46 protein-coding genes, 2 tRNA genes and 2 pseudogenes (2 of these 50 cut by a window edge) are annotated in these 57,033 nt (G+C 68.2%); 30 read left to right on the forward strand and 20 right to left on the reverse strand.

Going from position 1 to position 57,033, the window contains the following annotated elements; genetic code table 11:
* Positions 1-262, forward strand: partial view of a DegT/DnrJ/EryC1/StrS family aminotransferase gene (locus tag ACW175_RS24885; RefSeq protein WP_492102569.1) — the final stretch only. 899 nt of this gene lie to the left of the window's left edge; only the last 262 of its 1,161 coding nucleotides appear in the window; its start codon lies beyond the left edge, outside the window; it ends in the stop codon at positions 260-262.
* Between the two features lie 112 nt (positions 263-374).
* Here ACW175_RS24885 and ACW175_RS24890 read toward each other — a convergent pair whose 3' ends face one another.
* Positions 375-1,559 carry an MFS transporter gene (locus ACW175_RS24890; RefSeq protein ID WP_492102570.1) on the reverse strand — a complete coding sequence of 395 codons (1,185 nt, stop codon included), beginning with the start codon at positions 1,557-1,559 and terminating at the stop codon, positions 375-377.
* Positions 1,560-1,771: 212 nt separating this feature from the next.
* Between ACW175_RS24890 and ACW175_RS24895 the strand changes: the two genes are divergently transcribed.
* Complete coding sequence (locus ACW175_RS24895) at positions 1,772-3,016, forward strand: multidrug effflux MFS transporter (protein WP_492102571.1); 1,245 nt, start codon at positions 1,772-1,774, stop codon at positions 3,014-3,016.
* Between the two features lie 116 nt (positions 3,017-3,132).
* Here ACW175_RS24895 and ACW175_RS24900 read toward each other — a convergent pair whose 3' ends face one another.
* Entirely contained in the window at positions 3,133-4,887 is a 1,755-nt protein-coding gene (locus ACW175_RS24900; RefSeq protein ID WP_492102572.1) for an ATP-binding protein, read from the reverse strand.
* 58 nt (positions 4,888-4,945) lie between these two features.
* A complete protein-coding gene (locus tag ACW175_RS24905) occupies positions 4,946-6,559 on the reverse strand; it encodes a cisplatin damage response ATP-dependent DNA ligase (protein WP_492102573.1) in 1,614 nt (537 codons plus the stop codon).
* Positions 6,560-6,677: 118 nt separating this feature from the next.
* Here ACW175_RS24905 and ACW175_RS24910 point away from each other — a divergent pair, with 118 nt between their 5' ends.
* Entirely contained in the window at positions 6,678-7,112 is a 435-nt protein-coding gene (locus ACW175_RS24910; protein WP_492102574.1) for a PaaI family thioesterase, read from the forward strand.
* Here the strand turns inward: ACW175_RS24910 and gltB are convergent.
* Both gltB and ACW175_RS24920 read right to left on the reverse strand, forming a co-directional pair.
* Positions 7,109-11,632 carry a glutamate synthase large subunit gene (gene gltB / locus ACW175_RS24915; protein ID WP_492102575.1) on the reverse strand — a complete coding sequence of 1,508 codons (4,524 nt, stop codon included), beginning with the start codon at positions 11,630-11,632 and terminating at the stop codon, positions 7,109-7,111. The genes ACW175_RS24910 and gltB overlap by 4 nt on opposite strands.
* Positions 11,633-11,650: 18 nt before the next feature.
* Positions 11,651-13,099 (reverse strand): NAD(P)-dependent oxidoreductase, encoded by a 1,449-nt coding sequence (locus tag ACW175_RS24920; RefSeq protein ID WP_492102576.1) that lies wholly within the window; start codon positions 13,097-13,099, stop codon positions 11,651-11,653.
* Positions 13,100-13,328: 229 nt separating this feature from the next.
* Here ACW175_RS24920 and ACW175_RS24925 point away from each other — a divergent pair, with 229 nt between their 5' ends.
* Positions 13,329-14,132 (forward strand): undecaprenyl-diphosphate phosphatase, encoded by an 804-nt coding sequence (locus tag ACW175_RS24925; RefSeq protein WP_492102577.1) that lies wholly within the window; start codon positions 13,329-13,331, stop codon positions 14,130-14,132.
* Between the two features lie 77 nt (positions 14,133-14,209).
* Here the strand turns inward: ACW175_RS24925 and ACW175_RS24930 are convergent, their stop codons facing one another.
* Positions 14,210-15,175, reverse strand: a complete 966-nt coding sequence (locus ACW175_RS24930) for a complex I NDUFA9 subunit family protein (RefSeq protein WP_492105045.1) — start codon at positions 15,173-15,175, stop codon at positions 14,210-14,212.
* Positions 15,176-15,342: 167 nt separating this feature from the next.
* On the opposite strand from ACW175_RS24930, the gene ACW175_RS24935 reads away from it, so the two are divergent.
* The 9 genes from ACW175_RS24935 to ptsN all read left to right on the forward strand — a co-directional run bounded on the left by ACW175_RS24935 (position 15,343) and on the right by ptsN (position 21,864).
* A tRNA-Leu gene (locus tag ACW175_RS24935) sits at positions 15,343-15,429 on the forward strand.
* Positions 15,430-15,585: 156 nt separating this feature from the next.
* The gene (locus ACW175_RS24940) at positions 15,586-16,203 is read left to right on the forward strand and encodes a ribonuclease D (protein ID WP_492102578.1); all 618 of its coding nucleotides are present in this window, start codon (positions 15,586-15,588) and stop codon (positions 16,201-16,203) included.
* Positions 16,204-16,211: 8 nt separating this feature from the next.
* On the forward strand, positions 16,212-16,832 hold the full coding sequence (gene lptC / locus ACW175_RS24945) for an LPS export ABC transporter periplasmic protein LptC (RefSeq protein ID WP_492102579.1): 621 nt from the start codon (positions 16,212-16,214) through the stop codon (positions 16,830-16,832).
* A gap of 62 nt (positions 16,833-16,894) precedes the next feature.
* Positions 16,895-17,467, forward strand: a complete 573-nt coding sequence (locus ACW175_RS24950; RefSeq protein ID WP_492102580.1) for an LptA/OstA family protein — start codon at positions 16,895-16,897, stop codon at positions 17,465-17,467.
* A 12-nt stretch (positions 17,468-17,479) separates the two neighbouring features.
* Positions 17,480-18,238, forward strand: a complete 759-nt coding sequence (gene lptB / locus ACW175_RS24955) for an LPS export ABC transporter ATP-binding protein (RefSeq protein WP_492102581.1) — start codon at positions 17,480-17,482, stop codon at positions 18,236-18,238.
* Positions 18,239-18,457: 219 nt separating this feature from the next.
* A complete protein-coding gene (gene rpoN, locus ACW175_RS24960) occupies positions 18,458-19,957 on the forward strand; it encodes an RNA polymerase factor sigma-54 (RefSeq protein WP_492102582.1) in 1,500 nt (499 codons plus the stop codon).
* A 37-nt stretch (positions 19,958-19,994) separates the two neighbouring features.
* Entirely contained in the window at positions 19,995-20,606 is a 612-nt protein-coding gene (locus ACW175_RS24965) for an exopolysaccharide biosynthesis protein (protein ID WP_492102583.1), read from the forward strand.
* 74 nt (positions 20,607-20,680) lie between these two features.
* Positions 20,681-21,313: a ribosome hibernation-promoting factor, HPF/YfiA family gene (hpf, locus tag ACW175_RS24970; RefSeq protein WP_492102584.1), complete on the forward strand. Its 633-nt coding sequence runs from the start codon at positions 20,681-20,683 to the stop codon at positions 21,311-21,313.
* Positions 21,314-21,399: 86 nt separating this feature from the next.
* The gene (ptsN, locus tag ACW175_RS24975) at positions 21,400-21,864 is read left to right on the forward strand and encodes a PTS IIA-like nitrogen regulatory protein PtsN (RefSeq protein ID WP_099575292.1); all 465 of its coding nucleotides are present in this window, start codon (positions 21,400-21,402) and stop codon (positions 21,862-21,864) included.
* A 121-nt stretch (positions 21,865-21,985) separates the two neighbouring features.
* On the opposite strand, the gene ACW175_RS24980 is transcribed toward ptsN, so the two are convergent.
* From ACW175_RS24980 to ACW175_RS24995, 4 genes are all read right to left on the reverse strand, one after another.
* On the reverse strand, positions 21,986-22,255 hold the full coding sequence (locus ACW175_RS24980) for a DUF1150 family protein (protein ID WP_354068258.1): 270 nt from the start codon (positions 22,253-22,255) through the stop codon (positions 21,986-21,988).
* 83 nt (positions 22,256-22,338) lie between these two features.
* Positions 22,339-22,767 carry an Hsp20 family protein gene (locus tag ACW175_RS24985; RefSeq protein WP_492102585.1) on the reverse strand — a complete coding sequence of 143 codons (429 nt, stop codon included), beginning with the start codon at positions 22,765-22,767 and terminating at the stop codon, positions 22,339-22,341.
* Between the two features lie 198 nt (positions 22,768-22,965).
* A tRNA-Ala gene (locus ACW175_RS24990) sits at positions 22,966-23,041 on the reverse strand.
* A gap of 231 nt (positions 23,042-23,272) precedes the next feature.
* The gene (locus tag ACW175_RS24995; RefSeq protein ID WP_099575294.1) at positions 23,273-23,737 is read right to left on the reverse strand and encodes a TIGR02300 family protein; all 465 of its coding nucleotides are present in this window, start codon (positions 23,735-23,737) and stop codon (positions 23,273-23,275) included.
* 117 nt (positions 23,738-23,854) lie between these two features.
* Between ACW175_RS24995 and aroA the strand changes: the two genes are divergently transcribed.
* The 5 genes from aroA (at position 23,855) to mscL (ending at position 28,740) form a co-directional block, all read left to right on the forward strand.
* Positions 23,855-25,186, forward strand: coding sequence for a 3-phosphoshikimate 1-carboxyvinyltransferase (gene aroA / locus ACW175_RS25000; protein WP_492102586.1), 1,332 nt, complete (start codon positions 23,855-23,857; stop codon positions 25,184-25,186).
* A gap of 3 nt (positions 25,187-25,189) precedes the next feature.
* Positions 25,190-25,822, forward strand: a complete 633-nt coding sequence (cmk, locus tag ACW175_RS25005; RefSeq protein WP_492102587.1) for a (d)CMP kinase — start codon at positions 25,190-25,192, stop codon at positions 25,820-25,822.
* A 159-nt stretch (positions 25,823-25,981) separates the two neighbouring features.
* A complete protein-coding gene (rpsA, locus tag ACW175_RS25010; protein WP_492102588.1) occupies positions 25,982-27,691 on the forward strand; it encodes a 30S ribosomal protein S1 in 1,710 nt (569 codons plus the stop codon).
* Positions 27,692-27,950: 259 nt separating this feature from the next.
* On the forward strand, positions 27,951-28,241 hold the full coding sequence (locus ACW175_RS25015) for an integration host factor subunit beta (protein WP_010921415.1): 291 nt from the start codon (positions 27,951-27,953) through the stop codon (positions 28,239-28,241).
* An 82-nt stretch (positions 28,242-28,323) separates the two neighbouring features.
* On the forward strand, positions 28,324-28,740 hold the full coding sequence (mscL, locus tag ACW175_RS25020) for a large-conductance mechanosensitive channel protein MscL (protein ID WP_492102589.1): 417 nt from the start codon (positions 28,324-28,326) through the stop codon (positions 28,738-28,740).
* 64 nt (positions 28,741-28,804) lie between these two features.
* Here mscL and ACW175_RS25025 read toward each other — a convergent pair whose 3' ends face one another.
* Positions 28,805-31,672 (reverse strand): M16 family metallopeptidase, encoded by a 2,868-nt coding sequence (locus tag ACW175_RS25025; RefSeq protein WP_492102590.1) that lies wholly within the window; start codon positions 31,670-31,672, stop codon positions 28,805-28,807.
* 163 nt (positions 31,673-31,835) lie between these two features.
* Between ACW175_RS25025 and ACW175_RS25030 the strand changes: the two genes are divergently transcribed.
* The 3 genes from ACW175_RS25030 to ACW175_RS25040 all read left to right on the forward strand — a co-directional run bounded on the left by ACW175_RS25030 (position 31,836) and on the right by ACW175_RS25040 (position 36,549).
* Positions 31,836-32,423 (forward strand): biliverdin-producing heme oxygenase, encoded by a 588-nt coding sequence (locus tag ACW175_RS25030; RefSeq protein ID WP_492102591.1) that lies wholly within the window; start codon positions 31,836-31,838, stop codon positions 32,421-32,423.
* The gene (locus ACW175_RS25035; protein WP_492102592.1) at positions 32,410-34,926 is read left to right on the forward strand and encodes an HWE histidine kinase domain-containing protein; all 2,517 of its coding nucleotides are present in this window, start codon (positions 32,410-32,412) and stop codon (positions 34,924-34,926) included. Before ACW175_RS25030 ends, ACW175_RS25035 begins: the two co-directional genes overlap by 14 nt.
* 117 nt (positions 34,927-35,043) lie before the next feature.
* On the forward strand, positions 35,044-36,549 hold the full coding sequence (locus ACW175_RS25040; RefSeq protein WP_492102593.1) for a serine hydrolase: 1,506 nt from the start codon (positions 35,044-35,046) through the stop codon (positions 36,547-36,549).
* A 10-nt stretch (positions 36,550-36,559) separates the two neighbouring features.
* Here ACW175_RS25040 and ACW175_RS25045 read toward each other — a convergent pair whose 3' ends face one another.
* Genes ACW175_RS25045 through acs form a run of 3 tightly spaced genes read right to left on the reverse strand, consistent with a single transcriptional unit; the run spans position 36,560 to position 39,522 of the window.
* The gene (locus ACW175_RS25045; protein WP_492102594.1) at positions 36,560-36,979 is read right to left on the reverse strand and encodes a thiol-disulfide oxidoreductase DCC family protein; all 420 of its coding nucleotides are present in this window, start codon (positions 36,977-36,979) and stop codon (positions 36,560-36,562) included.
* A complete protein-coding gene (locus tag ACW175_RS25050) occupies positions 36,976-37,548 on the reverse strand; it encodes an SRPBCC family protein (RefSeq protein ID WP_492105046.1) in 573 nt (190 codons plus the stop codon). Before ACW175_RS25050 ends, ACW175_RS25045 begins: the two co-directional genes overlap by 4 nt.
* Positions 37,549-37,581: 33 nt before the next feature.
* The gene (gene acs, locus ACW175_RS25055; protein ID WP_492102595.1) at positions 37,582-39,522 is read right to left on the reverse strand and encodes an acetate--CoA ligase; all 1,941 of its coding nucleotides are present in this window, start codon (positions 39,520-39,522) and stop codon (positions 37,582-37,584) included.
* Positions 39,523-39,653: 131 nt separating this feature from the next.
* On the opposite strand from acs, the gene ACW175_RS25060 reads away from it, so the two are divergent.
* Positions 39,654-40,409 carry a creatininase family protein gene (locus tag ACW175_RS25060; RefSeq protein WP_492102596.1) on the forward strand — a complete coding sequence of 252 codons (756 nt, stop codon included), beginning with the start codon at positions 39,654-39,656 and terminating at the stop codon, positions 40,407-40,409.
* Here ACW175_RS25060 and ACW175_RS25065 read toward each other — a convergent pair.
* Positions 40,406-41,499 (reverse strand): annotated as a pseudogene (locus tag ACW175_RS25065) (XdhC family protein). The gene ACW175_RS25060 and the pseudogene ACW175_RS25065 overlap by 4 nt on opposite strands.
* On the opposite strand from ACW175_RS25065, the gene ACW175_RS25070 reads away from it, so the two are divergent.
* Positions 41,492-42,370: a bifunctional regulator KidO gene (locus ACW175_RS25070; RefSeq protein ID WP_492102597.1), complete on the forward strand. Its 879-nt coding sequence runs from the start codon at positions 41,492-41,494 to the stop codon at positions 42,368-42,370. The pseudogene ACW175_RS25065 and the gene ACW175_RS25070 sit on opposite strands and share 8 nt — an antisense overlap.
* A 166-nt stretch (positions 42,371-42,536) precedes the next feature.
* Positions 42,537-43,241: a glycosyltransferase family protein gene (locus ACW175_RS25075; protein WP_492102598.1), complete on the forward strand. Its 705-nt coding sequence runs from the start codon at positions 42,537-42,539 to the stop codon at positions 43,239-43,241.
* A 53-nt stretch (positions 43,242-43,294) separates the two neighbouring features.
* Here ACW175_RS25075 and ald read toward each other — a convergent pair whose 3' ends face one another.
* Complete coding sequence (gene ald / locus ACW175_RS25080) at positions 43,295-44,407, reverse strand: alanine dehydrogenase (protein ID WP_492102599.1); 1,113 nt, start codon at positions 44,405-44,407, stop codon at positions 43,295-43,297.
* 119 nt (positions 44,408-44,526) lie between these two features.
* Between ald and ACW175_RS25085 the strand changes: the two genes are divergently transcribed.
* From ACW175_RS25085 to ACW175_RS25095, 3 genes are all read left to right on the forward strand, one after another.
* Entirely contained in the window at positions 44,527-45,000 is a 474-nt protein-coding gene (locus ACW175_RS25085; RefSeq protein WP_492102600.1) for an Lrp/AsnC family transcriptional regulator, read from the forward strand.
* A 79-nt stretch (positions 45,001-45,079) separates the two neighbouring features.
* Positions 45,080-45,910, forward strand: coding sequence for a carbonic anhydrase (locus ACW175_RS25090; protein ID WP_492102601.1), 831 nt, complete (start codon positions 45,080-45,082; stop codon positions 45,908-45,910).
* 115 nt (positions 45,911-46,025) lie between these two features.
* Positions 46,026-51,092 (forward strand): alpha-2-macroglobulin family protein, encoded by a 5,067-nt coding sequence (locus ACW175_RS25095; protein ID WP_492102602.1) that lies wholly within the window; start codon positions 46,026-46,028, stop codon positions 51,090-51,092.
* Positions 51,093-51,119: 27 nt separating this feature from the next.
* On the opposite strand, the pseudogene ACW175_RS25100 reads toward ACW175_RS25095, so the two are convergent.
* Positions 51,120-51,231 (reverse strand): annotated as a pseudogene (locus ACW175_RS25100) (hypothetical protein); the annotation flags it as partial.
* Between ACW175_RS25100 and pbpC the strand changes: the two are divergent.
* On the forward strand, positions 51,217-53,292 hold the full coding sequence (gene pbpC / locus ACW175_RS25105; RefSeq protein ID WP_492102603.1) for a penicillin-binding protein 1C: 2,076 nt from the start codon (positions 51,217-51,219) through the stop codon (positions 53,290-53,292). The pseudogene ACW175_RS25100 and the gene pbpC sit on opposite strands and share 15 nt — an antisense overlap.
* Here pbpC and ACW175_RS25110 read toward each other — a convergent pair.
* The 3 genes from ACW175_RS25110 to ACW175_RS25120 are packed head-to-tail and all read right to left on the reverse strand — an operon-like array spanning position 53,279 to position 55,234.
* Entirely contained in the window at positions 53,279-53,911 is a 633-nt protein-coding gene (locus ACW175_RS25110; RefSeq protein WP_492102604.1) for a carbonic anhydrase, read from the reverse strand. The genes pbpC and ACW175_RS25110 overlap by 14 nt on opposite strands.
* Positions 53,912-54,544: a maleylacetoacetate isomerase gene (gene maiA, locus ACW175_RS25115; RefSeq protein ID WP_492102605.1), complete on the reverse strand. Its 633-nt coding sequence runs from the start codon at positions 54,542-54,544 to the stop codon at positions 53,912-53,914.
* Between the two features lie 9 nt (positions 54,545-54,553).
* Positions 54,554-55,234, reverse strand: coding sequence for a fumarylacetoacetate hydrolase family protein (locus ACW175_RS25120; RefSeq protein WP_492102606.1), 681 nt, complete (start codon positions 55,232-55,234; stop codon positions 54,554-54,556).
* Between the two features lie 206 nt (positions 55,235-55,440).
* Between ACW175_RS25120 and ACW175_RS25125 the strand changes: the two genes are divergently transcribed.
* Together ACW175_RS25125 and ACW175_RS25130 are read left to right on the forward strand one after the other, a co-directional pair.
* A complete protein-coding gene (locus ACW175_RS25125) occupies positions 55,441-56,319 on the forward strand; it encodes an ABC transporter ATP-binding protein (RefSeq protein WP_492102607.1) in 879 nt (292 codons plus the stop codon).
* A 14-nt stretch (positions 56,320-56,333) separates the two neighbouring features.
* A protein-coding gene (locus ACW175_RS25130; RefSeq protein WP_492102608.1) for an ABC transporter permease/M1 family aminopeptidase crosses the window boundary here: on the forward strand, positions 56,334-57,033 show its start. 2,885 nt of this gene lie beyond the right edge of the window; only the first 700 of its 3,585 coding nucleotides appear in the window; its start codon is at positions 56,334-56,336; its stop codon lies beyond the right edge, outside the window.

A 57,033-nucleotide genomic window follows, 5' to 3' on the forward strand; every position in this document is an offset into this window, starting at 1 on the left:
GGTCTGGGCCCAGTACGTGATCGAGCACGCCAACCGCGACGGCCTGGCCGCGCACCTGAAGACGCAAGGCGTGCCGACGGCGGTCTATTATCCGGTTCCGATGCACGTACAGGCGCCGTACGCGGCCTTCCCGCGCGGCGCGGGTGGCCTGCCGGTGACGGAAGCCAAGGCCGAGACCGTGCTGGCCCTGCCGATGCACCCCTATCTGGGCGAAGCCGACCAGCAAAAGATCATCGACGCCATCCGCGCCTTTAACGGCTAAGTCCGAGAACCGAAACCTCGTCCTTCGACAAGCTCAGGATGAGGTTTCGGCTGTCGCGGCGTCAAAAGTAGCCCTCACCCTGAGCTTGTCGAAGGGCGAGGACGGGCAACGGCTAAGCCGCTTTCAGCGCCCGGCGACGCAGCAGGTTCACCGCCTGCAGCGCCGTCGCCGCGGCGGTCAGGGCCACGCCCAGGGCGCAGACGCCGGTCCAGCCGGTCGACGTCCACAGGGTCACCGCCACGGCCGAGCCGATCGCGCCGCCCACGAACATGCCGCCCATGAAGACGGTGTTCAGGCGAGCCCGCGCCTCGGGCTTCAGGGCGTAGACAACGTGCTGGTTGGAGACAAGGGCGCTCTGGATCGCGAAGTCCAGCAGGATCACCCCGACGATCAGGCCGGCGATCCCGTTCCACAGGCCGAAGATAACCCAGGAGACAAGGGCGAGGGCGGCGCCCAGCATGACGACCGGCCGCGGGCCGCGCCTGTCGGCGATGCGGCCGGCGATCGGCGCGGCCAGGATGCCGACGGCCCCGATCACGCCGAACAGGCCGGCGACGTCGGAGCCCAGGTGAAAGTCCTGCAGATGTAGGGCCAGCACCGTCCAGAACGCGGTGAAGGTGGCGAACAGCAAGGCCTGGGTGGCGACGGCCAGCCGCAGCGAGCCGAACTCACGCCACAACTTCTCCAGCGAGATCAGCAGGCGCCCGTAGGACAGGTCCGACTCCGGGTGGCTGCGCGGCAGCTTCAGGGCCATCCAGCCGCCGGCCGCCAGGGCCACCGGCGCGGCTAGCCAGAACATCATCCGCCAGCCGTAGTGGGCGCCGACGAAGCCGGCCAGGGTCCGGCTCAGCAGGATGCCGCAGAGCAGGCCGGCCATCACCGTGCCGACCGTGGCGCCGCGTTTCTCGGGCGGGGCCAAGTGGGCCGCGAACGGCACGATCTGCTGAGCCACCGTGGCGGCCGCGCCCAGAAGCAGCGAGGTCAGGATCATCAGCCCGGCGGTCGGGGCCAGGGCCGTGGCGACCAGGGCCAGGGCCAGCACCAGGAACTGCACGACGATCAGCCGCCGCCGCTCGACCAGATCGCCCAGCGGCACCAGCAGGAAGAGGCCCGCCGCGTAGCCGGCCTGGGTCGCGGTCGGGATCATCGCCGTGACGCCGCTGGGCAGGTCCTTCAGCATCAGACCCAGCATCGGCTGGTTGTAGTAGAGGTTGGCGACCGCCAGGCCGGTGGCCGCCGCCATGGCGAGGGTCAGGCCGCGGCTCAGGACGCCGTCGGCGGGTTTGTCGTGGGTCATCGGAGCTCCGGGGAGCGCGGCGAAAGCGCGCTCGAACAAGACATTCGCGGATCCAGATATAAGGGCGGGCGTGGCGGCTCACGACCTATATCAAGGGATGAGGCGCCGCCCGCGGGTTGGCGTGATGGCCCCCGGAGCCTATATGGCCCCGATACGTCTCGCCGGGCCCTGTCCGATCATGAGTGGGGCGAAAGCCCTTGGGACAATCCGATATGTCAGACACCGCGCCGTCGCCGCACCCCGGCATGGGCTTCGGCCAATTCGTCGCCCTGATCGCGGCGATGATGGCGACCAACGCCCTTGCCATCGACTCGATGCTGCCGGCCCTGCCGCACATCGGCGAGGCGCTGGGTATTCAGGACCCGAACGCCCGCCAGTGGGTGATCACATCCTACCTGCTCGGCTTCGGCGTCGCACAACTGGCCTACGGCTCGCTCGCGGACCGCTATGGCCGCAAGCCGGTGCTGATGGTCGGGCTGACGCTCTACACGCTCTTCGCGGCCCTCTGCGCTTTCTCGACCTCGTTCGAGATGCTGCTGATCGCGCGGTTCCTGACCGGTCTGGGCGCGGCCTCGACGCGGGTGCTGTCGGTGTCGATCGTCCGCGACTGCTACGCCGGCCGCCAGATGGCGCGGGTGATGTCGCTGGCCTTCATCGTCTTCCTGGCTACCCCGATCATCGCCCCGTCGCTGGGCCAGGCGATCATGCTGTTCGCGTCGTGGCGCTGGATCTTCGGCGTCCTGTCGATCTTCGGCCTGATCGTCATGGCCTGGGCGGCGATCAAGCTGCCCGAGACCCAGCACCCGGAAGACCGCATCCCGATCTCCGTGGCGGGCGTCACCTCGGCCTTCAAGGTCGCCCTAACCGACCGCATCGCCATGGGCTACACGATCGCCGCAGCCCTGGTGCTGAGCGGCCTGTTCGGCTTCCTCAACTCGGCCCAGCAGGTGTTCGCCGAGGTGCTGGGCGCGGGCGACATCTTCCCGCTGATCTTCGCCGCCATCGCCGGGACCATGGCGGTCTCGTCGCTGCTGAATTCGCGGATCGTCGAGAAGCTGGGTATGCGCAAGGTGTCGCACTGGGCGCTGATCGGCTTCATCGCCTTCGCCGGCGCCCACGCCGTGATCGCCATCAGCGGCCACGAGACTCTGCTGAGCTTCTCCCTGATGCAGGCCGGCATGATGTTCTGCTTCGGCCTGGTGATGTCGAACTTCGGGGCCATCGCCATGGAGCCGCTGGGCCACGTCGCCGGCGCCGCCGCCTCGATCCAGGGCTTCATCACCACGATCGGCGGGGCGCTGTTCGGCTTTCTGATCGGCCAGATGTTCGACGGCACGACCGTGCCGTTGACGCTCGGCTTCACGGGCTTTGGCCTAGCCGGTCTGGTGACCGTGCTGGCCACCGAGAAGGGCAAGCTGTTCCAGACCGGGGCGCCCGCCCCGGCCGCCGCCCACTAGAGCATTTTTCGATCCAACTGGATCGGTGAAATGCTCTAGCCTCTTGTCTTGACGCATTTTCTGACGACGAACCGGTATCCACTTCGTCGGAAAATGCTCTAGCTCAGGCGGCTCCGTCAGGCCACTTCCGGGGGCTTGGCGCGGTCCAGCGCCGCGTAGAGCGCCCGGATGTCCAGCGGCTTGGCCAGCCAGTCGGTCATGCCTGCGTCGTGGCAGGCCTGGACCTCATCGTCGGCCACGCCGGCGCTGAAGCCGATCACCGGCGTGTCGTGGTTCAGTCCGCGGCCGGCCCGCAGGCGACGCGTGGCCTCGCGACCGTCCAGGCCCGGCATGTTGACGTCCATCAGCACCACGTCGAAGGCCTGGGCCTCCAGATGTCTCAGCGCCTCCAGCCCGTCGGAGGCGGTGGTCAGGTCGACGCCCAGAGGCTCGAGCACCAGGGCCAGGGTCCGGCGATTGACCTCATGGTCGTCGACGGCGAGGACGCGCAAGGTCCCGATGTCCGGCGCCGCGCTTTCGGGCGCGGTGGCGGGGCGGGGGGCGTCCTGTTCCCGGCCGGCGGGCAGGATCAGAACGAGGCGAAAGATCGCGCCGCGTTCAGGACCGGCGCGAGCATCCAGTTCGCCGCCCATCAGCCGCGCCAGCTGGCGACTGACGGCCAGACCCAGCCCCGTGCCGCCATAGGTCCGCGCGGTTTCCTGCGAGGCCTGGGCGTAGGGGGTGAAGAGCCGGCTCATGGCGTCATCGGCTATGCCGGGTCCATTGTCCTGGACCTCGATCGTCATCACCACCCGGCCGTCCTCCGACGGCTTGGCGCAGAGCCGCAGGTCGATGACGCCGTCCTCGGTGAACTTCACCGCGTTGGACAGCAGGTTGTTGAGGATCTGGCGGAGACGGAACGGGTCGCCGCGCACCCAGGCTGGCGGCTGCTCGCCCGGCGGCTCGCGCAGGACCAGGCCTTTGGCGCGGGCGTTGGCGCTCCAGAAGCGGGTCGCGTCGCGGATCGCGCCCAAGGCGTCGAAGTCGCGATCCTCCAGGCTCATGGCCCGGGCCTCGATCTTGGCCTGGTCCAGCATGTCTGTCAGTAGGCCGGTCATCAGGTGGCCCGCATCGACGATCAGCTCGGCGGTGGCGTGAGTCTGGGCTGGGGTGGTTCCCGCGCGGATCATGTGCGCGCCGGCCAGGATCGCCGATAACGGCGTGCGCAGCTCGTGGCTGACGATGGCGGCCATGGCGGTGCGCTGCGACAGGGCCTCTTCGGTCTGGACGCGACGGCGGTCGGCCTCCTCGCGGGCGGCGACCACGGCGCGGCGGTCGTTGTGCATGCGGCCCCAGATCGTGTGGACGGCCAGCATGAAAAAGCCGACACAGACCGCCAGGATGGTCACCTGTTCGTGGGCGGATCTCCAGGCCAGAGCGGGCATCGCCGCCATGCTGAGCGCGTACGGCGTCGCGCCCAGATAGAACAGCGGCCGGCTGTCGACGCCCGAGGCGACATTGTTCAGCGCCCCGCCGACCAGGACCATCAGGGCCAGCGCCATCAGCGGCGGCTGGCCGCTCTGCCAGAAGATCAGCACCGCGCCGGCGTGGACCGAGGCCATCGCCACCATGGCGACCAGCATCAGCAGGATCCGCGTTTGCAGATGGCGCTCGGGAAAGCGGCCCCTGGCGAAGGGACGAACAGCGGCGAACTCCAGCGCCTGCACCGAAAGGCTGGCGACCAGCCAGAGCGGGATCAGGTCGGCGCGGCCAATCAGGCTCAGCGCCCAGCTCAGCAGCCCGGTCAGGCCGATGCGGGAATAGACCTGGCGATAGCGCTCATTGGCGTTGACCCGCAGATGCGGCAGCAGAGACGCGAGAAAAGGGGACATTGGCGTACTCCTCGCAACCTTGCGTAGGGGCACATGACAAACGAGAGATGAACGCCGATCACGGATCCAGCATGGCTTCCAGTGTTTTGAGTTCGTCGGCCTCGCGCGAGGGCTTGTCCCAGCGGATACGGTTGATGCGCGGAAAGCGCATGGCCACGCCCGACTTGTGCCGGGTGGAGCGTTGCAGGCCCTCGAACGCGACCTCGAACACCAGGCCGTGCTCCAGGTCGGCCCGCACCGAGCGCACCGGCCCGAAGCGCTCGATCGTGTGGTCGCGGACGAACTTGTCGATCAGCTTCAACTCCTCGTCGGTGAAGCCGAAATAGGCCTTGCCGACCGGGGTCAGGGCGCGGCGTCCTTCGTCGTCCTCACGCCAGACGCCGAAGGTGTAGTCGGAGTAGAAGCTGGAGCGCTTGCCGTGGCCGCGCTGGGCGTACATCAGCACCGCGTCGATCAGGTGCGGGTCGCGCTTCCACTTGAACCACGGCCCCTTGGGCCGGCCCGGCTCGTAGACGCTGTCGCGGCGCTTCAGCATCAGGCCTTCCGAAAGGCGGGCGTCGCCCTCGGGCGGGTCCAGGCGCAAGGCGGCCAACTGCTCCCAGGTCTCGAAGGGCTGGAGAGGCGAAAGGTCGATGCGGGGCGTGGTTAGCCGCGCGACGAACGCCTCGAGTCGCGTCCTGCGCTCGACGAAGGGCAGGGACCGCACGTCCTCCTCGCCGTCCATCATCAGGTCGTAGGCGCGAATGCCGGCCGGGAAGTTGGCCAGCTGTTTGCCGTCGACGGTCTTTCGGTTCAGCCGCTGCTGCAGGTCGCCGAACGGCGCCAGCGCGCCGTCGCGCAGCACCAGCAGTTCGCCGTCGATCGCGCCTTCGAAGTCCAGGGCTTCCACCACATCGGGAAAGCTGGCCGAGATGTCGTCGCCGGTGCGGGTGTAGAGCCGCCGCTCGCCGCGTTCGGACACCGCCTGGACGCGAATGCCGTCCCACTTCCATTCGGCGATATAGGCGGCGGGATCCAGCTTGGCGAAGTCGACCGCCTCGTCGATCGGTTGGGCCAGCATGACGGGTCGGAAGCGGCCTGGCGCGTCGGGCGAGGGGCGCTCGGAGCGGCCTTCCAGCCAGGCGAACAGGTCGCCATAGGGCGGGCTCATCGCGTGCCAGACCTCCTCGATCTCGCCGATCTCGACGCCGCCGAAATTGGCGCAGGCCTGCTTGGCCAGGCGTGACGAGACCCCGACCCGCAGGCCGCCGGTCATCAGCTTCAGCAGCGCCCAGCGGCCGTCGGGGTCCAGGGCGTCCAGCCAGCCCTCGATCAGGCGCTGGACCTCGGCGCGGGATGCTGAATGCAGCGCTTCGATGACCTCGGACAGTTCCGGCGGGCGGTTGGCCCCGGGCCTCGCGGGCCAGACCAGGGCGACCGTTTCGGCCAGGTCGCCGACATAGTCGTAGGACCAGGCGAACAGCTGAGCGTCCATCCGCGCCTCGACCGCCTTGCGGATAAACGCCGGCTTGGCGGCGCTGAACGATAGCGCCCCGGTCAGGGCCGCCAGGGCGTAGCCGCGATCGGGGTCCGGCGTCTGACGCAGATGGTCGGCGATCAGGGTCAGCTTGGCGTTGCGCGAGCTGGTCAGGGACAGCCGGTCGAGCAAGTGGGCGAAGGCGCGCATGGACATGGAATGTCGGCCGGCCCTTTCCGTTCAGCTTTCCCATCACGAACCGCTGACGGTCTCTCGCGCAAGGGGGTGATCGATGTTAGATTAAAACATCTGTTTGAAATCTGGTTAGGCGATCATGGATGACACGATTCCCAAGGGCTTCGGCCCTCATGTCCGCAGGAGTCCGCTGACCGATCCCTGGGAGCCGCTCTATGCCCGCCAGGCTTCGGACCGGCTGTTGCTGGGCGTCCGCGTGCGGCCAGAGCACTGCAATTCGCGGAACATGCCGCACGGCGGATTCCTGGCGGCGCTGGCCGACAACGCCATGGGGCTGTCGCTGGGTTTGAACCTGGCGGCCGCGCGGCAGCCAATGGGCGGTCTCGTGACCGTGTCGTTGACCGTGGACTATCTAGGCTCGGCCAAGCTCGGTCAGTGGCTCGAGTTCGACACCGACTTCGTCAAGCTGGGCCGGTCGATCTGTTTCGCCGAGGCGACGGTGCGCGCGGACGGGGTTCCCGTCGCGCGCGCCCGTGCGACCTTCAAGGTGCTCGAGGCTAAAGCCGCGGCCTAAGCCCGCTCGTGCACCGCTTGCTCGGCCGCCAGCGGCTGGGGCAGGCGGCTGATCATTTCCTTCGGGCAGACCTGCCAGAACTGATCCCGCACGCGGTCCCAGTCACGCAGCAGGGTGGCCGCGAACACCGAGTCCGTCTCGCGAGCGTGCTCGGCGATCAGCGAGCGCAGCACGCCTTCCCAGTAGGGCGAGGCCAGGCGCTGCACGACGATGCTGTCGGGATTGATCAGGTCCTCGAAGCGGTCGTGCTGGTCGAGCACGAAGGCCATGCCGCCGGTCATGCCCGCGCCGAAGTTGCCGCCGGTCGGGCCCAGGATCACCACCTGGCCGCCGGTCATGTACTCGCAGCCGTTAGCGCCGCAGCCCTCGACCACCGTGGTGGCGCCCGAGTTGCGGACCGCGAAGCGCTCGCCCGCCTGACCCGCCGCGAACAGCCGGCCGGAGGTGGCGCCGAACAGCACGGTGTTGCCGATCAGGGTGTTGGTCTCCGGCGCCGCCAGTCCCCGCGCCGGCTTGATCACGATGGTCGCGCCCGACAGGCCCTTGCCGACATAGTCGTTGGCCTCGCCAGTCAGCTCGATGCGCAGGCCCTGGACCGCGAAGGCGCCGAGGCTCTGGCCGGCCGAGCCCTTGAGTTGCACGGTCAAGTGGCCGGCGGGCAAGCCCTTCATGCCGAACTTGCGGACGATGTGGCTGGACGTGCGCGTCCCGATCGTGCGGGCGGTGCTGCGGACCGTGTAGGTCAGCTGCATCTTCTCGCCGCGTTCCAGCAGCGGCGCGGCGTCGCGGACGATCTGGGCGTCCAGCGTGTCCGGCACCGCGTTGCGACCAACGACCGTGTTGTAGGGCTTGTTCGCGCCCGGATCGGCGCGGACCAGCAGGGGGTTCAGGTCGAGGTCGTCGAGATGTTCGCCGCCGCGGCTGACCTGCGCGAGCAGGTCGGTGCGGCCGACGATTTCCTGCAGGCTCTTGAACCCCAGACCCGCCAGGATCTCGCGAACCTCCTCGGCCACGAAGGTGAACAGGTTGATGACCTTGTCCGGCGTGCCCGTGAACTTGGCGCGCAGGGCCTCGTCCTGGGTGCAGACGCCGACCGGGCAGGTGTTGGAGTGGCACTGGCGCACCATGATGCAGCCCATCGCCACCAAGGATGCGGTGCCGATGCCGAACTCCTCGGCGCCCATCATCGCGGCGATGACGATGTCGCGACCGGTGCGCATGCCGCCGTCGGCACGCAGGACGACGGAGTGGCGCAGGTTGTTCAGCGTCAGCACCTGGTTGGCTTCCGACAGGCCCATCTCCCATGGACCGCCGGCATATTTCACCGAGGTCTGGGGCGAGGCGCCCGTGCCGCCGACGCCGCCGGCGACCAGGATCACGTCGGCCTTGGCCTTGGCGACGCCAGCGGCGATGGCGCCGATGCCAGTGGCCGCGACGAGCTTTACCGTGACCCGGGCGACCGGGTTGATCTGCTTCAGGTCATAGATGAGCTGGGCCAGGTCCTCGATCGAATAGATGTCGTGGTGCGGCGGCGGGCTGATCAGCATCACGCCCGGCGTCGCGTGACGCAGGCGGGCGATCATCTCGGTGACCTTGAAGCCGGGCAGCTGGCCGCCCTCGCCGGGCTTGGCGCCCTGGGCGACCTTGATCTCCAGCTCGACGCACTGGTTCAGATATTCGGCGGTCACGCCAAACCGGCCCGAGGCCACCTGCTTGATGGCGCTGTTGGGGTTGTCGCCGTTGGGCAGCGGCTTGTAGCGCGCGCTGTCCTCACCGCCCTCGCCCGAGACCGACTTGGCCCCGATGCGGTTCATGGCGATGTTCAGGGCGCCGTGGGCCTCGGGGCCTAGCGCCCCCAGGCTCATGCCGGGCGTGACGAAGCGCTTGCGGATCTCGTTGACGCTCTCGACGTCGTCGGTCGAGATCGGGTTGCGGTCCGAGCGCCAGTCCAGCAGGTCGCGTAGCTGGATCGGCTTCTGCGTCCGCAGGCCGTTCGACCAGCGGCGATAGAGCTCGTAGTCGCCGGTGTCGCAGGCCGTCTGCAGGGTATGCATCAGGCGCGCTTCGAAGGCGTGGGCCTCGCCCGAGCGGCGGGCCTTGTAGAGGCCGCCGACCGGCAGGGTGACGGCGGTCGCGCCCCAGGCCTTTCGATGCAGCTCGACCGCCTTGCTCTCGATGCCGGCGAAGCCGATGCCCGAGATGCGCGAGGGCATCCCGGGGAAGAACTCGGCGGCCAGGGCGCGCGACAGGCCGACGGCTTCGAAGTTGTAGCCGCCGCGGTACGAGGAAATGATGCTGATGCCCATCTTGGAGATGATCTTCAGCAGGCCGGCCTCGATGGCCGTCTTGAAGTTGATGCAGACGTCGCGCAGCGACTTTTCGCCCAGCAGGCCACGCTCCAGGCGGTCCTGGAAGCTTTCCTGGGCGAGATAGGCGTTGACCGCCGTCGCCCCCACCCCAACCAGCACCGCGAAATAGTGAGTGTCCAGGCACTCAGCCGAGCGGACGATGATCGAGACGTAGCTGCGCAGACCCTTGCCGACCAGGTGGGCGTGGACGCCGCCGGTGGCCAGGATCATCGGCAGGGCGACGCGGTTCTCCGCGCTGGCCTCGTCGGTCAGGACGATGGCGCCGCAGCCGCGCAGTACGGCGTCCTCGGCCTCGGCGCGGATGCGGTCGAGATTGGCGCGCAGGGCGTCGCCGGCCCGGGCCTCGGGGGCGGGCAAGGGCATGGTGCAGTCGATGACCGCGACGTTCTTTTCGCCGAGCAGACCGTGGATCCGCTCGTACATGCCGGTGGTCAGCACGGGGCTTTCCAGCACGTAGACATCGGCTTGCGCGGCGTCCTGGGCCAGGATGTTGCCCAGGTTCTTGAAGCGGGTCTTCAGGCTCATCACGCCGGTCTCCCGCAGGGGATCGATCGGCGGGTTGGTCACCTGGCTGAAGTTCTGGCGGAAATAGTGCGACAGCGGACGGTACTTCTCCGACAGCACCGCCAACGGTGTGTCGTCGCCCATCGAGCCGACGGCTTCCTTGCCCTCCTCGACCATGGGGGCCAGGACCATTTCCAGGTCTTCCAGGCTGTAGCCGGCGGCGGCCTGGCGGCGGGTCAGCTCTTCGCGGCCATACTTGCGAGGCTCTGGGCCCGGGCCGATCTGCTTTTCGAGATCGACCATGTTGCCCAGCCACTCCGTGTAGGGGTGGCGTTCGGCCAGTTCGTCGATGATCTCGTTCTCGCCGTACAGCCGGCCCTCGGCCAGGTCGATGGCGATCATCCGGCCCGGCGAGATGGCCAGCTTGCGGGTGATGCGCGCTTCCTCGACGCCGCACATGCCCGCTTCCGAGCCCATGATCACCAGGCCGTCGTCGGTATAGGCCACGCGCAGCGGACGCAGGCCCGAGCGATCCTTGCCGGCCACGACCCAGCGGCCGTCGGTGGCGCACAGGGCGGCCGGACCGTCCCACGGCTCCATCACGGCGTTGCAGTAGGAGTAGAGCGCCTTGTGGGCGTCCTTCATCTTCGGATTGGCGGCTTCCGGCACCAGAAGGGCCTTGGCCATCGGCGCGTCACGGCCGGCGCGGACCAGCACCTCGAAGGTGTTGTCGAGGTTGGCGCTGTCCGAACCGCCCGGCTGGATCACCGGCTTCACGTCGTCCCCGAACTCGCCGAAGGCCTGGGCGGCCATCTTGATCTCGTGGGACTTCATCCAGTTGACGTTGCCCTTGATCGTATTGATCTCGCCGTTGTGGGCGAGCATCCGGAAGGGCTGGGCCAGGCGCCATTGCGGGAAGGTGTTGGTCGAATAGCGCTGGTGGAAGATCGCCACGGCGGCGGCGAAGCGCTCGTCCTTCAGGTCGGGATAGAACTCGTCGATGTGCTCGGCGAGGAACATGCCTTTGTAGATCAGCGACTTGGCCGACAGCGAGCAGATGTAGAAGTCGCTGATGTTCTGGGCGTGGACGCGTTTCTCGATGCGCTTGCGGCACAGGAACAGGGCGCGCTCCAGCGCCTCGCCTTCCAGGCCGGCCGGACCGGCCAGCATGATCTGCTCGATTTCCGGACGGGTGGCGTTGGCCTTCTCGCCGATCACCGAGGTGTCGACCGGCACCTGGCGCCAGCCATAGATGTAGAAGCCGAAACGCAGGGCCTCGGCCTCGACGATCGTGCGGCAGGCCTCCTGGGCGCCGAGATCGGTGCGCGGCAGGAAGATCTGCCCGACGCCGATCGGACCCGAGCGCAGGGCGTGGCCCGTGCGGCGCACCTGGTCGATGAAGAAGTCCTGCGGGACCGAGACCAGCACCCCGGCGCCGTCGCCGGTCTTGCCGTCGGCGTCGATGGCGCCCCGGTGCCAGAGGGCCTTCAGCGCCTTGATCGCCAGTTCGACGACTTCGCGGCGCGGCTGGCCGTCGATGGCGCAGACCAGGCCGACGCCGCACGCGTCGCGTTCGGTCGAGGGGTCGTAGGCGTGGCCGTCGATCAGGGCCTGGCGGTTCTTCAGATAGAGGTCCATCTCGCTCATGGTTCTAGATCCTCTCTCTTATTCCGCCGCGATCAGCGCGGGGGCGCCGACCTTGGCCAACAGGTAACGGTGGATGGCGTCGGCGGCGTCGCGGCCGTCCTTGATCGCCCAGACGACGAGCGAAGCGCCGCGCACGATGTCGCCGGCGGCGAACACGCCATCCAGATTGGTCATCTGGTTGCGGACGTCGGCCTTGACCGTGCCCCAGCGGGTGACCTTTAGGTCCGGCGCCGACCAGGCCTCCGGCAGGTTCTCGGGCTCGAAGCCGAGGGCCTTCAGCACCAGCTGGGCCGGACGGTCGAAGTCGCCGCCGGGGATCTCCTCGGGGCTCTGGCGGCCCGAGGCGTCGGGCGCGCCCAGGCGCATGCGGATGGCGCGGACGCCGGAGACGGCGTCTGCTTCCCCTGACAGGGCGCGCGGGGCGGCCAGCCATTCGAAGGTGACGCCCTCTTCCTCGGCGTTCGAAACCTCGCGCATCGAGCCGGGCATGTTGGCCTTGTCGCGGCGGTAGAGGCAGGTCACCGAGTTAGCGCCCTGGCGAATAGCGGTGCGCACGCAGTCCATGGCGGTGTCGCCGCCGCCGACCACGACCACGTCCTTGCCTTCCGCGTTCAGCTCGCCGGAGTCGTAGGCCGGCACGCTGTCGCCCAGGCCCACGCGGTTGGAGGCGATCAGATAGTCCAGCGCGGGCGCCACGCCCTTGCTGCCGCCGCCCGGGACGGTCAGGTCGCGCGCGGCATAGACGCCGACGGCGACCAGCACCGCGTCGTGCTTCTCGCGCAGATCGCCGAGCGTGGCGTCCTTGCCGACCTCGAAGCCGAGCTTGAAATCGACGCCGCCCTCGGCCAGGCGCTGGGTGCGGCGCGCGACGACGTCCTTTTCCAGCTTGAAGCCGGGGATGCCGTAGATCAGCAGGCCGCCGGCGCGGTCGTGGCGGTCATAGACGGTGACGTCGTAGCCAGCCTCGCGCAGCTTCTCGGCGGCGGCCAAGCCCGCGGGGCCCGCGCCGATGACGCCGACGGACTGGCCACGCGCCGGACCGGCGACCAGCGGCTTCACCCAGCCCTCTTCCCAGGCCTTGTCGGTCAGGTAGCGCTCGACCGAACCGATCGTCACGGTGCCGTGACCTGATTGCTCGATAACGCAGTTGCCTTCGCACAGGCGGTCCTGGGGGCAGATCCTGCCGCACACTTCCGGCATGGAATTGGTCGCCTGCGATAGGGCGTAGGCTTCTTCCAGGCGGCCCTCGGCCGTCATCCGCAGCCAGTCGGGGATGTTGTTGTGCAGCGGGCAGTGGGTCTGACAGAACGGCACGCCGCATTGCGAACAACGCGAGGCCTGTTCGGTGGCCTTCGCGTCGATGAAGTCGGCGTAAATCTCGTGGAAGTCGCCCGAACGCTCAGCGGCCGCGCGCTTTTCAGGCGTCGTGCGGGCTACCGTCGTGAATTTCAGCATGCGTTCGGCCATGCGACTTCCCTCGTCTCCCGCGTGGGAGAAAAATTGCTCTCTGAGGCCTATTACGGACTCTTTCGGGCAAGAAGAATGTCATGGTCAAATAAATAGACTTATATATCCGCGTTGAGGGTGTGGCCTTTGAGATCGACTCGCAGGGTGAAGCTAAAATAGTCCACTTTGTGGATTTACGACCTATTTACCGTGTCGGGCGCAGGCCAGTACGGGGTTTTGGAGCCGAATTATGCCTGACTGGCTGAGCGCGATCATTCTGGGTCTGGTCGAGGGGCTGACGGAGTTCATTCCCGTCTCCTCGACAGGGCATCTGTTGCTGGCCAAGGGGGCCATGGGACTGAAGGACCCGTCTTGGGACACCTTCATCGTCCTGATCCAGCTGGGCGCGATCCTGGCGGTGGTGGCCCTCTACTTCCAGAAGCTGTGGGGCGTGCTGATCGGCCTGCCCACCAAGCCGGAGGCGCGCCGCTTCGCGCTCAGCGTCATCGTCGCGGTGATTCCGGCCTTCGTGGCGGGCTTGGCTCTGCACGACGTGATCAAGAAATTCCTGTTCGAAAGCCCGCTGATCATCTGCTGGTCGCTGCTGATCGGCGGGATCATCCTCCTGTTCATCGACAGAAAGGCGCCGCCGGCCGTCGATCACGACGCCATGAACCTGCCGCTGCACAAGGTGCTGATCGTCGGCCTGTTCCAGTGCCTGTCGCTGATCCCGGGCGTCTCGCGCTCGGGCTCGACCATCGTCGGCTCCATGCTGTTCGGCATCGAGCGCCGGGCCGCGGCCGAGTTCAGCTTCTTCATGGCCATCCCGATCATGGTCGGGGCCTTCGCCCTGGACGTCTACAAGAACCGCGACGCCCTGGACGCCGGCCATATCGGCATCGTCGGCATCGGCTTCGTGGTGTCGTTCCTGTCGGGTCTGGTGGTCGTGAAGTACATGCTCGACTTCATCGGCAAGCGCGGCTTCGCCCCGTTCGCCTGGTGGCGGATCGTGGTCGGCATCGGCGGCCTCGCGGTGCTGTACTTGCGTCCCTGAGCAGCGGCCTGGCCGCCAAGAAAAAGGGCGGGCGCCTCGCGGCGTCCGCCCTTTGTCGTTGGATTGGGCGTGAAACCTTAGAACGCGCCCGCCGGGGTCTCGGCGTACTGGCCGCCCTTGCGGTAGCGGTAGAGGTAGGTCGGGACCACGGCCTCGACGCTCGTGCCGACCACGCCGGCCTCGGCCAGGCCCGGCAGGCCGTGCTGGGCGACGTTGTCGGTCTTCAGCATCTCGACCTGGTCGGTGGTCAGCGGCGGGGCCAGCGGCAGGATCCCGGCCTGGAAGTCGCCCAGCGAACCGATCAGCGAGGCCACTGGCCACGGCAGCGGCAGCAGGGGACGGGCGCGGCCGGTCTCGAGCAGGATCAGCTCCAGGATCTGGCGCATGGTGTAGACGGTCGGGCCGCCCAGTTCATAGGTCACGCCGGCCGCGGCCGGGCTGGCGACGGCCTTGGCGATCACCGCGGCGACGTCGCCGACGAACACCGGCTGCACGCGAGTCTCGCCGCCGACCAGCGGCATGACAGGCGACAGAGCGGCGATCTGGGCGAACCGGTTGAAGAACTTGTCGTCGACGCCGAACACCAGCGACGGACGGATGATGGTCGCCGCGGGGAAAGCGGCGCGAACCGCGGCTTCGCCTTCGGCCTTGCTGCGGAAGTACTTCGACTCCGAATCGGCGTCGGCGCCGATCGCGCTCATGTGGACGAGGCGCTGGACGCCGGCCTTGGCGGCCGCCTCGGCGACATGCTTTGCCGCCATGGCGTGGATCGACTGGAACTTCTGGCGGCCGCTCTCCCAGAGCACGCCGACCAGGTTCACGCAGGCCTCGGCGCCGTCCAGCGCGCGGGCGATCGAAGCCGGGTTGCGGACATTGGCCTGGACCACCTCGATCTGGCCGACGTCGCCCAGCATCCGCATCTTGTAGGCGAGGTTGGGCTGGCGCACGGCCACCCGAACGCGATGGCCCGCCTTGGCGAGCGCCCGCACGACCTGGCCGCCCACGAAACCGGAGCCGCCGAACACCGTGACCAGACCTTGCATCTTCATTCCTCGTCGCATGCGATGACTCTACCGCGATACGGGGGAATTAGACGACTGAGCGCGGCTTCGCAATGAAATCGCGACTTATCGATTTTTGTCTGTTGACGGCGTCAGAAGCTTTCCCTAAACGTCCCGGCCTCGCAGCGACCTACCCGGTTGCGCAGCGGGCCCAGGTGGCGGAATTGGTAGACGCGCTGGCTTCAGGTGCCAGTGACCGAAAGGTCGTGGAGGTTCGAGTCCTCTCCTGGGCACCACCCCTTAACTGAGCTTCTTTCGGGAAGCGGGGGTGGCGCCAAAAAATCCTCCGGGATGCTAATTCGTTCATCGTGAGTATAAGTGTCGCGCGTTCCACTCGGACGCGTGGTTGAACGCGCTCGCGCGGGCGCGATGTGATCGCCGGAGTTTGAGACTTGGCTAATTTCGTTCACGAGGGCGACCTGCCCGATGGCGTCTTCGCCGGCGACAGCGTCATCGCCATTGATTCGGAGACCATGGGCCTGCGCCTGGGTCGCGACCCGCTGTGCGTGGTCCAGCTGTCGTCGGGCGACGGCGACGCGCACGTGGTGCGCCTGAATCGCTCGACCTACGACTGCCCGAATCTGAAGGCCCTGCTGACCGATCCGGCCGTGCTGAAGCTTTTTCACTTCGGCCGCTTTGATATCGCCATGTTCGAACTCCATCTGGGTGTGGTGACCGCGCCCGTCTACTGCACCAAGATCGCCTCGAAGCTGGCCCGCACCTACACCGATCGCCACGGCCTGAAGGACGTGACGCGCGAGCTGCTGGGCGTCGAGCTGTCGAAGGTGCAGCAGTCTTCGGACTGGGGCGCGCCGTCGCTGAGCGCCGACCAGGTGGCCTACGCCGCCTCGGATGTGCTGCACCTGCACGCGCTGCGCCTGAAGCTGAACGCCATGCTCGAGCGCGAAGGCCGCATGGCCCTGGCGCGACACGCCTTCGACTATCTTCCCCACCGCGCCTCGCTCGACCTGGCCGGCTGGGAGGAGATTGACATCTTCGCCCACAGCTGACGGACGCGATGCACCCGACCGCGGTCATGACCGGACGAACGATGAGCGCCGACCTCGCGCGCTGGCGTCGGCGCTCGCGCCGCGTTCTGGCCGCGCGCATCCTCCTGCCGGCCGCGATCGCGGGTCTGCTGCTGATCGTCGCCTCGCAGGTCGGCTGGCGCACATACATGTCGGCCACCCATCCGCCGACGGAGGCCAAGACCGAGATCCGCCTGATCACGCCGCGGTTCTATGGTCAGTCGACCGATGGCCGCAGCTTCATGATCACCGCGCGCTCGGCGATCCGCGACGACAACGATCCGCGCCGCATCATCCTGGACGAGCCGGCCCTGACCCTGGACCTGGGTTCGCCGACGCCGACGCGGATGACGGCCAAGCATGGCGTCTATCGCCAGGACAATTTCGGCCTGAACCTGAAGGACGACGTCCGTCTGGACGACGGCACCGGTTACCGCTTCGCGTCGGAGGAGTCGTTCGTCGACACCAAGAGCGGCGACGTCACCGGCGAGACGATAATGAACGGCGAAGGCCCTAGTGGGCAGGTGCAATCCAACGCCTACTCCGTATATGACAAGGGCGATCGCGTCATCTTCCGGGGTGGGGTTCGCGCCCGGTTCGAACGGCAGTAAAGAAGATCAATGGCGCAGGTTCGCTCAAAGGGCGGACCGCGACGGATGAGGACATGGTTCTGATGAAGCGACGGACGGCGGCGGCGGTGACGACCGCGTTGATCCTTGGTGGGCTTGGAGCCGGCGGTGCGGCCTACGCCCAGGATTCGAGCGCGCCGGTCGATGTTTCCGCCGACAATCAGGAAACGATCAACAGCAAGTGCATCACGATCTTCACGGGCAACGTGGAGATCCTGCAGAACCGCTCGCGCCTGCGCGCCCAGAAGGTGACCATCTACAGCGCCCGCAAGGCCGGGACGACCGCCGATGGGGCCAATGCCTGCGGCGCGGCCCAGCGCATGGAGGCCGAGGGCAGCGTCTACATGGTCAGCGACACGCAGACCGCTCGCGGCGACCGCGCCGTTTACACCTTCGACAACAACATCGCGATCGTCACCGGCGACGTGGTGCTGGTGAAGGGCAAGGACGTGGCGCGCGGCGACAAGCTGACGGTCAACACCAAGACCAACGACGCCAAGCTGGAATCGACCCCCTCGAACAAGGCCTCGCAGCGCCGGGTCCGCGCGGTGTTCTACCAGGACGACAAGAAGAACGACGCGCCGGCCGCGCCCGCTCAGCCCGCCGCGCAGCGCTAGGATCCGCGTTTCATGACCCTGACCGCCAACGACATGGACGGCCTGTTCGTCGACTCCGTGGGCAAGTCCTTCGGCGACCGTCCGGTCGTCAAGAACGTCTCCCTGCGCCTCAAGCGCGGCGAAGTCGCCGGCCTGCTGGGACCGAACGGCGCCGGCAAGACGACCTGCTTCTACATGGTCACGGGTCTGATCGCCGCCGACTACGGCGCGATCTATCTGGACGGCGAGAACATCACCGCCCAGCCGATGTTCCAGCGCGCGCGCCTCGGCGTCGGCTACCTGCCTCAGGAAGCCTCGATCTTTCGGGGCATGACGGTCGAGCAGAACGTTATGGCCGTGGTCGAGATGCGTCAGAAGGACCCGCGCAAGGCCCGCGAGCAGGTCACCAGCATCCTGGAAGAGCTGCGCATCACCCATATCCGCAAGTCGCCGGCCGTGGCCCTGTCCGGCGGGGAGCGCCGCCGCGTGGAAATCGCCCGCGCCCTGGCCTCCGAGCCGTCGTTCATGCTGCTGGACGAGCCGTTCGCCGGCATCGACCCGCTGGCCATCGCCGACATCCGCGAGGTGATCGGCTACCTCAAGGGTCGCGGCATCGGCATCCTGATCACCGACCACAATGTGCGCGAGACGCTGGACATCATCGACCGCGCCTCGATCATCCACGCCGGCGAGGTTCTGTTCGAAGGCTCGCCGCGCGAGATCGTCGAGAACCCGGAAGTGAAGCGCGTCTATCTGGGCGACAGCTTCAGCGAGCCCCGGCTCGGCGATTAAAAAACGGGGCGATCAAGGTGCGCGGGGGCCGGTGAAAGGCGTCCGCGTTACGCCTCCCCGCCCGCATCAAGTCCTTGGCCCGTAAGAGTTAATGCCTCTGGCACGATATTTTCCGAGACGGAACGTCGCACCGGCCCAAGAATTGCAGGCGTTGGCGACCCGTTAACCAAACAGGCCCTTCAATGGCGATCGAAGTTTTCGATTTGTCAGGAGGGCGCATTGGCGCTCAGCCACCGCCTCGAGATCCGCCAGGGTCAGGGCCTCGTCATCACCCCCCAACTGCAGCAGGCCATCAAGCTGCTGCAGCTGTCGAACATCGAGCTCGACGCCTTCGTCGAGGCGGAGCTGGAGCGCAACCCGCTCCTGCAACGCGATGAGGGCGATCACGAGCCGGTAGGCGAGGTCGAGGCCGTCCGCGACGCCAGCCTGACCCATGTCGACGCCGTGGCCGACACGACGGCCGGCCGCGAAATGGACACCCCTCACGAGGATGTCTCGCCGGGCGAACGCGCCACGGGCGATGGCGCCGAGGCGGGCGCCGAACATGCGGGCGGCCAGATCGACTGGTCGCGCGCCGGCGGCGGCGGCTCTTTCGAGGGCGACGACAATTACGAACGCGCCCTGACCGACATCCCGACCCTGGCCGCCCATCTGCGCGCGCAGCTGGTCCAGGCCGCGCTGTCGCCGGCCCGCAACGCCATCGCCGAGATCCTTATCGACGCCGTGGACGAGGGCGGCTACCTGCGCCTTGACGTCATCGAGCTGGCCGAGCGCCTGGGCTGCGCGCTGGAGATGGTCGAGGCGACGCTGACGACCCTGCAGGGCTTCGAGCCCGTCGGCGTCTTCGCCCGCGACGTCCGCGAATGCCTGGCGTTGCAGCTGAAGGACCAGAACCGCTACGACCCCGCCATGGCCGCCATGCTCGACAATCTTGAGCTGCTGGCCAAGCGCGACCTGGTCGGCTTGCGCCGTCTCTGCGGCGTGGACGAGGAAGACCTGCGCGAGATGGTCTCCGAGATCCGTGCGCTGAACCCGCGTCCCGGCGCGGCCTTTCACAGCGAACCGGCCGAGACCCTGGTGCCCGACGTCATGGTCCGCGAGGGCCTGGGCGGCATGTGGCACGTCGAGCTGAACACCGACACCCTGCCGCGCGTGCTGGTCGACCAGCGCTACCACGCCCGCGTGGCCAAGGGCGCGCGCACGGATCAGGAGAAGACCTTCGTCTCGGACTGCATGGCCACGGCCAACTGGCTGGTGAAGAGCCTGGACCAGCGCGCCAAGACGATCCTGAAGGTCTCCAGCGAGATCGTCCGCCAGCAGGACGGCTTCCTGGCCTATGGCGTCGAGCACCTGCGCCCGTTGAACCTGAAGACCGTCGCCGACGCCATCGGCATGCACGAGAGCACGGTCAGCCGCGTCACCTCGAACAAGTATATCGCCACCCCGCGCGGCGTGTTCGAGCTGAAGTTCTTCTTCACCTCGGCGATCCAGTCGTCGGAAGGCGGCGAGGCCCACTCGGCCGCCAGCGTCCGCCACAAGATCAAGGGCCTGGTCGACGCCGAGAAGACCGAGGCCGACGTCCACTCCGACGACGCCATCGTCGAGATTCTCAAGGCCGCCGGGGTCGACATCGCCCGCCGGACCGTGGCCAAGTATCGCGAGGCCATGCGGATACCGTCCTCGGTGGAGCGTCGCCGTCAGATGAAGGAAGCGGTCTAGCCCCCTTCCGCGTTTGTTGTCGGCTGGAAGGGTTGGAATGCACGAGAAGTCGCTCGCGGACGTCATCGAGGGCTTCGGTGAGGACGTCCGGCCCGTCCTGACCGTGGGCGAGATGCTGGAGGCGTTCGACAGCCGCGCCTTCGGGGCCATGCTGCTGGTCTTCGGCCTGCTCAACACCCTGCCGCTGCCGCCGGGATCCTCGACCCTGCTGTCGCTGCCAATCCTGTTCCTGGCGCCGCAGATCGCCATGGGCGCCGACACGCCATGGCTGCCGCGGGGGCTTATGGACAAGCCGCTGAAGCGCGACGACCTGCGTGGGCTCTTCCGCCGTCTGGCGCCGATCGTACGCAGCATGGAGCTGATCACCCGTCCGCGCCTGCGACCGATCTTCGCACCTTTGGGCGAGCGGGCGATCGGCGTGGTCTGCACCTTGCTGGCCCTGGTGCTGGTTCTGCCCATCCCTCTGGGCAACCTGGCGCCGGGCGCGACCGTCGCCGTCCTGGCCCTGGCCCTGCTTCAGCGCGACGGATTTCTGGCCCTGCTGGGCTACGCCATGGCTCTCGGTAGCGGGGCGCTTCTGTTCGTCAGCGCGCACGTTGTCGTGATGGCCGTGCGCAAGCTTGTGGGGGTTTTTTCAGGCCTTCTTTAGGCCCCTTGAGGGTCTTTCCTTAAGGCCGCTGGCGCCGCTTGACACCTGTTCGAGACAGGCGCGTTGTAGTCGGTATGCAAGTCCAAGTCTCCGGCAAGCATGTCGACGTTGGTGAGGCTCTGCGAGTGCGAGTCTCCGACGAAATCGCTCTGAGCATTGGTAAATACTTCGACCGAGGCGGTAACGCCGAAGTTGTGGTCAGCAAGGAAGGCTATGCTTTCCGTGTCGATTGCTCGGTAAAACTGGCGTCTGGCCAGCAGCTCATCAGTCATGGATCGGGGGGCGACGCACACGCGGCGTTCGACGCCGCGCTATCCAAGATCGACACCCGCATCAGGCGGTATAAGCGGCGGCTGAAGAGTCACTCGCCGGCGGCCACGGCCAAGCAGGTCGAGAACGCCTCCATGTACGTCCTTCGGGCCCCCGAGGTCGACGAGGGCGAAGAGCACGACTGGGATGTGGAGGTTGACCACCCGACGGGCGCGCCCGCGGCGATGGTCATCGCGGAAACCCAGGCCGCGGTGAAGACAATGACCGTTTCCATGGCTGTCATGGAACTGGACTTGACCGCATACCCGGCAATCGTGTTTAGGAACGCCGCCCACGGCGGGTTGTCCGTGGTCTATCGGCGTCCAGACGGGAATATCGGCTGGATCGACCCCGAACGCACGAAGTCGCCGAACGGGCACGGGTCAACCGCGAGCTAACCAGATCCTTCACGGTCTGGCGCCGTCGCGGCGAACCCGCGGCGACGGCGCCAAGGCGGTCGGTATCTAGCGAGCTTGTGACGTCCATGACCATTGGCGATCTTCTCGACCCTGGGGCGGTGGCGTTGCGCGCCGGCGCGCCCGGCAAGCGCCAGGCTCTTTCCCTGGTCGCCGACGTCGCCGCTCGCGTGCTGGGTGTCGACGCTCACAAAACGCTTGAAGGCCTGATGGACCGCGAAGCCGCCGGCTCGACCGGCGTCGGCGAGGGCGTGGCCATTCCGCATGCGCGCGTGGACGGCCTGGACCGCGTTCGCGCGGTCGTTGTGCGTCTGGACACCCCTGTGGCCTTCGACGCCCTGGACGACAAGCCTGTCGACCTCCTGGTGGCCCTGTTCGCCCCCCGCGACGCCAACGCCCAGCATCTGCGGGCCCTGGCTCGGGTAGCGCGGATGATGCGTCAGCCCGAAACGCGCGCGGCGTTGCGCCAGGCTCGCTCGGCCGACGCCATCCACGTGCTGCTGACGCACGAAGCGACCAGCACAGCGGCCTGATTCCCGGGGGCTCCGCCGGAGCCCCCCTTTCCAGAAATGACAGGGGCTCCGCCGGAGCCCCCTTTTCCAGAAATGACACGGGCTCCGCCGGAGCCGCCTTTCTGGAAATAGGTTGAGGAACTTAGTGGACCGAGACCGGCGCCAGCTCGTGGGCGAGGGCGGCGGCGATCGCCGTGTCGCGATCGATCATCACGGCCAGGCGCGCGCCATCGGCGCGGCACACCGCGTACAGGGTCTGATCGGGCGCCAGGTTGAAGTCCTCGACGCCTTCTGGGACGTCGGCGAGGATTTCGGCCGCCTTGATCGGCCGGACATAGACGAGGTCAGGGGCGCCAAGGGCCGCGAACGCTTCGCTCGTGAAGAGCGGGTTGTGGTGGGTGTTAGGCGTCATGGTGACCACCTCCTTGATGAGGGAACGCGCCTTTCTCCAGCCGGTTCAGAGCCAATGCTGGAGGGACGGGTTCCGCGCGGCTTTCAGCCCACGCTGCGAATAGGAATTTTCTTGATCAGGCGCTCGGGTTCCGGGCGCGCGAGGTCGATGTGCAGCAGACCGTGCTCCAGGGTCGCGGCGGTCACCTCCATGCCCTCCGCGAGGACGAAGGTGCGCACGAAGCCTCGCGCCGCGATCCCGCGGTGCAGGAAGGCCCGCTCGGCCTCGCCACGGCCGTCGGCGCTGTCGCGTTTGCCCGCGACGACCATCTGGCCGCCCTCGACCGTCACCTGCAGCTGGTCGGGCGAGAAGCCCGCCACGGCCAGTGTGATGCGCACGCCTCCATCGTCGGCCTGCTCGACATTGTAGGGTGGGTAGCTTTCCGAGGCGGCCTTGGCGGCGCGCTCGATCAGGTCCCGGGTGTGCTCGAAGCCCAGCAGAAAGGGGCTGTCGAACATGATCATTCGATTCATCGCGAAGTCCTCGCTCAAGCGACTTCGTTCGCGGAGATAAACCCGAGGATCGGCGCCGATCCCCACGACACGGCTTTAGATGTGGAGGCCGCGGGCGATCACTTCAAGAGGTCGGGGCGGGAGGGGCCGGCTGAACTCTGGCCAAGAAACTCTGGCCCAGAAATGGACAAGGCCCGGACGTTTCCGTCCGGGCCTTGATGGTGGAGCTAAGCGGAGTCGAACCGCTGACCTCTTGAATGCCATTCAAGCGCTCTACCAGCTGAGCTATAGCCCCAATTTTTTCTTCGAGAACCTAGCGGTAACTCTCGGAAATCCTTGGTCTCTTCGGCGTCTCGACTTGCGTCGCCCTCCGAAGAGGCGCGGAAACTAGTCCGGGATTTTTTTGGGATCAAGCCTCTTCTCGAACTTTTTTCGAGAAAAATGTCGCACCCCTGAAAACCCCTGTGGATAGGCGGTTTCGCAGGTCGCGAACCGCCTATCCAGGCAGAGAGACTAACCCGATGGGTTAGTCGTCGGCGCCTTCGCCGGGAAGGCCTTCGATCTCGTCGTCGAGATTGTCGTCGTCGTCCTCGTCCTCCAGGAACGGAACGTCGTCGGCTTCGTCCTCGGCGAGATCCTCGTCCTCGGCGAAGTCGACGCCCAGGTCGTCACCGCCCGCGGGGGTGGCGCCGGGCTCGACGTCTTCGTCGTCGGTCTCGATGACGTCCGGCTCGACCTTGTCGATTTCGGGCGTTTCATCGACCTCGTCCTCGAAGCCGTCCTCGTCCTTCGGAGCGGGGGCGGGCTTCTCGTCCTCGGCGTCATAGTCCGGGGTGATCGAGCGAGCGCGGACGCGGCGCGACTTCAGCGCCTCTTCCGGGTCGAACGACTCGCCGCACTTGGGACACACGGCCGGACGACGGCCGAGATCATAGAATTTGGATTGGCAGTTGGGGCAAATTTGTTTTGCGCCCAATTCGGGATTGGCCAAGTGGCGACCCTTTGATCCGGATGGGAAAAGCGGCCGGTCACTTGCCATGGCGAGAGCCCGCTGTCAAAAGCAATCCCCTTCGCGAAAACCACCAAGCACCAAGGAGCCGGTTTCGGCATGTCGTCGGCTGGATTGAAGAGCGCGCCCGCAGGCGCTCTGCGAGGGATCGTGCGGGCCCCGGGTGACAAGTCCATTTCGCACCGATCGATGATCCTGGGCGCGCTGGCGTCCGGCACCACGACGGTCGAGGGACTGCTGGAAGGCGACGACGTTCTCGCCACCGCCCGCGCCATGGGCGCCTTCGGCGCGCGCGTCGAGCAGGAGGGCGTCGGCCGCTGGCGCATCGAGGGCAAGGGCGGCTTCGAGGAGCCGGCCGACGTCATCGACTGCGGCAACGCCGGCACCGGCGTGCGGTTGATCATGGGCGCGGCGGCGGGTTTCGCCCTCTGCGCCACCTTCACGGGCGACAGCTCGCTGCGTAGCCGCCCGATGAGCCGGGTTCTGGACCCGCTGGCCCGCATGGGCGCGACCTGGATGGGCCGCGACCGGGGCCGCCTGCCGCTGACGCTCAAGGGCGGCAATCTGCGCGGCCTGAACTACACCCTGCCGATGGCGTCGGCCCAGGTGAAGTCGGCCGTGCTGCTCGCCGGCCTGCACGCCGAGGGCGGCGTCGAGGTGGTCGAACCGGAAGCCACCCGCGACCACACCGAGCGCATGCTGCGCGCCTTCGGGGCCGAGGTGATCGTCGAGGACCGGGTCGTCGGCGAGAAGACCCTCCGCCACATCCGCCTGCCGGAAGGCCAGAAGCTGACCGGCGCGCACGTCGCGGTTCCGGGCGACCCCTCGTCGGCGGCCTTCCCGCTGGTGGCCGGCCTGCTGGTTCCGGGCTCGGAAGTCACGGTCGAGGGCGTGATGCTCAACGAATTGCGCACCGGCCTCTTCACGACCCTGCGAGAGATGGGCGCCGACCTGGTGATTTCGAACCGCCGGATCGCCAGCGGCGAGGCGGTCGGTGACATCACCGCCCGCTATTCCAAGCTCAAGGGCGTGGTCGTCCCGCCCGAGCGCGCGCCGTCGATGATCGACGAATATCCGATCCTGGCCATCGCCGCCGCCTTCGCCGAAGGCGAGACCGTGATGCGCGGCGTCGGCGAGATGCGCGTCAAGGAAAGCGACCGCATCGCCCTGACCGCCAACGGCCTGAAGGCTTGCGGCGTCCAGGTGGTCGAGGAGCCGGAAGGCTTCATCGTCACGGGGACCGGCCAACCGCCCAAGGGCGGCGCCACCGTGGTCACCCACGGCGACCACCGGATCGCCATGAGCCACCTGATCCTTGGCATGGCCGCCCAGGAAGGCGTCGCGGTCGACGAGCCGGGCATGATCGCCACCAGCTTCCCGGGCTTCGCCGACCTGATGCGTGGCCTCGGCGCGACGCTGACGGAAGCGTAAGCGGTGGGCTTGGTGATCGCCGTCGACGGGCCGGCCGCCTCGGGCAAGGGCACGATCGCCGCGCGTCTGGCCGCGGCGTATGGCCTGCCGATGCTCGACACCGGCCTGCTGTACCGCGCCGTCGGCGTGCGGATCCAGGCCGCCGGCGGCGACCTGGACGATCCGGTCTCGGCCGAGGCCTGGGCTCGCGGCCTGGAGCTCTCCGAACTCGAGAAGCCGGAGGTGCGCACCCGCGCCGCCGGCGAGGCCGCCAGCCGCTGCGCGGTCCATCCCGGCGTGCGCTCGGCCCTGTTCGACCTGCAGCGCGCCTTCGCCACCCAGGATGCCGGCGCGGTGATCGACGGCCGCGACATCGGCACGGTTATCGCGCCCGAGGCGCCCGCCAAGCTCTATGTCACCGCCAGCCCGGAAGTCCGCGCCGACCGCCGCTGGAAACAGCTGGTCGGCCAGGGCGAAAGCGTCACCTTCGACGAGGTTCTGGCCGATATCCGCAAGCGCGATGCGCGCGACGGCGGCCGCAAGGACGCGCCGATGACGCAAGCCGTGGACGCCGTCTTGCTCGATACGTCGGAAATGACTATAGAGCAGGCCTTCGATGCGGCCCGCCGTATCGTCGAGGACGCGCGCGCCCGCTAGAGCCCCGCTCTACAAGGCAAATCCACCGCCGACCTCGCCGCGATAGAGAGAACATCGCGGGATCCGCAGACAACCCACTTCATCCGGAATCCCGAGAACCGCTTTCTCCAGCGGCGCTCATCACAGGGCTTCCCCCAACCTACGAGACTAAAGATCAGCATGGCTGACGATATGAGCTTCAACCCGACGCGCGACGATTTCGAAGCGCTGCTGAACGACTCGATGGGCGGCCGCGACTTCGCGGAAGGCACCGTCGTCAAAGGCAAGGTCGTCGGGATCGAAAAGGACTTCGCGATCATCGACGTCGGTCTGAAGACCGAAGGTCGCGTCCAGCTGAAGGAATTCGGCGTCGACGAGAATGGCAAGGCGATCATCAAGGTCGGTGACAACGTCGAAGTCTTCCTGGAACGCCTGGAAAACGCCCTCGGCGAAGCGGTCATCAGCCGCGAAAAGGCCAAGCGCGAAGAAGCTTGGACCCGTCTGGAAGGCGTCTACGCCCGCAACGAACCCGTCATGGGCGCCATCGTCGGCCGCGTGAAGGGTGGCTTCACCGTCGACCTGGGCGGCGCTTCGGCCTTCCTGCCGGGCTCGCAAGTCGACATCCGTCCGGTCCGCGATGTCGGCCCGCTGATGGGCAAGGAACAGCCCTTCGCCATCCTCAAGATGGACCGTCCGCGCGGCAACATCGTCGTCTCGCGTCGCGCCATTCTGGAAGAAGCCCGCGCCGAGCAGCGCACCGAACTGGTGTCGCAGCTGCAAGAGGGTGAAATCCGCGAAGGCGTCGTCAAGAACATCACCGACTATGGCGCGTTCGTCGACCTGGGCGGCATCGATGGCCTGCTGCACGTCACCGACATGAGCTGGAAGCGCGTCAACCACCCGAGCCAGGTGCTCGCCGTGGGCGACACCGTGAAGGTCCAGATCGTCAAGATCAACCCGGACACCCAGCGCATCAGCCTCGGCATGAAGCAGCTGCAGTCGGATCCGTGGGACGGCGTGGAAGCCAAGTACCCGGTCGGCGCCAAGTTCACGGGCCGCATCACCAACATCACCGACTACGGCGCGTTTGTTGAGCTGGAAGCCGGCGTTGAAGGCCTGGTGCACGTTTCGGAAATGTCCTGGACCAAGAAGAACGTCCACCCCGGCAAGATCGTCTCGACCTCGCAAGAAGTCGACGTGGTCGTGCTGGACGTCGATCCGTCCAAGCGTCGCGTCTCGCTGGGCCTGAAGCAGGCCCTGGCCAACCCGTGGGAAGCTTTCCTGGAAGCTCACCCGGTCGGCTCGTCGGTCGAAGGCGAAGTCAAGAACGCGACCGAATTCGGTCTGTTCGTCGGCCTCGACAACGACATCGACGGCATGGTGCACCTGTCGGACATCGACTGGAGCGTTCCGGGCGAAGAAGCCATGGCTCGCTACAAGAAGGGCGACGTGGTCAAGGCGAAGGTTCTCGACGTCGACGTCGAGAAGGAACGCATCTCGCTGGGCATCAAGCAACTGGCTGGCGACCCGATGTCGGGCGACACCTACCGCAAGAACCAGACCGTGACCGTGACCGTGACGGAAGTCACAACGGGCGGCATCGAAGTGCGCTTCGGTGAAGACGACGCGCCGATGTCGGCCTTCATCCGCAAGTCGGACCTGTCGCGCGATCGTCAGGAACAGCGCCCCGAGCGCTTCGCCGTGGGTGACCGCGTCGACGCTCAGATCACCAACATCGACAAGGCGGCTCGCCGCGTGTCGCTGTCGATCAAGTCGCTGGAAATGGCCGAAGAGAAGGAAGCGATCGAGCAGTTCGGCTCGTCGGACTCCGGCGCTTCGCTGGGCGACATCCTGGGCGCCGCTCTGCGTGAGCGCGCTTCCAAGGAATAGTCTTCGGCTCCTCGTGAGTTGAGGCTGACGGCGGCGGGAGCGATCCCGCCGCCGTTTTCTTTTGCGCGCGCAGAAGGGGCCGCGAGGACTTTTTCGCGAGGGTGGCCGGCGCCGAAACCGTGGGCGCTTTCGGCTGCCGCACTCCGGGCATTAACCGAACCCCGTTCGAGAATCTCACGCAACCCCTTGAAGACTCAGCCATCGTTGGGCAAAGGTCCGCTCGCGCCTTGCTCCTCCCAAGGGCGTTCCGGGGATATCGATGATCAAGTCTGAACTCATCGCCAGGCTCGCGAATGAAAATCCGCACCTGACGCAGAAGGATGTCGAACGCGTCGTCGGCGTGATCCTGGAACGCATGATCGGCGCGCTGGAGGATGGCGGCCGTGTCGAACTGCGGGGCTTCGGGGCCCTGTCGGTCCGCTCGCGTCCCGCCCGCACCGGCCGCAACCCGCGCACCGGCGAGGCGGTGGACGTCCGCGCCAAGCACGTGCCGTTCTTCAAGAGCGGCAAGGAGCTGCGCGCCCGCCTGAACGCGGACGGCGACGAATAACAACAATCGTGACCCGGGGTTGACCCTGGACGGCGAACGCCTTCAGCCTTGCCGCCTTATTTGAGGTGGCGAAGGATCTGTCATGAGCGTGGTCAAGGAATTCCGCGAGTTCATCGCGCGGGGCAACGTCATCGACCTGGCCGTCGGTGTGATCATCGGCGCGGCGTTCAACGGCATCGTCAAGAGCCTGGTCGACCAGGTGATCATGCCGCCGATCGGCCTGCTGACCGGCGGCCTCGACTTCTCGAAGCTGGAATGGGTGCTGCGCCCCGAGGATCCGGCCACCGAGGCGGTCGAGAAGGTCTCGATCATGTACGGCGCCTTCATCAACACCTTGATCCAGTTCTTCATCGTCGCGTTCGTGGTGTTCCTGCTGGTCAAGGTGGTCAACGGCATTCGCCGCCAGGACGCCGAACAGCCCGCGCCGGAGACGCCGGCGGCCCCTACCCCGGAAGAGAAGCTGCTGACCGAAATCCGCGACCTGCTGGCCAAGACCTAAGCAAGGCATCCTGGACCGAAGACGAACGGCCGGCCGCTGGATCCAGCGGCCGGCCTTTTCGCGCCTATTTTGTCAGGCTCGGCGCGTCGAGGTCCAGCTTATCGGCCGGGATCACCGTGGCGTTCGGCGCGGCCTTGGCCAGGCCCTCGCCCATGGCCTTTGCGTCGCCGGCGACAATGACGCTCATCTGGGCCGGATCCAGCTTGGCCTTGGCGAAGGCCTGGACCTCCTCCGGCGTCACGGCCTCGACCTTGGCGGCGTAGCTCTGGATCTCGGTCAGCGGCACGCCGTAGACGGCGTAGTTGCCCAGGATGTTGGCTAGCCCTTCCGAGGTGCCGAGATCGCGTCCGAAGTTGCCCACCAGCACCGACTTGCGGGCGGCCAGTTCGCTGGCCGAGGCCGGTTCGGCGCCCAGGCGGGTCAGCTCGGCGCGGGTCAGGGTGACGACCTCGGCGGCCGATGGGTTCTTGGTCTGCACGCGGGCCGAGAAGCCGCCGAAACGGCCCTGCGGCGTCAGGCTGGAGCCGGCGCCGTAGGACAGGCCGCGCTTGATGCGGATCTCCTGGTTCAGGCGCGAGCTGAAGCCGACGCCCAGAACCGTGTTGGCGACCACGCCTTGGTAGTAGTTCGGGTCGGCGCGGGTGATGGCCGGCTTGGCCAGCACCACGGCGGCCTGGCCGGTTCCGGGCAGGTCGATGACGACATTGCGCGGCGTGTAGCCGGTCGGCGCGGCCGGCTGGGCCGGCGGCGGCGTGGCGGGCTTCTTCCAGCCGCCGAAGGCCTTCTCCGCGAGGGCGAAGCCGGCCTCGGGCGTCAGGTTGCCGGTCAGCACCAGCACCGCGTTGTCCGGACGCCAGTAGGCGGCGTGGGTCTTGGCGAGATCCGTCCGCTTGATCTTCGGCAGAGAGCCCGGCGTGCCGCCGGCCACGTGACCATAGGCTGATCCGGCATAGAGCACCGGGGCGGTGGCGAAGGCCGCCAGAGTTCCGGGGCGCTGGAACGAGACCGACAGGCCGTCCAGGGTTTCGGTGCGAACGCGGTCGAGCTCTTGCGCCGAGAAGGCCGGATGCTCGGCGACGTCGGCCATGATGGCCATGGCGGGCGCGGCGTTGTTGGCCGTGACGCTAAGGGTCAGGGAGGCGGCTTCCCAGCCCGAGCCGGCTTCCAGATTGGCGCCCAGGGCTTCGGTCTCGCGGGCGACCTGGGTGGCCGAGCGCGTGGTGGTGCCCTCGGTCAGCAGTTCGGAGGTCAGACTGGAGGCGCCGGCCAGGCCGGCAGGATCGGAGCTGGCCCCGCCCTTGACGGTCAGGTCGGCGGTGATCAGCGGCAGGTCGCTGGACTTGGCGACGATGACCCGCAGGCCGTTGGCCAGGGTCTTCTCGGCCGGGCTGGGCATCACGGCCGGCACCGGCGCGCCGATGGCCGGCGGCTTCTCGCGTTCGCCTTCCGGGGCCAGGGTGGTGACCGCGCCGTCGAACTTGACCGAGGCGATCTTGGGGATCGGCGGCGTGGCGTCCTTCTCGCCGGCCGGCCGGTCCTTCTCCGGCAGGTAGCGGATCACCGTGCGGCGGTCGTCGGCCAGGTATTTCCTCGCCACGCGCTGGATGTCGGCGGCGGTGACGGCCTGCAGCTTGGCTAGGCTGGTGTTGGCGGTCGCCGGATCGCCCTCGGTTTCGAGCGCGTAGCCGATCGCGAAGCCGCGGCCGTCGATCTCCTCGCGCTTGCGGACGGCGTCGGCCAGCAGGCCGGCCTTGGCTTCGGCCAGTTCGGCGGGGGTGACCAGGCCGTCGCGAGCGCGGGCGACCTGGGCGCGCAGGGCCGCTTCGCCCTGGGCCACGGTCTTGCCGCCCGCCATCACCGCGCCGACGTAGAACAGGCCCGGCTGGGCGTTGTTGGGGGCGCTGGAAAAGACCGACTGGGCGATCTTCTGGTCATAGACCAGGCTGTCATAGAGGCGCGAGGACTTGCCGGCCGACAGCACCGCGTCCAGCACGGTCAGGGCGGGCGTGTCCTTGTCGGCGGCGGCCGGGGCCAGCCAGGTGATGGCCAGGGCCGGCAGCGGCACGTTGGGGCCGTAGGTGTTGACGCTCCTGGGGCCGGTGCGGGCCGGCTCGACCACCGTGACCTTCGGGATCGTCCCGGCCGGGGTCTTCAGCGGACCGAAATACTGGTCGATCATCGCGTCCAGCTTGGCCTGGTCGAAATTGCCGACGACGATCAGGGCCGCGTTGTCCGGCCGATAGTAGGTGGCGTGGAAGGCGCGGACGTCGTCGACCGTCGCGGCGTCCAGCTCCTCGATCGAGCCGATGCCTGGGCGCTGATAGGGGTGGGTGGTGAACGACTGCTGCGGGATCGACAGCGCGAAGAAGCGCCCGTACGGGTCGGCCAGCACGCGCTGGCGCAACTCTTCCTTCACGACGTCGCGCTCGGAGGCGAAGACCGCCTCGTCGATGACCAGCGACTTGAGGCGGTCGCTTTCGGCCCAGAGCAGACGCTCCAGGTGGTTGGCCGGCGCGACCTCGTAATAGTTGGTGAAATCGTCCCAGGTGGAGGCGTTGTTGAAGCCGCCCACGTCCTCGGTCAGGCGGTCCAGCGTCTCGCTGGGCATGTTGCGCGTGGCCTTGAACATAAGATGTTCGAACAGGTGCGCGAAGCCCGAGCGGCCACGCGGGTCGTCCTTGGAGCCGACGCCGTACCAGACCTGCACCGAGACGTTCGGAGTCGTCGCATCACGCGAGGTGTAGACCTTCAGGCCGTTGGGCAGCACGCGCTGCTGGTAGACGATCGGCGGGACCTTGATGGCGGACGCGGCCGGCGCGGCGGCGGCGGCCTTCGGCTTGGCCTTGGCCTGGACGGCGGCTTGAGCCAGCGGCGAAAGCGCCGTGGTGGAAAAGGCCGCGGCCACGAGGGCCAGCTTGGCGGTGCGGATCATGCGCGAAGATCTCCTGAACAGTCCGCGGCGACCCTAGCACCGCGTCCCACGTGGTAAACCTTACTGTGCTGTCATGAGGGTGGAACCAAGCGGCGCCGTCAGGGTTATGCATAGCTGTGTCGCTCCCGTCCGCCTGAAGGGTTCGATGCGCTCGGGGGACTCTTTGGCTGACATCTTGCTTCGCGACCGCCTGCGGATGGCCACGTCCGAGCGCCACGCCGCCCTGGACGCCCAGGTCGCGGCTTGGCGCATCGAGACGCCGGCGGGCTACGGCGCGTTCCTGACGGCCTCGGCCCTGGCCGTCGCGCCGCTGGAGCTGGCCTTGGAGCGGGCGGGCGTCGCCGGATGGCTGCCGGATTGGAGCAAGCGTGTCCGCCGCGCCGCCCTGTCTCGCGACCTGGCCGCGCTCGGCCTGGAATCTCCACCGTGCGCTCCGGCCGTCGTTCCTTCGCCGGACTTTGGAGCCGGCCTGCTCTACGTGCTGGAGGGTTCGCGCCTGGGCGCCCGCTTCCTGGCTCGCCAGGTCGGCGGCGCCGGCCATGGTCTGCCGCTGGGCTATCTGACCCAAGGCGAGGGCGACGACCTCTGGCGATCGTTTCTGGCCTGGCTGGAGACGCCGAATGTCGGGACGCGGACAGACGCGTGCGAGGACGGCGCGCGATATGGGTTCCAGTGTTTCTCGGACGCGTTCGAGACGATAGCCCCCTCGGGAGCCCCGAATGTCCGCACCGGCGCCCATGTCCGGGTTTGACGTCGACCTGACCAACTGCGACCGGGAGCCCATCCACATCCTGGGCTCGGTGCAGCCGTTCGGATTCCTGCTGGCGGTCAATTCCGACTGGGTGGTGGTCCACGCCTCGACCACAAGCTTGCGCTATCTCGGCATCGCTCCGGAAGAGCTGGTCGGTAAGCCACTGACCCAGGTGCTGAGCGGCCACGCCATCCACAATATCCGCGGTCGCCTGCAGATCATGCGCGGCGCCGACGCCATCGAGCGGATGTTCGGCCAGCCGCTGGTCGACGGCGGCGAGGACTTCGACCTCGCCCTTCACTATTCGGGTCGTCTGCTGATCGTCGAGGGCGAGCCCAGCCAGGCGGACGCGCTGATCGAGGCCGCTTCGGCCGTGCGCTCGATGACCGCGCGCATCGCCGCACGCCCAACCTTCGAGGAGTTCTGCCACGAGGCCGCCCGCCAGGTCCGGGCCCTGACCGAGTTCGACCGGGTGATGGTCTACCGTTTCGCCCATGACGGCGCGGGCGAGGTGATCGCCGAGTCGGTGCGGCCGGGCGTCGGCTCGTTCCTGGGCCAGCGCTACCCGGCCTCGGACATCCCCGTACAGGCCCGCGCCCTCTATGAGCGCAGCTGGCTGCGGATCATCGCGGACGTCGACGCCGAGGTTTCGCCGATCATCCCGTCGACGAGTCCGGCGGGCGAGCCCGTCGACCTGTCGATGAGCATGTTGCGCGCCGTCTCGCCGATCCACATCGAGTACCTGCGCAACATGGGCGTGGCTGCTTCGCTGTCGATCTCCATCCTGCGCGACGGCAAGCTGTGGGGCCTGTTCGCCTGCCACCACTACGCGCCCAAGCACATCAGCTATGAACGCCGTACGGCCGCCGAGCTGTTCGGCCAGCTGTTCTCCCTGACCCTGGAGAGCCGCGAGCGCGAGATCGAGACCCGCCGGATGGCCGAGGCGCGCAATCTGCACGACCGGATGATGAGCGCGGTGGTTAGCGCTCCCCAGGGGGCGGATAGCCTGATCCCGTTCCTCGATGACCTGTGCCGGCTGGTCGGCTGCGATGGCCTGGCCCTGTGGCTCGAGGGGCGGCTGACCCTGCGCGACTCCACGCCCGACGCCAGTGATGTCCACACCCTGCTGCGGGTGCTGCGCGAGAAGGACACCCATTCGGTCTTCTCGACCAACGAGATCGCCAGCCTGTTGCCCTCGGCCGCCGCCTGGTCGGAGAAGGCGGCCGGCATGATGGCCGTGCCGCTGTCGCGCGCGCCGCGCGACTACCTGATCTTCTTCCGCAAGGAGGAGGCCAAGACCCTGGTCTGGGCGGGCAAGCCCGCCAAGCTGCTTCAGGTCGGCCCGCTGGGCGACCGCTTGACCCCGCGCAAGAGCTTCGAGGCCTGGGAAGAGACCGTGCGCGGCCAGAGCCGGCCGTGGACGCCGGTCGAGCGATCGCTGGCGGAAAGTCTCCGCACCAGCCTGCTGGAGATCGTCTTCCGCCTGACCGATCTCGCCGACGAGGAGCGCCAGCGCGCCAACCAGCGCCAGGAACTCTTGATCGCCGAGCTGAACCACCGGGTGCGCAACATCCTGGGCCTGATCCGCGGCCTGATCAGCCAGAGCAAGGCGGGCGTCTCGACCGTCGAGGCGTTCGCCGAGGTCGTGGGCGGCCGTGTCCAGGCCCTGGCGCGCGCCCACGACCAGATCACCCGCCACCAGTGGGGACCGGGCGCGCTCAGCGACCTGATCACCGCCGAGGCCGAGGCGTATCTGTCGACCAAGGCCGAGCGCGTACGCCTCAAGGGCGCGCCGATCGCCCTGGCCCCCGACGCCTTCTCGATCCTGTCCCTGGTCATTCACGAACTGATGACCAACTCGGCCAAGTACGGGGCCTTGTGTGACCAGCGCGGCCACGTGGCGATCAACTGGATGCGCGACGGCAAGGGCGATCTGATCATCGACTGGCGCGAGCGAGACGGTCCGCCGGTCAAGCCGCCGACCCGCCGGGGCTTCGGCTCGACCATCATCGAGCACTCGATCCCGCACGATCTGGATGGCGAGGTGGCGCTGGACTACCGCCCCGAGGGCTTCCAGGCCCGCATCCGCATTCCCGGCCGCTACGTCTCGACCGAGGGCGTGACCGCGACCGTGACCCAGCCGCGCCGCGCCGACACACCGGTGCGCGCGCCCGAGCGGATGCTGGTGCTCGAGGACAACATGATCATCGCGCTGGATCTCGAGGACATGCTGGCGCGCCTGGGCGTCAAGCACGTCATCTTGGCCTCCAGCGTCGCCCAGGCTTTCGAGGCCCTGAACGACGAGAAGCCGCCGTTCGCGATCCTCGACGTCAATCTGGGCCAGGAGACCAGCTTCCCGGTCGCCGAGGCCCTGCAGGACGCCGGCGTGCCCTTCGCCTTCGGCACCGGCTTCGGCGACAGCGCCGCCTTCCCGGACCGGTTCAAGGAAACGCCGGTGCTGCAGAAGCCGTATAGCGCCGAGAGCGTGGCGGCGTTGTTCTAGGCGACGGACGTCCAGAAAAATCGTCCGCGTCCGCCTCCAAAAGACGAGGCTCGAGCCTCTAACCAGGTGAGGGCGCTTTCCGACATCGGTCAGCATGCTCCTTGTCGCGGAGCCTGCATGACCCTTTTGAGAGTGTTGACGGTCGCCCTCTGCGCCGGCGCGGTTCTATGCGGCCCGGTAGCATCCGCCGCGCCGCTTCCCGCTCCGGAAGCCAGGGATATCGACGCCTTCACGCGCAAGGCCTTGACGCGGATCGGCGTCGTTCCCGGCCTCTCCATGGCCGTGGTCAAGGGTGCGGAGCCGGTGATCACCGCCGGGTTCGGGGTCGCCAATGTCGAGACCGGCGTCGCGGTCGACGCCAACACCCGCTTCTATGTCGCCTCCGCCACCAAGTCGTTCACCGCCCTGGCGATCGCGGCCATGGCGGCGCGGGGCGAAGTAAACCTCGACGCGCCCTTGGCGGATTGGGCCGGACAAACGAGACTCCCCGCCGCCATCGCCCAGTCCGTCACCTTGACCGATCTGCTCAGCCATAGATCCGGCGTCGAGAACGACCCGATCGCCTTCCGCGCGGCGATGTCCGGCGATCAGTCGCCAAGGATGATGCGGGCGCTCCTGGCCGAGACCGTGAAGAGCGCCGACACGCCCTACGGTGCGTTTCGCTACACCAACACCGGCTACAATCTCGCCACCACCCTGATCGAGCAGCGTTTCGGCCTCGACTGGCGGGCCCTGGTCGGCAAGGAGGTCCTGGCCCCGGCGGGGATGTCCCAGACCACGGCGTGGATGTCGCGCGCGCGGAAGGGCGGCGTGATCGCGGTGGGCCATGTGCCCGGCCCTGACGGCGCTTCGTCGCCGAGTCCGCTGCGGAAGACCGACGCCACCATGCAGTCGGCGGGCGGCCTGATGTCCAGCGCCAACGATATGGCCCGCTGGCTGGAGCTCCAGATCAATGATGGCGTGCTGGATGGCCGGCGCGTGTTCCCCGCCGGGCTGGTGGACTCGACGCACCGCCCGCGCGTCGCCCAGAAGGCGGTGTTCGGCCCCTACAGCCGCGATGGCTATGGCCTGGGATGGCAGACGGGGCGCTATGGCCAAGACGTCCTGATCCATCACTTCGGCAATTTCGCCGGTTCGCGGACCCACGTCTCCTTCATGCCGGGTCGCCGGCTGGGCGTGGCGATCATGGCCAACGAGGATTTCATGGCCGGAGAGCTGGTCGATCTGATCGCCGACTATGTCTACGACCGGTTCGCTGGCCGCCCTGACCTCGAGGCCCACTATGACGCCGAACTGGCCGCCCTGGCGGCGCGCCGCGACAAGCGCCTGGCGGGCCTGTCGGCCAGCCGGGCCGAGCGCGCGGCGCGGCCCTGGCCGCTCTCGCGGCCGATCAGCGCCTATGTCGGGACCTATGTCGATCCGGCCCTGGGCCGCATGGAGATCTCGGAAGCGGACGGCCGCATGAAGGTCCGGATCGGCGTCATGTCGGCCCTGGCCGAGGCCTTCACCAAGCCGGAGACCGTCCGCGTGGAGCTTTCGCCGTTCCAGGGTGAGGTGATCGCGTTCGATGGCCCCGACCGCCTCGTCTTCGAAGGGCGAACCTTCGTTCGCGAGGCTCGCTAAGGATGGCCTCTCAGGCGCTGTCTTCCAGGCCCAGCACGAACCGCCCGCGCTGCTCCGGAGTCGGGACCATGCAGCGGTCCTTCCTGCCTATCAGCCGGTAGCGGTTCCTGGCGATCCAGTCATAGGCCGCGTCAGACGGGCCGCGCGGCAGACGGTCGATGACGGCGAGCCAGCGCCAGGGGGCGTCCAGCCGGCGCAGCACGGCGGCGATGGCGGCGGTCTTGGTCAGGGCTCGGCCATGGTCGAGGAACAGGAAGCTCTCGGGCCTATCGGTATCCAGGCCGTGTCGAGCGGCCAGCGCCCGGCCAAGCGGCGACTGGATCGGGGTGAAGCGGATCGCGCCTTCGCGGTCCAGGCGCAGCACCGTCCGGACGGTCCCGTTGCAGAGAGGACAGACGCCGTCGAACAGCATCAAGCCATCGTCGTTCATCGTCCCTCGCACTCGCGGCGCAGCGCCTTCAGCGAGTTTGGCACGTCGCGGCGCATCATGCCGCTGATCATGCCGGCCGGCACGGCGAAGGGCGCGGTGGCCCACATGTCGTAGGTGACGCGGGTGCGCAGGCCGCCGTCCAGCGGCTCCAGTCGCCAGGATCCGTCGCAGGCCCGGATGTCGCCGCCGATGCAGGTGAAGCGGATCAGCCGGTCAGGCTCCAGGGTCACGCGCGAGGTCGAGTGCAGGGTCGGCAGGAAGAAGCCCCACCGGACCGTGTGCTCGCGGATCTCGGTCCCGTCGGAGGCCCGCGAGACGACGCGGCAGCGCTTGACGCCCGGGCTCATGCGGGCGGCCCGGTCGCAGTCCAGGATGATACGAAAGACCACGCTGGGCGGGGCGTCGATGTCGACGCTGGCGCGGACCATGCCGCGTCCCTGGCCGTCGGCGTGCGCTTCGACCGCGATGCCGTCGCCCTTCGTCTCCCACTCGGCGTCGGCCGACTCGGCCTTGGAGAGGGCGGGACCCGCCAAGGCGATCAGGAGGGCGATGGGAGCGAGCCGGCGCATCATGCTGAAGCTAACGCGCCGGTGTGGCTTTCGTCAGGCGCCAGCGCGATTTTTGACGAGGTCGTCGACGACGGAGGGGTCGGCGAGGGTTGAGGTGTCACCGAGACTCCCGAGTTCGTTCTCGGCGATCTTGCGCAGGATGCGGCGCATGATCTTGCCCGAGCGGGTCTTGGGCAGGCCGGGGGCCCACTGGATGACGTCGGGCGCGGCGAACGGGCCGATCTCGTGGCGGACCCACAGGACCAGGGCCTTGCGCAGGTCCTCGGTCGGCTCGACCCCGGCGTTGAGGGTGACATAGGCGTAGACGCCCTGGCCCTTGATGTCGTGCGGGCAGCCGACCACGGCGGCCTCGGCGACGGTCTCGTGGGCGACCAGGGCGCTCTCGATCTCGGCGGTGCCCAGGCGGTGGCCCGAGACGTTGATCACGTCGTCGACCCGGCCGGTGATCCAGTAATAGCCCTCGGCGTCGCGCCGGCAGCCGTCGCCGGTGAAATACTTGCCGGGATAGGTCGAGAAATAGGTCTCGAAGAACCGCTGGTGGTCGCCATAGACCGTGCGCATCTGGCCCGGCCAGCTGTCGGTGATGACCAGATTGCCCTCGGTCGCGCCGTCCAGGACCTTGCCCTCCGCATCCACCAACTGCGGCTTGACGCCGGGCAGGGGCTTGGAGGCCGAGCCGGGCTTGAGGTCGGTGGCCCCGGGCAGGGGGGTGATCAGCATGCCGCCGGTCTCGGTCTGCCACCAGGTGTCGACGATCGGCAGCTTCGCCTTGCCGACCACGCGGTGGTACCACAGCCAGGCTTCCGGATTGATCGGCTCGCCGACGCTGCCCAGCAGGCGCAGGGACGACAGGTCGTTCTTGGTCACGTGCTCATCGCCCTCGCGCATCAGGGCGCGCAGGGCCGTGGGGGCGGTGTAGAAGATCTCGACCCCGTGCTTGTCGATCACCTCCCAGAAGCGGCTGGGGGTGGGATAGTTGGGCACGCCCTCGAAGATCAGGCTGGTCCCGCCATTGGCCAGCGGGCCGTAGACGACATAGCTGTGGCCGGTGACCCAGCCGACATCGGCGGTGCACCAGAACACCTCGCCCGCACGATAGTCAAAGACCGCCCAGAAGGTCCAAGAGGCCCAGGCCAGGTAGCCGCCGGTGGTGTGCAGCACGCCCTTGGGCTTGCCCGTCGAGCCGGAGGTGTAGAGGATGAACAGCGGATCCTCGGCGTTCATCGGCTCGGGCGGGCAGTCGGCCGACACCGCCTCGCGCACGTCCTGCCAGACGATGTCGCGGTTCTTGACCAGGGGGACGTCGGCGCCGGTCCAGCGCACCATCAGCACCTTGCCCACCCACGGGCAGTGCTTCAGCGCCTCGTCGATATTGGCCTTCAGCGGGATGCGCTTGCCGCCGCGCTTGCCCTCGTCGGCGGTGATCACGAAGTGCGAGGCGCAGTCCTGGATGCGGCCGGCGATGCTGTCGGGCGAGAAGCCGCCGAACACCACCGAGTGCACCGCGCCGATCCGGGCGCAGGCCAGCATGGCCACCGCCGCGATCGGGATCATCGGCAGATAGATCGTCACCCGGTCGCCCTTCTGGACGCCCTGCACCTTGAGGACGTTGGCCATGCGGCAGACCTCCTCGTGCAGCTGGCCATAGGTCAGGGTGTCGGAGGTCCCCGGCTCGTCGCCCTCGAAGATCAGGGCGACGTCGTCCTTCTTGTGCGGCAGGTGGCGATCCAGGCAGTTGGCCGAGACGTTGAGGACGCCGTCCTCGTACCAGCGGATGTGGAAATCGTCCTTGTCGAACGAGACGTCCTTGATCCGGGTCGGGGCCTTGATCCAGTCCAGCCGGGCGGCGACGTCGCGCCAGTAGCCCTCCGGATCGGCCTCGACCCGGGCCACGGCGGCGTCATAGGCGGCCGCGTCGATATGCGCCGACTTCGCCAGGGCTTCTGGAACCGCGAAAACCTGTCCGTCGCTCACGCCGTCTACTCCCTTGTCTTGTTGGACGGGAGTTATGCGCGGGGGGAGGTCGGGCGCAAGAAGACCACTGCGGTTTCTTGCGTCAGCGCAAGGCGGGGTCCAATTGAAGGGCGTGTCCTAAGGAGTTTCCCATGCTGCTCGCCCTGTCCACCTGGTCCGAGATCGAGACCCGCCTGAAGACCAGCACGAGCGTGGTGGTGCCGATCGGCTCCAACGAGCAGCACGGGCCGACGGGCCTGCTGGGCACCGACTGGCTGTGCCCGGAGATCATCGCCCACGAGGCCAGCAAGCGAGCCGGCGACAGGATCCTGGTGGCTCCGACCTTCAACATCGGCATGGCCCAGCATCACCTGGCCTTCCCGGGCACCATCTTCCTGCGGCCCTCGACCTTCATCGCCGCGATCGGCGACTGGGTGCGGTCGCTGGGCGCCCACGGCTTCACGCGGATCTATTTCCTGAACGGCCACGGCGGCAATGTCGCCTCGATCGAGGCGGCGTTCTCGGAGATCTATGCCGACTACAGTTTCCGCCAACAGCGGGCGCCGTTCGCCCTGAAGCTGAAGAACTGGTGGGACCTGGCTGGCGTCAACGCCCTGGCCAACCGCCAATTCCCCGTCGGCCACGGCTCGCACGCGACCCCGTCCGAGATCGCCGTGACCCAGTGGGCCTATCCCGAGACGATCAAGACGACGGCCTATGAGCCGAAGATCGCGCCATCGGGTCCGATCCGCGAGGCTTTGGACTTCCGCGCCCGCTACGCCGACGGCCGCATGGGCTCGGACCCGGCCCAGGCCACGCCCGAAAAGGGCGGCGAACTGGTCGACATGGCGGTCAACGCGCTGCTGGAGGACATCGCCGCGTTCGGCGCCGAGACGGCGCCGATCTAGGCTTCGACCGTCCGTCTCGCCAAGGCCGGCTGGCCGTGGCGGGTGGCCATGATCTCGCCGATCACCGCCACGGCGACCTCGAACGGGGCCTTGCCGCCCAGGTCCAGGCCGATCGGGGCGCGCAGCTTGGCCAGGTCTCGGTCGGTCAGGCCCGAGGCCTTCAGCCGCGCCAGCCGCTCCGGCAACCGCCGCCGCGCGCCCAGCAGGCCGACATAGGGCGCGGGCGAGGGCAGGGCGGCCATCAAGGCGTCGTGGTCGATCTCGATGTCGTGGCCGCAGACGGCGACGGCCGTCCAGGCGTCGAGGCCGATGCCGGCGAGCGCCGCCCGGGGGCTCTCGCGGCTATAGGCGACCCCGGCCAGGGGCGGCGGCTCGGCGGGACCCTTGGGGCGGACCAGGAACGTCTCGAAGCCCGACTGCGCCCCCAGGCTGGCCACCGCCAGGGCGGTCGGATCGCCGCCCAGCACCACCAGGCGCGGCGGCGGCTCATAGGCCCGCTCGAACGCGCCCGGCCACGCGGCCTGAGGTTCCTCGACACACAGCCGCTTCAAGCCATCGGTGACCCAGAAGGCGGGCGCCCGCGCCTTGGCCAGGTCCAGCAGGGTGCGAACCGCCGGGTCGTCGGGCTCGATCTTCTCGACCAGGATCTCGATGCGCGCGCCGCACAGCAGGCGGATGTCCGGCCAGGGGCTGCCCTCGCCATAGACCAGGCGGCGCGGCTGGCCGTCGGCCAGGCAGGCCCGCGCATGGACCTCGACATCGGCCTCGATGCAGCCGCCCGACAAAAAGCCCGAAACAATTTTTTCGCCGAACACCATCTGGGCGCCGACTGGACGCGGTCCGCCGCCGCCCAGGGCGATGATGGTGGCCAGGGCCGCGGACCCCCGGCAAAGCGCCGCCGCCAAGGCGGGGCGGGCGTCGTCGGCCATGCCGTGCATGGCCCAAGGGGAGGTGCTGGCGTCGTCAGATCGGTCGGTCGTCATCGGGGCGACTTTAACCCCTCGGCAAGGTTCCAGAAACCGGATGTTCAAACCTTGGCGCGTAGCGTCGCGGTCTGTTGTTGTGTTCGCGCACGGATGGCGATGTCCATTTCGGTCTCAAAACTCGGTTTGGCCGCGGCCCAGTTCGGCCTCGACGGCGGTAGCTCGTCGGCGCCGCGCGGTCGCTCGCCCGAGGCCGAAGCGCGCGACATTCTCAATATCGCCGCTCGCGCCCGCCTGTCGGTGCTGGACGCCTCGGGTCTGTTCGGCCGGGCCGAGACCTTGCTGGGCGACCTGATTCCGCGACCCGTGCCGTTCCGCGTCTGCCTGGCCACGGCCCGCGCCGACCGTGGTCCCGACCATGTCGAGGCCGAGGCCCGCGCCGCCCTGCGCCGCATCGGCGTCGAGCGCGCCGATTCGATCATCGTCCACTCGCCCTCGGAGCTGTTCGGTCCGCACGGCGCGGCCCTGTGGGACCGCCTGCTGCGCCTGAAGGACCAGGGCCTGTTCGCCAAGATCGGCATCGCCGCTCACGCCACCGACGATCCGGTCGGCGTCGCGCGTCGCTTCAAGCCCGACATTCTGCAAGCCCCTGCCAGCCTGCTCGACCAGCGCCTGCTGGCCGACGGTTCGCTGCAACGCATCGCCGGCATGGGCGTCGAGGTGCACCTGCGCTCGATCTTCCTGAACGGTCTGCTGTTCCTGCCGCCCGATCGCGTCCCGGCCCAGCTGAAGGGCGCCTCGGGCCGTCTGTCGCGCGTGCGCCGGATGATCGCCGAGGGCCGCTCGGATCCGCTCCAGGCGGCGCTGGGCTTCGCCCTGTCGCGTCCGGAAGGCTCGGCCGTGCTGGTCGGCGTCAACTCGGCCGCCGAGCTGTCGGCCGTCGTGGCCGCCGCCTCGAGCCCGCCGCCGGACCTCGACTGGGACGATATGGCGATCGACGATCCCGTCGCGCTCGACCCGCGACGTTGGGTCGCCTGACGCATACCCGGAATCAATCTGGACAATAGGCCCTGCTGGACGGCGTGCGTTTTCGCGCGCGTCGTTCAGTTCCGATTAAGGCTGCCGATTAATCTCGCGTAAGCTTCTGATTCATCGGGGTTTTATGAATCCGGTCTAGCTTCCTCTCAACGAAGGGAGACGCGTCATGATCCTCGCTGTCCTGCAGGCCCGCATGGGGTCGTCCCGGTTGCCGGGCAAGTCGATGGCTACCCTGCGGGGCGAGCCGATGATCGTGCGCCAGCTGGAACGCCTGCGCGGCGCGCGTTGCCTCTCCAAGATCATCGTGGCCACCAGCAACGAGCCGGTCGACGACGCCCTGGCCGGCTTCCTGGTCTCGCGGGGCCATACCGTCCATCGCGGGGCCGGCGCCGACATCCTGGCCAGTATCGCGCGTTGCGCCGAGGCGATCAGTTCGGTCAGCCACGTGGTCCGCCTGAAGGGCGACGCGCCGTTCATGGATCCCGGCGTCATCGACGACGCCGTCCGCATGGCCCTGGCCAGCGGCGCCGACTACACGTCCAACCGCGTGCATCGCACCTTCCCGGCCGGTCTCGAGGTCGAGGTGATCACCACCGCCGCGCTTCGCGCCGCCGCCGCCGAGGCGCGCGATCCGACGGCCCGCATCTCGCCGACCGCCGCCATCCGCAATCAACCGCAACGCTGGAGCCAGGCTCACCTGAAGGCGCCGCGCGACTGGTCTCGCCTGGACTGGCGGGTCAAGACCGCCGCCGACCTGGCCTTCGCCCGCTCGGTCTACGACGCCCTGCACCCGGTCGACCCGGAGTTCCGCATGACCGACGTGCTGGACATGGTCGAGAGCCGCCTGGACATCGCCCGCTTCGCGGCCTGACTTAAATTCCGATCTCCCCGGCGAAGGCCGGGAAGATCGGACTGGGGTTTGGCCTACTTCCAGGCCCCATAGGGATCGATCGACGCCTTGCCCAGCGCCTCGGCCACGGCCGGGTGGGTCAGCTCGCCGTTCAGGACGTTGAGACCGCGCGCCAGGTGGACGTTGGTCTTCAGGGCGTCCAGGCCCTTGTCGGCCAGAGCCAGGCCGAACGGCAGGGTGGCGTTGCCCAGGGCTTCCGACGAGGTGCGCGGCGCGGCCCCCGGCATGTTGGCCACGCAGTAGTGGACGACGCCGTCGACCGCGTAGGTCGGTTCGGCGTGGGTGGTCGGCCTGCTGGTCTCGAAGCAGCCGCCCTGGTCGATCGAGACGTCGACCAGCACCGAGCCCGGCTTCATCTGCTTCAGGTGCTCGCGACGCACCAGCTTAGGCGCGGCCGCGCCGGCGGTCAGCACCGCGCCGATGATCACGTCGGCCTTGAGGATCTCTTCCTCGACGGCGGCGAAGGTCGAATAGCGGGTCAGGATCCGGCCTTGATAGAGGTCATCCAGCTCGCGCATCCGGGGGATCGAGCGTTCCAGCACGACGACCTCGGCGCCCAGGCCGGCGGCCATGCGGGCGGCGTTGCTGCCGACCACGCCGCCGCCCAGCACGACCACGCGGGCCGGCGGCACGCCAGGCACGCCGCAAAGCAGCAGGCCCATGCCGCCATTGTGCTTCAGCAGGGTCTCGGCCGCCGAGAACACGGCGATCCGGCCGGCCACTTCCGACATCGGGGCCAGCAGCGGCAGGCCGCCCTTGGCGTCGGTGACGGTCTCATAGGCGATGGCCGCGCAGCCGCTCTTCAGCAGGCCTTCGGTCTGGGCCGGATCCGGCGCCAGGTGCAGGTAGGTGAAGAGGATGTGGCGCGGTTCGAGCTTTTCCCACTCGACCTTCTGCGGTTCCTTGACCTTCACGATCATGTCCGCGCCAGCGAAGACCGCTGCGGCGTCGGGGGCGATGGTCGCGCCGGCCTTCACATACACGTCGTCGGCATAGCCGGCGCCCAGGCCCGCGCCCGACTGGACGAGGACAGTATGGCCGTGGCCGACATATTCCCGGACGGCCGTGGGAGTCAGGCCCACCCGGTGTTCGCCCGGTTTGATCTCGGAAGGGACGCCTACGCGCATGATGCTTTCCTCCAAAAGCGATTTGACCCGGTTTACGCCTCCGACCTTGCAGGTTCCTTGGGTATTTCGTGCGACGCAAACCGTGTTATGCAGGAATCCTGCGCAATAGGGGCGTTCTGATGAAGAAACCTCCCATGAACCTCGACGGCTTCGACCGGAAGCTTCTCCGCCTGCTGCAACGGCGGGGCCGCGCCAGCTATGTGGAAATGGGTGAGGCGGTGAATCTTTCCGAGTCGGCGTGCTTGCGTCGCGTTCGGGCGCTGGAGGAGGCAGGGGTCATCGGGCGTTATGCGGCGGTGATCGACGAGCGGGCCGTGGGCCTTCCGCTCAGCGTCTTCGTCACCGTGACCCTGTCATCCCAAGCGGAAGCCGCGCTGAGCGCCTTCGAGAAGGCCATCGCCAATGTCCGCGAGGTGGCGGAGTGCTACCTGATGACGGGCGGCTCGGACTACCTGCTGCGGCTGGTGGTCCGCGACGTCGATGACCTGGAGCGGGTTCACGCCCAGGAGCTAACCCGCATCCCGGGTGTGGTGCGCGTCAGCAGCAGTATCGCCATGCGAACGGTCGTCAAACGCGTCGAACTGCCGCTGTGAGGTTTCGATCTGCCGTTAATCCCGGTTAACCGAAAGCGGCTAAGCTCCCCGCCGACATCAAGCCGCGTCGGGGGACGAGATGGTTTCGAGACGATTTCTGCTGGGCGCGCTCGCGGGCCTGGCCGCGCCGGCCCTGGCTCTCGCCGAGGGCGACGGGCCTTCGCCGAACCTGCTGACCAAGAAGGGCCGCCGGACCTCCAGCGCCCTGAAGCATCAGGCCACGGACAAGGCCGCGCTGGACAAGGCCATGGCCAGCGTCAAGCCGCTGGAGGCCGAGCCCGCCCACGCCCCCGCCGGCCACGCCGAACCCGCTCAGGAGGTCGCGCCCGACGAGGCGCTGGGCCGCCTGAAGCACGGCAACGCCATCTTCGCCCGCGGCGGCGCCAACCTGATGCTGCCGAGCCTGGCGCGCGTCGCCGAACTGTCCAAGGGCCAGAAGCCGTTCGCGGTTGTGATCGGCTGCGCCGACAGCCGCGCCGCGCCCGAGCTGATCTTTGACTGCAATCTGGGCGAGCTGTTCGTCGTCCGCGTCGCCGGCTCGACCGTCGGCCGCGAGGGGCTGGGCTCGATCGTCTATGCCGTCGAGCATCTGGGCGCGCCGCTGATCGTCGTGCTGGGCCACACCAAGTGCGGCGCGGTCGGCGCGGCGGTCGACGTCGCCAAGAAGCACGCCGACCTGCACGGGGCGCTGTACGAGATGGTGCTGCCGATCATCCCGGCCGTGCTGGAGGCCGACGAAACCCACCCGAGCGATCTGCAGGACGCCGCCATCCGCCGCAATGTCCGCGACATCGCTGGCCGCCTGAAGGTTGCCGACGGGGTCCTGGCCGAGCGGATCGAGGAGGGGCGGCTGAAGGTCGTCTCGGCCTGCTACGATCTGGCGACGGGCGTGGTGAGCTTCGACGCCTGACGGGGTCCAGCAAGCTTAAGCATTCAACGTAACACTGTCATTCGACTGCCGTTGACCCCTGGTCGCGCTTAGGCTCAATTCGCCTCGAGTCAGCGCTGATCAGGGGAAGACACGGATGTCGACGGACGAGACGCCGCCGGAAGGCGGCCCCGACATCCAGGGCGCCCCGCGAAACACCTGGCGTGACCGCTGGGATGCGTTCCGCCAGACGGTTTCAGACCGTTGGCCCGCGGCCCTCAAAGGCCCGGTGGCGATCGCCGTGGCCGGAGCGCTGGTTGTCGGCTTCGGCGGCGGCTTCGCGGTCGGCAAGGCGGGCATGTTCTTCGGCGGCGGCAAGCCGGCAAGCGCCGCGGCGGTCAAGGGCGAGGCCTGGTCGCTGTTCGGCAAGCCGCGCGGCGCCAACGCGCCGCGTCGCGGCATCCCCAAGCCTGACGGCTTCGCGGTCTGGCAGACCCGCGTCGACAGCAGCGGTCCCGATCCGCTGGCCTGTATCCGCATGAGCAAGGACCTGGATCCGTCCAAGTCCTATGCCGATTTCGTGCTGGTCTCGCCGGACCTCGGCCGCCAGCCCTCGGTGCGAGTGAAGGGCGACGAACTGTGCCTGGGCGGCGTCGGTTTCACCGATCACCGAATCACCCTGCTGAAGGGTCTGCCGGCCAAGGGCGGCGACACGCTCACGGCCAACGCCGATGTCGACTTCACCTTTGGTGAGAAGCCCCCCTATGTCGGCTTCGCCGGCGACGGCGTGATCCTGCCGCGGGAGGAGTCGGACGGCGTCGGCATCGAGACGATCAATGTCCAGGCCCTGGCCATCGAGGTCTGGCGCGTGCCGGACCGCAACCTGGTCCGCAAGTCGATCACCGCCCCGGAGCCGACCGGCGAAGGCGATTGGGCCGGCGACTACGGCGAGGATTCTGTCGGTGACGACGGCCGCCAGGTCTGGAAGGGCACGATCCAGGTCACCGGCGGCGCGACCGGCCAGAAGGCTACCACCGTCTTCCCGCTGGGCGCGGTGCTGAAGGAGATGAAGGCCGGCGCCTTTGTCATCAAGGCGCGCGACGCCTCGGGCGGCCGCGATCCGGACGACAGCGAGAACAACCCGGCCCAGGCCCGTCGCTGGATCGTGTTCACCGACATGGCGCTGCTGGCTTATGATGGCTCGGAATCTCTCGATGTCGTTGTCCGCTCGCTGAAGAGCGCCAAGACCCTGTCGGGCGTGACCGTCAATCTGGTCGCCGCCGACGGCGAGCCGCTGGCCGAGGCCAAGAGCGACGCCGACGGTCGCGTGCGCTTCCTGCGTCCGCTGCTGAAGGGCCAGGGCGCGGAACGCGCCAAGATGGTCATGGCCTATGGGCCGCAAGGCGACCTGGCCGTGCTGGATCTCGACCGCTCGCCGGTCGACCTGTCCAAGCAGGGCGTCGGCGGCCGCACCGAAGGCGGCGTCGACGGACGCAGCGTGGCGGCCGATATCGACGGTTATCTCTATGCCGACCGTGGCATCTATCGGCCCGGAGAGACCGTCCACCTGACGGCGATGGTCCGCGACCGGATGGCGAAAGCGGTCTCGGATCGCAAGGGCGAGGTCATCGTCAAGCGCCCCTCGGGCGTCGAGTTCAAGCGCTATCCGTTCAGCCAGGCCAATGTCGGCGCCGTGCTGGCCGATATCGCCCTGCCCCGATCCGCCCCGCGCGGACGTTGGACCGCGGAGCTGCACATCGAGGGCATCGAGACCGCGACCGGGTCCTTGAGCTTCTCGGTCGAGGACTTCGCGCCGCAACGCCTGGCGGTGACCGCCACGGGCCAGGACTCCGTCGCCGTCGGCGCGGGCGAGGCCCGCAAGGTCGACGTCTCGGCCCGCTTCCTCTACGGCGCGCCGGGCGCTGGTCTGCAGACCCAGGGCGAGGCCCGCCTGCGCGCCGATACCGACCCGTTCCCGGCCTACAAGGGCTTCGAGTGGGGCGACCAGTCCAAACCGTTCGACGAGAAGTATCTCGACCTTGGTTCGACCGTCACCGACGGCGAGGGCCATGCGATCCTGTCGGTCGCCACCACCGACGCCGGCGACACCGCCCAGCCGCTGGTGGCCTCGGTCACCGCCTCGGTGTTCGAGCCGGGCGGCCGGCCGGTCCGCGAGGGGCTGGAGCTGAAGGTGCGTCCGAAGTCGATCTACTACGGCGTCAAGGTCGACCAGGGCGAGGCCGGCAAGGGCGATCCGCCCGTCAGCCTCGACATCATCGCCGTCAACGCGGCCGGCCAGCGCATCGGCGCGACCGCCACCTACACCCTGGTGGCCGAGCGCTGGGACTATGACTGGTTCCAGCAGAACGGCCGCTGGCAGTGGCGGCGCAGCAGCCGCGACGCTATCGTGGCCAAGGCGCAGGTCAATATCGGCGCGGGTTCGCCCGCCAAGTTCACCCGCCGCCTCGGCTGGGGCGACTATCGCCTCGAGGTCGAGGGCGCGGACGGCGCCAGGACCGTCACCCGCTTCTCGGCCGGCTGGGGCGCTCCGGCCCGCGAAGGCGAGGCGCCGGACGTGGTCCGCGTGTCCGCCGGAACCCAGACCTACAGCCAGGGCGACACGGTCGAGATCACGCTGAAGCCGCCCTATGCCGGCGAGGCCCAGATCGCGGTCGCCACCGATCGCCTGATCGACCTGAAGACCGTTTCGGTCGGCGAGAACGGCACGACCGTGCGCCTGAAGACCTCGGCCGCCTGGGGCGGCGGGGCCTATGTGATGGTCAGCGTCATCCAGCCGCGCGACCCGGTCGCCTCGCCCAAGCCGCGTCGCGCCCTGGGCCTGGTCTATGTCCCGATCGATCCCAAGAATCGCAAGCTGACGGTCGACCTCGGCACGCCGACCAAGATCGACAGCAAGGCGCCGGTCGAGATTCCGGTGAAGGTGTCCGGCCTGGCCTTTGGCCAGAAGGCCAAGGTCACCATCGCCGCCGTGGACGAAGGCATCCTGCGCCTGACTCACCAGGACAGCCCCGACCCGGTGAAGTGGTACTTCGGCAAGCGCGCCCTGACCTTGAACTACCGCGATGACTACGGTCGCCTGCTCGACCCGAACCTGGGCGCGCCGGCCAACGTCAATTTCGGCGGTGACGAGGTCGGCGGTGAGGGCCTGACCACCACCCCGATCAAGACCGTGGCCCTATGGTCCGGGATCGTCGAGACCGGTCTCGACGGCAAGGCGGTGATCAAGCTGCCGGCCGCCGACTTCAACGGCGAGCTGCGCATCCAGGCGGTGGCCTGGACCGACACCGCCGTCGGCTCGGCGTCCAAGCCCCTGACCGTGCGCCAGCCGGTGGTGGCCGACCTGAACCTGCCGCGCTTCCTGGCGCCGGGGGACCAGGCCTACGCCACGCTGGAGCTGCACAATGTCGAGGGCAAGCCGGGCGCCTACACCGCCGAGGCGTTCTCGACCAACGGGCTGAAGGTCGCCTTCAAGAAGGTGTTCCAGCTGATCCTGGGCCAGCGCATCGCCGAGAAGATCCCCTTCCTGGCGCCGGACGTCACCGGCATCGGCAAGATCGGCTTCAAGGTCGCCGGGCCCGGCTTCATGACCCAGAAGGACTACCCGATCCAGACCCGCCTGGGCTGGGGCGATATCGTGCGCACCACCACCGAGGTCCAGAAGCCTGGCGAGAGCTACACGCCCGCGTACCAGCTGCTTTCGGGCTTGGCGGCGGGCGACGTGACCTTGCAGGTCAGCTATTCGCCGATCCGGGGTTTCGACCCCTCGGCGATCGCCGTGGCCTTGCAGCGCTATCCGTACGGCTGCACCGAGCAACTGGTCTCGACGGCCTATCCGCTGCTCTACGCCCAGACCTTCTCGACCGATCCGAAGCTGAAGCGCACGCCGGCGGCCCTGGCCGGCGCGGTGGGCAAGCTGCTGGATCGCCAGACCTTGGACGGCGCCTTCGGCCTGTGGCGGGTCGGCGACGGCGAGGCCGATCCGTGGCTCGGCGCTTACGTGGTCGACTTCCTGCTGGAGGCGAAGGCGCAAGGCGTGGCCGTGCCCGACAACGCCATCGACAAGGCGGTCGGCGCCATGCGCCAGGTCAGCCGGCCGGAAGGCTTCTCGTCGGTCGCCTACCGCATGGAATATCCGGGCTGGTGGGCGAGCAACGAGGACGCCTCGAAAAAGGCGACGGAGCGGATGCGCCGCCGCGCCTCGGCCTACGCCCTCTATGTGATGGCCAAGGCCGGCAAGGGCGACCTGGCCCGCCTGCGCTGGTGGCATGACGTCCAGATGAAGGACGAGAGCCAACCGATCGCCAAGGCCTATGTGTCGGCCGGCCTGGCCCGAATGGGCGACAACGCCCGCGCCCGCTCGGCCATGCGCCAGGCGGTGTCGAGCCTCGGCTACAAGGACGAGCAGGACTGGTACCAGACGCCGCTGCGCGACACGGCGGTGCTGACCGCCCTGGCCGCCGAGTCCGGCATGATGGACGTCGCCCGCCAGCTGCAAGGCCGGTTGGAGAACGTCAGCAAGGATCCGGACGCCCTGAACACCCAGGAACAGGCGGCGCTGCTGCACGCGGCCAACGCCCTGATCCAGGCCTCGGGTCCGATCTCGATCACCGCGACGGGCGCCAACGCCTTGCCGCCGGCCGGCGGGGCGCCCCGCTGGGCGGTCGGCAAGCTGGCCGACGCCCACTTCGTCAACGCGGGCAAGGGCGATATTTGGCGGACGGTCAGCGTGCGCGGCACGCCGGTCTCCGCGCCGGGCGCGAACGCGGACGGCCTGTCGGTGTCCAAGCGCCTGCTGTCGATGGGCGGCGGCGCGGTCGACCCGGCGACGATTCGCCAGGGCGATCGGATCATCGTGCTGGTCTCCGGCCGCTCGATGCAGGCCCGCTCGACCGCCCTGGTCGTCGACGACGCCCTGCCGGCCGGCTTCGAGATCGAGACCACGCTGGGCGCCGACGACGCCCAGAACGGGCCGTTCAAGTTCCTGGGCAGCCTGACCGCCGCCGACGTCCAGGAAAGCCGCGATGACCGCTTCATCGCGGCCCTGGACCTGGAGGGCAACAAAGCCTTCGCCCTGGCCTATGTGGCTCGGGCCGTGACGCCGGGGAGCTTCTTCCTGCCGGGCGCCGTGGCCAAGGACATGTACCGCCCGGCGGTCAATGCGCGGTCGGAAGCCTCGCGCGCGACGATCGCGCCGGGGCAGTAGGAGTAGTCGAGTTGCGTAACCATCCTTGTCATCCCGGAAGCCTCGCAGAGGCTGTCCGGGACCCAGGGGCCAAGCCTAGTGCGGTTGCCCCTGGGTCCCGGCTCTCCGCTTCGCTGCGGCCGGGATGACAAGATTTGATCGCTGGTTGGGGACACCGGAGCGTCGCGTTCCTCGCCTCACCAAAGTCCTGATCGGCGCGATGGCGGTGGAGCTGACCCTCGCCACCCTCGGCGCCGCGTTCCCGCCGGACATGGCCCGCGCCAAGCACGCCTCGCCGGTCACCCTTGACCGTCGTGGCGCCTGGCTGCGCGCCCTGCCGGTCGAGGACGGTCGCTGGCGGATCCGCGCCGACCTTTCGCGCACCGACTCGACATTCCAGAAGCGCCTGATCCGCACCGAGGACGCGCGGTTCTATTGGCACCTGGGCGTCGACCCGCTGTCGCTGTTCCGCGCCGTGGGCTCGGCGGTGGCGCACGGCCGGGTCAGCTCCGGCGCCTCGACCTTGACCATGCAGACCGCGCGCCTGCTGGAGCCGCGCCCGCGCAATCTCGGCTCGAAGCTGATCGAGATGGTCCGCGCCGTGCAGCTGGAGTCGCGGCTGTCCAAGCGCGAGATCCTGGCGCTGTATCTGACCCTGGCGCCCTATGGCGGCAACCTGGAGGGCGCGCGGGCGGCCAGCCTCAGCTATTTCGGCCACGAGCCCTCCAGCCTGACCGATGGCGAGCAGGCCCTGCTGATCGCCCTGCCGCAGTCGCCCGAGGCCCGCCGTCCCGACCGCCGCCCCGAGGCCGCCAAGGTCGCCCGGCGCGGGGTGCTGAACAAAATGGTCCGGGCTGGGACGATCACGGAAGCCGCCGCCTTCGAGGCCGAGAACGAGCCGCTGCCGCGTCGCGCGCCATTCCCGACCCTGGCCTGGCACGCGGCCGGCGAACTGGCTCGCAACGCGCCGCGGGGTCAGGCCAGCGTGGTCTCCACCCTCGACGCCGACCTGCAGTCGCGGCTGGAGCCGATGGTCGCCGCCGTGGCGCGCGCGCAAGGTCCTGACGCCACCGCCGCCGTCCTGGTGGTCGAGATCAAGGGGCGCGCCGTCCGGGCCGCCGTCGGCTCGGCGGGCCGAGATCGGGCCGGGGGCTGGGTCGACATGACCCGCGCCCTGCGCTCGCCAGGCTCGGCGCTGAAGCCGTTCATCTACGCCATGGCCATGGACGACGGCCTGGTCGCGCCGGACACACAGCTGCAGGACAACGCCACCCGCTTCGCCGACTATCAGCCCGAGAATTTCGACCGGGTGTTCCACGACAAGGTCACGGTGCGCGAGGCTCTGGCCCACTCGCTGAACGTCCCGGCCGTGGCCACCCTGGAGAAGCTGGGTCCAGAGGCCTTCGCCGGCCGCATCGAGGCCGCCGGGGCGCACCTGGCCCGGCCCAAGGCGCAGCTGAAGGAAGCAGGCCTCGCCCTGGCGCTGGGCGGCGAAGGCATCACCTGGCGCGATCTCGTCATGCTCTATGCCGCGCTCGGCGACGGCGGGATCGCCAAGCCCCTGGCCTGGACCGAGGAGGAGGCCAAGGCCCGCGAACACTCGGCCGGCACGCGGATGGTTCGGCCGGAAGCCGCGCGGCAGGTGCTCGATATCCTGCGCGAAGCTCCGGCCCCGCGCGGCCGCGCCCCCTCGGCCTTGACCCGGGGCGGGCCGTCGATGGCTTTCAAGACCGGCACATCCTACGGCTTCCGCGACGCCGTGGCGGCTGGTGTGGTCGGCGGCTATGCGATCCTGGTCTGGACGGGCCGGGCCGACGGCGGCGCGCGCGGCGGGCTGACGGGGCGCGACGCGGCCCTGCCGCTGCTGTTCGATGTCGCCGACGCCATTGGAACCCAATCCTCGGCCCCGCGCCCGATCGCGCCGAAGCTGGCGCCGTTGGCCTTGCAAAAGCTGCGCGCCGCCGACGAGGGTCCGCGCCTGATCTTCCCGCCCGACGGGGCGTCGGTGCAGGTTGACGTCTTCACGCCAAAGGCGCGCGGTCTGGTGCTGGCCGCCGAGGGCGAGGGCCTGACCTGGTACGTGGAAGGCCGGCCGCTGGACCTGGACCCGGTCAGCGGCCGCGCGATCTGGAAACCGGCCGCGCCGGGCTTCTACAAGCTGTCGGTGGTCGACGCGCAGGGACGCAAGGCCCAAGCGCGGGTGCGGATCAAGGGCAGTTAGACTCCGCCATTATCCGCTCGTAGTCCGCCAGGCTGCTGATGCCGATGTTGAGATCGTTCACCAGGCCGTCGTGCAGCGAATAGACCCAGCCGTGCACCGAAAGGTCCTGGCCGCGCGCCCAGGCGTCCTGGACAAAGACGTCGGCGGCCACGTTGCGCACCTGACGGGCGACGTTCAGCTCGGTCAGGCGGTCGAGCATGGCGCGCTTCTCGGGGATCGCTTCCAGTTCGTGCTTGTGCTCGGCGTGGACTTCGCGGATCGGGTGCAGCCAGTGGTCGACCAGCCCCCGGCGCTGGCCGTCGATGGCCGCCGCCACGCCGCCGCAGCCATAGTGGCCGACGACCATGACGTGCTTGACCTTCAGCACCTCGACCGCGAACTGCAGCACGGACAGATAGTTGGCGTCCTGCGGCGGGGCCAGGTTGGCCACGTTGCGGTGGACGAACAGCTCGCCCGGATCCAGGCCGACGATCTCGTTGGCCGGCACGCGGCTGTCGCTACAGCCGATCCACAGATATTCCGGGCTCTGCTGGCCTTCCAGGCGCTTGAAGAAGTCCGGGTCGACCTGGGTCTTGCGTTCCGACCAGGCGGCGTTGTTGGCTTTCAGGTCCTCAAGCATCTAGCGCTCCGGATGATGGTCAGGGTGGGCGGCTTCGATGGCCGGGTGCTTGGCCGCGCGGGCGGCGGCGGCGGCGATCGAGGGGAAGGGCGACAGGTCGACGTTGAACCGGCCGGCGTTGAACACCTGCGGCACGAGCAGGCAGTCGACCAGGCCCGGAGCGTCGCCATAGGCGAAGCCGCCCGAATGCCTGGCGATCATCGGCTCCAGGGCCCGGAAGCCGTCGCTGATCCAGCGGGCGGCCCAAGCGTTGCGGTCGGTCTCGCCGATCTCCAGGGCGGTCAGCTGGCGCAGGATCCGCAGGTTGTTCAGCGGATGGATGTCGCAGGCGATGATCTCGGCCATGCCGCGCACGATGGCCCGCTCATAGGCGGTGTGCGGCAGCAGGGCGGGCTCGGGCGACACCTCGTCCAGCCATTCCAATATGGCCAGGCTCTGGGTCAGCGGCCGGCCGTCGACCTCCAGGGTCGGGACCAGTTCCTGGGCGTTGAGCGCCCGATAGGCGTCCTCGTGATGGGCGTTGGCGACCAGATCCACGGGGCGCAGGTCGTAGGCGAGCCCCTTCAGGTTCAGGCCGATGCGCACCCGGTAGGGCGCGCTGGCGCGCTTGGCGCTGTGCAGGACCAGCTTCACGTCCAGCTCCTAGACGAGCGTGAATTCAAGGCGACCGACGCCTTCGACCTCGCCGACGACCGTGTCGCCGCGCGCGATGGCCCCGACGCCTTCGGGGGTGCCGGTGAAGATCAGGTCGCCGGCGGCCAGGGTCCATAGTTCGCTGGCCTTGGCGATGACCTCGCCGACGTTCCAGATCATGTCGCCGACCTCGCCGCGCTGGCGTTCCTGGCCATTGACCGACAGGGTGATGGCGGCCTCGGGAGGCGGGGCGTCCATCACCCGGAGGGCGGTGATCGGGGCGCTTTCGTCGAAGGCCTTGCCGGCCTCCCAGGGCTGGCCCTTGGCCTTGGCCGCGCCCTGCAGGTCGCGGCGGGTCAGGTCGACGCCGACCGCATAGCCGAACACGGCCTCGAGCGCCTGATCCGGTGTGAGGTTCGCGCCGCCGCTCTTCAGGGCCACGACCAGTTCGATCTCGTGGTGCAGGTCGCTGGTCGCCGGCGGATAGGCGATCTGGCTTTTCAGCGGCGCGACCGCGTCGGCGGGCTTGCCGAAGAAGAATGGCGGATCGCGGGTGTCGGCGCCCATCTCGCGGGCGTGGGCGGCGTAGTTGCGGCCGACACAGAGGATCCGGCGGACCGGAAAGACCGAATCCTGTCCCTCCACCGGGACCGTCGGGATGGCGTGCGGGGCAAAGGCGTAGGTCGTCATGGCGCTTCGTTTAGACCCAAAAGCCGCTTGCCAAAACCCCTGTGCGGCTCAAACGACGCCGATGAACCCCAAAGCCGCGAAGTGGCCGCTGTTCAGAAATCCCACGGTTGAAACCTTGGCTTAAACGTTCTTTCACTTGCCCCGATCGTCGCCGTCGAGTCATGTCGGCGCTGGGGTAGTGGGCGCGTTTATATTCGGGGGCCGTTATGCTGATCATCGAGAACCTGACCCATGTCTATGGCAACGGCGTGCGCGCCCTGGACGAGGTCAGCCTGACGATTCCGCGCGGCATGTACGGGCTGCTGGGCCCGAACGGCGCCGGCAAATCGACCCTGATGCGCACCATCGCCACCCTCCAGGCGCCGACCTCGGGCCACATCCGCTTCGGCGACATCGACGTGCTGAAGACCCCCGAGGCGCTGCGCAAGACGCTCGGCTATCTGCCGCAGGACTTCGGCGTCTATCCGCGGGTCTCGGCCTACGACATGCTCGACCATATGGCTGTGCTGAAGGGCGTTTCCGGCGCCAAGGCGCGCAAGGAAACCGTCGAGAACCTGCTGAACCAGGTCAATCTGTGGAATGTCCGCAAGAAGGCCATCGCCGGCTTCTCGGGCGGCATGCGCCAGCGCTTCGGCATCGCCCAGGCCCTGATCGGCGATCCGCGCCTGATCATCGTCGACGAGCCCACGGCGGGCCTCGACCCCGAGGAGCGCAACCGCTTCCTGAACCTGCTGGCCGAGATCGGCGAGAACGTGGTGGTGATCCTGTCGACCCACATCGTCGAGGACGTCTCGGATCTCTGCCCGGCCATGGCCATCATCTGCGACGGTCGCATCGTCACCGAGGGCGCTCCGGCCGACCTGGTGTCCAAGCTGAAGGGCCGGATCTGGAAAAAGATCATCGACAAGACCGAGCTCGAGGCCGCCAAGGCCCAGTACAAGGTCATCTCCACGCGCCTGCTGGCCGGCCGTACGGTCATCCACATCCTGTCGGAGGATAATCCGGGCAATGGCTTCACGCCGGTCGAGGGCGGGCTGGAGGATGTCTACTTCTCCACCCTCTCGACCACCCGGCGGGCGGCCTGACGGGAGGCGGCGTGATGTTTCGCAAGATCGCGGGCTTCGAGCTCCGCTACCAGCTGAAATCGCCCGTCTTCTGGGTGGTGGCGGTCATCTTCTTCCTGCTGACCTTCGGGGCGGCGACCATCGACCAGATCCGCATCGGTGGCGGCGCCAACATCCACAAGAACGCCCCGTTCGCGATCGCGCAGACCCACCTGATCCTGTCGATCTTCTACATGTTCGTGACCACGGCCTTCGTGGCCAATGTGGTGGTGCGAGACGACGAGACGGGCTTCGGGCCGATCCTGCGCTCCACGCGGATCCGTAAGTTCGACTATCTGTACGGCCGGTTCACCGGGGCTTTCCTGGCGGCGGCGATCTCGTTCCTGGCCGTGCCGCTGGCGATCTTCGTCGGCTCGTTCATGCCGTGGATCGACCCCGAGCGCCTGGGCCCCAACGTCCTGCAGGCCTATTTGTTCGCCTATTTCGCCTTGGCCCTGCCGTCGATCCTGCTGACCGCGTCGCTGTTCTTCGCCCTGGCCACCATCACCCGCTCGATGATGTGGACCTATGTCGGCGTGGTCGCCTTCATGGTGCTGTGGATCATCGCCAACATCGCGCTGGACAAGCCCGAGTTCGAGAAGATCGCCGCCTATTGGGAGCCGTTGGGCACCGCCGCCTATGGCCTGGTGACCAAGTACTGGACGGCCAGCGAGCGCAACACGGTGATCCCGCCAT

This window comes from Caulobacter sp. FV1ye6ST (assembly GCF_058681225.1).

Bases quoted from the DNA above. Each gene is read 5' to 3' on its own strand.
- ACW175_RS25070 (WP_492102597.1), top strand. From the start codon at position 41,492: ATGTCCATTTCGGTCTCAAAACTCGGTTTGGCCGCGGCCCAGTTCGGC.
- mscL (WP_492102589.1), top strand. From the start codon at position 28,324: ATGAGCGTGGTCAAGGAATTCCGCGAGTTCATCGCGCGGGGCAACGTC.
- ACW175_RS25050 (WP_492105046.1), bottom strand. From the start codon at position 37,548: ATGCGCCGGCTCGCTCCCATCGCCCTCCTGATCGCCTTGGCGGGTCCC.
- pbpC (WP_492102603.1), top strand. From the start codon at position 51,217: ATGACAAGATTTGATCGCTGGTTGGGGACACCGGAGCGTCGCGTTCCT.
- ACW175_RS24905 (WP_492102573.1), bottom strand. From the start codon at position 6,559: ATGTCCATGCGCGCCTTCGCCCACTTGCTCGACCGGCTGTCCCTGACC.
- ACW175_RS24980 (WP_354068258.1), bottom strand. From the start codon at position 22,255: ATGACGCCTAACACCCACCACAACCCGCTCTTCACGAGCGAAGCGTTC.
- ACW175_RS25060 (WP_492102596.1), top strand. From the start codon at position 39,654: ATGCTGCTCGCCCTGTCCACCTGGTCCGAGATCGAGACCCGCCTGAAG.
- ACW175_RS24925 (WP_492102577.1), top strand. From the start codon at position 13,329: ATGCCTGACTGGCTGAGCGCGATCATTCTGGGTCTGGTCGAGGGGCTG.
- ACW175_RS24930 (WP_492105045.1), bottom strand. From the start codon at position 15,175: ATGCAAGGTCTGGTCACGGTGTTCGGCGGCTCCGGTTTCGTGGGCGGC.
- gltB (WP_492102575.1), bottom strand. From the start codon at position 11,632: ATGAGCGAGATGGACCTCTATCTGAAGAACCGCCAGGCCCTGATCGAC.
- ACW175_RS24890 (WP_492102570.1), bottom strand. From the start codon at position 1,559: ATGACCCACGACAAACCCGCCGACGGCGTCCTGAGCCGCGGCCTGACC.
- aroA (WP_492102586.1), top strand. From the start codon at position 23,855: ATGTCGTCGGCTGGATTGAAGAGCGCGCCCGCAGGCGCTCTGCGAGGG.
- ACW175_RS24920 (WP_492102576.1), bottom strand. From the start codon at position 13,099: ATGGCCGAACGCATGCTGAAATTCACGACGGTAGCCCGCACGACGCCT.
- ACW175_RS25015 (WP_010921415.1), top strand. From the start codon at position 27,951: ATGATCAAGTCTGAACTCATCGCCAGGCTCGCGAATGAAAATCCGCAC.
- rpsA (WP_492102588.1), top strand. From the start codon at position 25,982: ATGGCTGACGATATGAGCTTCAACCCGACGCGCGACGATTTCGAAGCG.
- ACW175_RS25075 (WP_492102598.1), top strand. From the start codon at position 42,537: ATGATCCTCGCTGTCCTGCAGGCCCGCATGGGGTCGTCCCGGTTGCCG.
- ACW175_RS25040 (WP_492102593.1), top strand. From the start codon at position 35,044: ATGACCCTTTTGAGAGTGTTGACGGTCGCCCTCTGCGCCGGCGCGGTT.
- ACW175_RS24965 (WP_492102583.1), top strand. From the start codon at position 19,995: ATGCACGAGAAGTCGCTCGCGGACGTCATCGAGGGCTTCGGTGAGGAC.
- lptC (WP_492102579.1), top strand. From the start codon at position 16,212: ATGCACCCGACCGCGGTCATGACCGGACGAACGATGAGCGCCGACCTC.
- ACW175_RS24895 (WP_492102571.1), top strand. From the start codon at position 1,772: ATGTCAGACACCGCGCCGTCGCCGCACCCCGGCATGGGCTTCGGCCAA.
- ACW175_RS25095 (WP_492102602.1), top strand. From the start codon at position 46,026: ATGTCGACGGACGAGACGCCGCCGGAAGGCGGCCCCGACATCCAGGGC.
- ACW175_RS24985 (WP_492102585.1), bottom strand. From the start codon at position 22,767: ATGAATCGAATGATCATGTTCGACAGCCCCTTTCTGCTGGGCTTCGAG.
- ACW175_RS24910 (WP_492102574.1), top strand. From the start codon at position 6,678: ATGGATGACACGATTCCCAAGGGCTTCGGCCCTCATGTCCGCAGGAGT.
- ACW175_RS24950 (WP_492102580.1), top strand. From the start codon at position 16,895: ATGAAGCGACGGACGGCGGCGGCGGTGACGACCGCGTTGATCCTTGGT.
- ACW175_RS25045 (WP_492102594.1), bottom strand. From the start codon at position 36,979: ATGAACGACGATGGCTTGATGCTGTTCGACGGCGTCTGTCCTCTCTGC.
- ACW175_RS24900 (WP_492102572.1), bottom strand. From the start codon at position 4,887: ATGTCCCCTTTTCTCGCGTCTCTGCTGCCGCATCTGCGGGTCAACGCC.
- ACW175_RS25085 (WP_492102600.1), top strand. From the start codon at position 44,527: ATGAAGAAACCTCCCATGAACCTCGACGGCTTCGACCGGAAGCTTCTC.
- ACW175_RS25125 (WP_492102607.1), top strand. From the start codon at position 55,441: ATGCTGATCATCGAGAACCTGACCCATGTCTATGGCAACGGCGTGCGC.
- ACW175_RS25025 (WP_492102590.1), bottom strand. From the start codon at position 31,672: ATGATCCGCACCGCCAAGCTGGCCCTCGTGGCCGCGGCCTTTTCCACC.
- hpf (WP_492102584.1), top strand. From the start codon at position 20,681: ATGCAAGTCCAAGTCTCCGGCAAGCATGTCGACGTTGGTGAGGCTCTG.
- ACW175_RS25120 (WP_492102606.1), bottom strand. From the start codon at position 55,234: ATGACGACCTACGCCTTTGCCCCGCACGCCATCCCGACGGTCCCGGTG.
- ACW175_RS25090 (WP_492102601.1), top strand. From the start codon at position 45,080: ATGGTTTCGAGACGATTTCTGCTGGGCGCGCTCGCGGGCCTGGCCGCG.
- ald (WP_492102599.1), bottom strand. From the start codon at position 44,407: ATGCGCGTAGGCGTCCCTTCCGAGATCAAACCGGGCGAACACCGGGTG.
- ACW175_RS25110 (WP_492102604.1), bottom strand. From the start codon at position 53,911: ATGCTTGAGGACCTGAAAGCCAACAACGCCGCCTGGTCGGAACGCAAG.
- ptsN (WP_099575292.1), top strand. From the start codon at position 21,400: ATGACCATTGGCGATCTTCTCGACCCTGGGGCGGTGGCGTTGCGCGCC.
- ACW175_RS25035 (WP_492102592.1), top strand. From the start codon at position 32,410: ATGTCCGGGTTTGACGTCGACCTGACCAACTGCGACCGGGAGCCCATC.
- lptB (WP_492102581.1), top strand. From the start codon at position 17,480: ATGACCCTGACCGCCAACGACATGGACGGCCTGTTCGTCGACTCCGTG.